Origin of the sequence: Sphingomonas sp. CARO-RG-8B-R24-01, assembly GCF_022662295.1 — a bacterium.
Taxonomy (GTDB): Bacteria; Pseudomonadota; Alphaproteobacteria; order Sphingomonadales; family Sphingomonadaceae; genus Sphingomonas.
The window spans coordinates 1-57,671 of the sequence record NZ_JAKNQI010000005.1 but is presented as its reverse complement, the minus strand read 5'-3'; the positions used below and the strand labels follow the sequence as shown (position 1 = coordinate 57,671).

Sequence of the window (57,671 nt, the reverse complement as noted above, 5' to 3'; positions counted from 1 at the left end):
GGATGAGCAAGCGGGGTACGCTGTATCTGACCTCGCCCGCCGACAATGCGATTACGCGGCTGGTCGGCGACCGGGTCGAACCGGTATTGAACGACTCTCGCCTGCGCTGGCCAGACACGTTCTCCGAAGGTCCCGACGGGCGACTCTATGTCACGGCAAGCCACATCCAGGACACCAACTGGTTCAATCCAGCCGCTTCACCATCGATTCGCACTGAGCTGTTTGTATTTTCCCCAAAAACCGATTGATCCGCCACGTTCGGTTGGAACAAGCGGGGAAAACCGACCGGGGTTTTCCAAAGTTTTCGCGGAAACGGGCGATTTTTGGCGTCACGGCTACGGCTAGGTCGTCGAAGATACGCGATTTTGACAACGCTATCTTGTGGTGTTTTGGTCGGCACATCTGTGGGCCGACCGGCATCCCCTTGAAGAACAACGCTTGTCTTCGGGGCGAGAGTTGACCATCGTCACCAAGCGAGAACTCCCGGCTGCACATCGGCCTGCTTGTTCTGCCTGTATGCCTGTGCGGACGCGTTAACCCTTCGCACATAACAACATGGCAGCAGTCCTTGTGGTGGTCGTATGGAGAGCGAGGTGGTCGGCAAGGTTATCCGCATACTGACCACATTGCTGGCCATTCCGCTATCCATCGGCACGGCGCAGGCGATCGTCCCGCTGCTCGGAACCGCCTGCGTCGCTTATGCGACGTCCGCCGCGATCCCGACCGACCGGCAGGTGACGGATCTTCCCTTTTCCTGCAGCCGAGCACCACGCCCCCGGAATATTCGCTGGACATGGCTTCGCATCGCGCCCGAGCAATTGCGCAGCCTTCCGCGTGGCTGGCGTCTGCAGGTGGACCAGACACGCTTCGACCGGGTCATGTTGATTACGGTCACACAGGATGGGACCGTTCGCCACACGACCCGAAGCTGGTCCGATCTGGCAGATATCGGCACCCCCGGCGGCGTCCTGACGTTCCCCATCGCCGATGCGGGAACGTCCATCCGCGGGATGTACCTTGGGTTCGACAAGGTCGACGACCTTTCGCTGGTTCGCTCGATCACGGGCATGACCAGTATGGAAGCGGCCCGTACACGCGACCGTTGGCTGATCCTTATGGGCCTCTTTTCAGGTACTTTGCTGTCGGCTTTCGCGTATAACGTCATGATCGACCGCGGTCGGCGGTTTCCGTTCCAGCGGTGGTATCTCGCATGGATCACGATCGCGCTGGTTTACGGTCTGGCGTGGTCGAACGTCGGCGGCGTTCTTTTCCCCGGCCTGGTCGGCCCGCTGGTCGTGTGCATCGACTATATCCTCGTCGGCGCGCTCGTCGCGGCGGGCGGCATGTTCTTCCTGTCGCTCGTCGAGGATCGGCTGCTGCCACGCTGGCTTCAACTCGCCGGACGCTGCCTTGCATGGACCGGGTTGGTCGTCGGTCTGCTCGGCGCGACCAAGGATCTATTGTTCCCTGCCATTTTGATGGACCGCCTGCTCAACTTCGCCGTGATGGCGAGCGCGATCATGGCGTTCATGGGCATCGCCTATGCGATCCGGCGCGGCAGCCGCGTGGTGTGGTTCTACGTCATTGGCTGGGGGCCGGTGATCGCGATCTTCGCGTTGCGGGTCTTACGAAACCTCGGCCTGTTCCCCCAGGGCGATGCGCTCGACATTGCGATGTTCGCCGCGTTGGCGTTCGAAGCGATCATCCTGTCGCTGGCAACATCCGACAGGTTCCGCGCGCTGTGCAACGAACTCGAACTCGCCCGTCAAAGCCGGGAATGGGGCCTGATCGAAGCGGAAAAGATGCGCAGTGCCGCACTGACTGATCCGTTGACGGGGCTCGGCAACCGAGCCGCCTTCCAGAACACGCTGCAGGGCTTCGTTGCGAGCGGGCGCGACACGCCCTTCACGCTGTTCCTGATCGACATTGATCATCTGAAGGACGTCAACGACCGGCTGGGCCATGCGGCAGGCGATGCGATGTTGTGCCACATCGCCACCCGGCTGGCCGCCGTCGCTGCCAAGGGGGGTGCGATCGCGGTGCGGCTCGGCGGCGACGAATTCGCGATCGTTGCGGCGGAGGGTGAAGACCAGAGTACCCGGATCGAAGGCGAACTGATGCTGATCCAGGGGGCGATGTGGCGTCACGGCGAGGAACGCCGCGCGCTGTCGCTCAGTATCGGATCGGCGCGCTGCCCTCGGGACGGCCGCGAGCCCGATTTGCTGTACCGCAACGCCGATCTGGCGCTTTACCAGGCCAAGCGGCTCGGACGCAGTCTGCATCACCGGTACGACGCGATGCTGCGGACGTTGCTCGAAGTCAGTACGACCTTCGCCAGCGATGCCGAAGTGGCCATGCAGCGGCAGGAGTTTCTGCTGTATCTCCAACCGATCATCGACCTGCGGGATGATAGCGTGATCGGCTATGAAGGCCTCCTGCGCTGGCAGCATCCCAAGCACGGCCTTTTGATCCCGAGCCAGTTCGCCGATATCCTGGTCGAGGAACGGATCGGCCCGCGGGTACAGGACCATGTGCTCGACATCGCGCTGCGGCTGCTGCGCGACCATGGCGCGGACATCCGGCGTCTCAGCGTCAATTTCACCTCCGCGCAGCTATCGGGCCCGGTCGCAGCGAAGCGTGTGCTCGCCCGGATGGCCCATTTCGGCGTGTCGCCGAATGCGCTGTGCATCGAAGTCACCGAGGGTGTCATGCTGGGCCGGGCCGCGGACGGCGTTGTCGGGACCTTACATGCGCTGCACGACGCGGGGGTGCGCATCGCGCTCGACGATTTCGGTACGGGCTATGCCTCGCTCAGCCATCTTCGGCAGGTGCCGGTCGATACGATCAAGATCGATCGGTCGTTTATCGCGGCGCTCGAACGCGCATCGGACAGCGCCGAGGAAATTGTGCGCGCGATCATTGGGCTGGCGCATGGCCTGGGCAAGGACGTCGTCGCCGAGGGGGTCGAGAACGAGGCACAGATGAATATCCTGCTCGAACTGGGATGCCGTTTTGTTCAGGGCTATCGCTTCGGCCGCCCCAACCCGTGGCGCGGCGCGTCGCCCGAGCCGATTGCGATGTCGGCGACCGGCGCTTGAGGGGGACAGACCATCGACCCGATGATCGGGCGGCAAATTGCCACGGTCTTCCCCAATCCCCTGCAAGCCGCTGCTAGCGAAGTTACCGCCTGGCCAGCACATTGTGCTCCATCGAAGCGTCGCCGAGTCCGTGACGCTCCTATCCGCGGTGTTGCGGGATCTTGGTTCCCAGCAGCACGAGGCGCTGGCCGGTAATGCCAAACCAGTGCGGCGTCCCGGCAGCGATCAGGAACACGTCGCCGGGTCGCAACGCTCGCGTTGTGCCGCCGACGATCCGGCCGCCTTCGATCAGGGTTGGATTCGTCGTGGCGGCATCGGTCATCGTCCCACCGGAGACCAGCGTACCACTCCCGGCCAGGACGACCACATATTCGGCCTGATCGGGATGTACCGCGGGCTTGCCGGGCTTGAGCCAATATTCGATGGCGGCATCGGCATTGCCTGCGCGAACGATCGGCTGATAGGCAAAGGTCTGCCCCGGTTTCAAAGCCAGGCGCATCTGCTCGATCTGCGCCGTGATCTCCTCCGCCGGGACATAGGCGGCTGGCGCGGTCGCTCCACGGGCTTGCGCCAACAAGGGAGCGGGCGCCGGTCCCGCCAGCGCGATCAGGCCGATCGCCGTGAAGGCAAGGGGAACACGCGAGATGATGGTGCTGATGGCCTTGCTCCCCGCTGGGGCGACATCCTGCCCCGTTGCGACAATGGTATCTACCGTAATGTACAGGGTCGCAAGCATGGAGGCTATCGGCCGGCTTGCCGGGTGGCACGTTCCCCTTGCCTCCGTTGCAGTGCAGCCCGCTGGAATTGCCGTTTGGCGCCAAGGGTGGCAGGACGCTGTCCATCCCGCGGGATCGCACGCCCTCCGGCGGGACGCGCGAGGCGGACCGGTGGCATCACGGAGCTAGACATGCGCAAAACCTTGGTCATCCTCGCCCTATCCCTCGCGTCTTCCGCCAGCGCCCGGTCGAGCGATGCCGTGATCACCCTGCGCAACGACGCCGGCATGGTCGTTCGGCTGATTCCGTTCGGTGCGACGGTGACGCAGATCGAGGTGCCCGACCGGAACGGCCAGCGCGCGAACATCCTGCTGGGTTTTGCTACGCCCGCCGAATTCCACGCCAAGAACGGGAAGGTGTCCTTCGGCGCGACGATCGGCCGCTATGCCGGACGGATCGGCGGCGCGCGCTTCGAGATCGACGGCAAGCCGGTGATGCTCGCGGCGGACGACGGACCCAACGCGCTTCACGGTGGTGGCACGGCCAAGTTCGACACACGGCAATGGACGGTGCGCGCCCGCAGCACGCGCGCGGTGACCTTTACGCTGGACAGTCCCGACGGGTTTCAGGGATTTCCTGGGCGATTACAGATCGCCGTCACCTATCGGCTGATCGCGGGCAATGCGCTGCGGATCGATTACACAGCACGGACCTCGAAGCCCACCGCGCTGAACCTCACCAACCACGCCTATTTCAACCTTGCCGGAGAGGGCAACGGGTCGATCCGCGCGCAGCGGTTGCAGGTCAACGCGACGCGCTATGTGGCGACCGACGGCGGCGGTATCCCGACCGGCGCGTTCCCTTCCGTCGTCGGAACCGCGCTCGATTTGCGAACGCCGCACGCGCTTGGTCCCGGCATCGACAGCCGGATGCCGCCGATGGGCGAGCATGGCTACAACCACGCCTGGCTGTTCGACAAACCGCTCGGCGCGCTGGCACCGGTAGCGCGGCTTGACGACCCTGCCTCCGGGCGAACGCTGACGATCGAGACGACCGAGCCGTCGATCACGGTCTATTCGGGTGGCTATATTGACGGCCAGGACAAGGGACCGAGCGGTCGCGTGATGCACGCGTTCGACGGGGTCGCGCTTGAGACGGAGCACCTGTCGGACAGCCCGAACCACCCGGACTTCCCGAGCACGCTACTGCGGCCCGGTCAGGTCTTCCGCTCGACCACGATCTGGCGGTTCGGCACCCGTCCGCGGTAGCACAGCGCGCCGCTGGTCCTGAGCAGTCAACCGCGCTTTTTCGCCAGCATGACCGGTTGGCCGGTGTAGGTCACCTCGGCATCGTACGCGCCGTCGCGGGCAGGCTGGCCCGCGACGATCCATTGCACGCGCAGCTTGCGCGTTGCGGGCATCCCGTTCCAGCCACCGCCCACCCGCTTGCCGAAGCGGACCGTCCCCGTCCGATCGTCATAGGCGATCGGAATGCGGGAATAGGCGCCGGACTTGTACGCGGTGGACCGGCCGTCATCCTCGTACAGCGAGAAGCTGCCGTCCGCGCCTGGGTAGACGAGAATCGTCAGCGGCGCATCCCGATGCTCGTCGACATATTGCGTGACCGGCCCCGTCGGCACGATCGCACCGGCGCGGACGAACAGCGGCAGCCGCTCGAACGGCGCATCGACCGTGACGCGCGCGCCGCCTTGATAGGCGCGGCCGGTGTCAAAATCGTACCAGCGCGTTCCGGCGGGGAAATAGACCGACCGCGTGCGCGCCTGGTACGCGGTGACCGGCGCGACCAGGAACGCATCGCCAAAGAGATATTCGTCGTCGATCCGGCGCACCTCGCGGTCACCTGCGAACCCCGCGGCGAGCGCGCGCATGATGCTGCCGTCCTTCATATAGGTGTCGGCACCGACCGTGTAGATATAGGGCATCAGGCGATAGCGCAGCGCATCGTACCGGAGCATCGACGCGCGCATCGGTGAGCCTTCGGGGCTGATCTCGTAGATTTCGCGATACGGATATTCGCCGTGGCTGCGGAACAGCGGGCTGAACGCGCCGAACTGGAACCAGCGGAGGTTGAGCTCGCGCCATTCGTCCAGATTGGCTGCGGTCGGCGTCTTGCTGGAGAAACGATCCTCGAGCGCGAAGCCGCCGATGTCGTGCGTCCAGTTGGGGATACCCGACATCGAGGCGTTGACGCCCGCCGAGATCTGCGCGCGCAGATCGTACCAGCGGCTCGCCACGTCGCCCGACCAGATCGCAGCACCATAACGCTGCAATCCGGCGAACCCCGAGCGGGTGAGCAGGAACGGACGCACGTCCGGTTTGTACGCGGTCCAGCCATCGAAGAAGGCGCGCGCGTTCATCAGCGGATAGCTGTTGAAATATTGCGCCGCGGGTCCGGCCGCGGTCGGCCCCATCGCGTCGATCCGCTCAGGGATCGAGGTGTTTGAATGCATGTCTGGCTCGGACGCATCCGCCCACCACGCATCGACGCCGATACTGGCGAGCCGGCCCTCGATCTGCTTCCAGAAGATCTTGCGCCCTGCGGCGGCATAGGGATCGTAGATCGTGCTCTTGAAGCCCGGGCCGACCCAGTCCTTGTTTCCCTGCCGCAGATTGCCCTGATACACCACGCCCGCCGCCGCGAGTTCCTTGTAGGTGTCCGTGGTCGGGTAGAATTTCGGCCAGACCGAGATCATGAAATTGGCGTGATCGGCGTGGACGTCGGCGAGCATCTTCGCCGGATCGGGAAAGCGCGTGGCGTCGAAGCGATGGCTGCCCCAGTCGGGATCCTGCCAATAACGCCAGTCGAGCACGATATTGTCGAGCGGGATCTTCATCTTGCGATAGCGCGCAACGACGCCGGTCAGCGCGTCCGCTGTCTCGTAGCGCTGGCGCGACTGCCAGAAGCCGTATGCCCATTTAGGCATCATCTCGGCCTTGCCGGTAATCTGGCGATAGCCCGCGATCGCGCCGTCGATGCTGCCGCCGGGGATGAACCAATAGTCCTTCGCTTGCCCGACATCGCTGGTGAACCACAGCGAATGGCGATCGGCCTCGGGGAGCGGATCGCTGTGGAAGAAGGCCATGTACCCGGCGTTCGGCTCCCACTCGATGCGGATCGCGACCGCCTTGCCCGCCGTCATCGGTAGGTCGACGTTCGCGTACCAGGGGTTCCAGTTCTGGCGCCAGCGATCGAGCACGAGCTTCCCGTCGGCATAGACCTTGTAATAGCTCGAGCCATAAAGACGGAACTTGTGCGTGCCGGTCACGGTCGGGTGCACGTCGCCGCTCCACACCACGGTCTGCTTCTGCACCGCATTGCCCGCGGTGTTCTGGCCGCCGGTCGCCGCGACGGTGCGCGCCTTGGCAGCTTCGGGCCAGGCCTTCTGGTCCTTGATGTACTGATAGTTGATCGTGGCTTCCTGCCGCGTCACCGCGGGCTTGCCATCGAGGAAATACGCCGCGCGCCAGCCGGGCTTGCCCCCGCTGCTGACCTTCATCCCCGCGCCGACGAAGGCATAGGGCTCGGGGTTGCCGAAGCGCGTGATCGCATTGTTGTCCCACAACAGGCCGTAGCCGCGCGTCGACACGACGAAGGGCACGCCGATATCCATGTTGTGCTGCGCGAGATCGATGTCCTCGCCGTTGTAATCCATCTGCGTGTTCTGGTGCTGGCCGAGGCCATAGAGCGCCTCGTCGGTGCCGCGATTGAACTGCTGCGAGACCGAGACGAACGGCTTGCCGTCCGCCTCGGTCGCGGCGAAGCGGACGGGACCGGACTCTTCGAGCAACGGCTTGCCGGTGGGGTCGAGGAAACGCACCTGCCCGGTCGCGAGCGCGACTTCCGCGGTCGCCCTTGCGGTGGTGATGCGCACCTGCCCTGCGGTTTCGGTCACTTTGAACGCGCCCGCCACGGGTGGCTGCGCGACCATCAGGCTCGGCGCGCGGGAAGCCGTTCCGCCGCCCTTCGGCGTCGTTACGACATGGATGATCCCGTCGCCGTGGACGGTGAGTTCGACGCTCTGGCCGGGGCCGGTGGCGGGGGTGACCTTGACGCCGTCAGCGGTGCGCTCGAACCGCTGCGCATGGGCCGCCACCGAGGTCAGCGCGCTGCCGAACAGCAGCGCCGTGATCAGAGGTTTCATCGTCATTCTCCCGGATGGCGTATGGGGTGAAAGATCATCGCGCCGCCACGGGGTCACCGTAGAATATGCCCCGTCCATCGGTGCCGAGGTAGACGCGACCCGCGCGGCGGGGATCGCCCGAGACGACGCGGTAGCGACCGCCCCAGCGATGCGCGTCGTCGTCGATCCGCGACCAGATCTTGCCCGCATCGACCGAGCGCCACACGCCGCGGATGCCCTCCAGCGTCCCGACTGCGAACAGCGCGCCCTTGCCGAGCCCGAAAAGCTCGACGTGCAGCGCGCCGCTCGCTGGCACAAGTGTCACGCCGCCGTTGGTGCTGAGAAACAACCGTTCGCCCGCCTGCAGCCACAATGTGCCAGCGCGGTCGGGGGCAGCGAGCAGTGCGCTTTGCGCCTCGCGGCCCCGGCGACCGGCGGGTGTCAGGTCGGCTGGCAGGCCATGCCCCGCAACGGGTGCGAAACTCGCCGCCGCATCTTGCGAGACGAGGAGCCGTCCGCGATCGGCATCGACGGCGTAGAACAGGCGCGGATCGCGCTTGTCGGCAACGGCGCGGGTCTTTCCGGGCAGGCCGCGCACCGGCGACCAGCTCCGCCCGCGATCGCGCGAGACTTGCGGGACCGGGGTCGTGACCACCATCGTCGTGCCGTCCGCCGACACGGCGATCGGCCAGTCGCCGTTCAGATCCGCACGCGCTGGCGGATCGCCCATCGGCGGCAGCTTGAGCATCGTCCAGGTCCGACCGCCATCCTCGGACCGCCCGATCGAGGCTTCGCGTGGGCGATCAAGGTACAAACTGCCGGTGCGGACGATCACGTTCGGCGCGAGGCCCGCGTAGTCGATCGCATTGGTGTTCGACATGTACGGGTTGACGAAGGTCGGCTGCGGCGACCGGTCGAGATCGTCGTGGACGAAGCCCGCAAGATCGCCGAACCCGGAGATCAGGGGCGCACCGCCGGTCGGCGAGACGAGCGTGATGATCGCGGTCTGTTCGATGCCTTTGGTCCAGGGAGTCCAATCGACCGCAGCACCATCGATCGACTTGGTCGCGTAGACCGTGGCACCGGTCGTGTAGGCGACATGCCCCGGATCGAACGGATCGATCGCGAGGCCGGAAATCCAGTGCCCGAAATCGGCACCCTTGCCCTCGTGCAACAGGAACGGCGTCTGCGCCACGTCGCGTCGGCTCCGCGTGCCGACATCGCTCCAGTCGGCGCCGTCGTTGCGGGTGAGCCAGAGCGAATCGCCGTGGCGGTAGCGATCGACCGTGCTGACCGCGACCGTGCCGGGACGCATCGGCGAGACCGCGACCCCGAGGAACGCGCCCTCCGCGCCGGTGTCACGCCACGCTGCGGGGGTTACGTCGCGTCCGCGCCCGTCGGGCTGGTAGCGCCACACCGCCCCCGTCGCGATCCCGCTCGGGCCGAGCCCGCTCGCGTAACCGACCCACAGCACGCCGCGGGAGTCGACGACGCCCTTGGTGGCCACCAGCGCAGGCCCGGTCGCCGCGACCCAGGAAGCGCCGCCGTCGTCCGAACGATAGAGGTGCGTATCGCCCGGATCGGCGACCCCGGCCCAGATCCGCTGCGACGCGTGTCCCATGCCCCCGCTCGTCGGGTCGATCGCGACGAAGGCAACGCCGCCATGCGTCTGGCGTGGCGCTGGCCGTCCCAGCCCCGTGACCGGGAACGCCGTGACCTTGGCCCAGGTCGCACCCGCATCGTCGCTGCGCCACAAGCCGTCGTGGCGCGAGCCGAAGAACAGGCGGCGCGTGTCATTGGGATCGACCGCGAGCCGCTCGCCGAGGCCGCGGCCATCCTCGTTGCCACCCATCGCGAACGGCACCGGCGTGACGCGCCACGTCCGCCCTCGATCCGCCGAGCGCAGGATCGCGGCAGGCTGACCGGCGTTCATCCCCGCCGCCATGTACACGACGTCCGGGTTGCGCGGGTCGGGGGCGATGCTTTCGATCCCCATGAAGCTCGGCGTCGCATTGCCGTCCTGCAGCGGCAGCCAGCGCTGAGCCGCTGCGTCCCAGCGATACGCCCCGCCCATGTCGGTGCGCAGATAGGCCAGACCCCGTTCGGCCGGGCTGAAGACGATATTGGGGGCATAGCCACCCGCACCGACCGTCACGTTGGTCCAGCGATACGGCACGCGCGCGGCCGTCCGCGCCGCACCCGGGATCGGCAGCGACAGGGCGACCGCCGCGGCGATCGTGGTCCATGCCGCCACCGATCGGGTCATGCGCGCAACAGGCTCACGCTGCCGCCCGCGTACCGAAGCGCCGCGTTTGCGCGAACGTGACGAGGTCACGGTTCGACGGCAGATTGGCGATCGCATAGTCCGCCTGTCGCCGCACTTCCGCGAACGCGCGCCGCGCATCCTCGTGATAGCGCAGCGCGCCTGCCTTCGCACTCAGGTCGGTCTTCCAGCCCATGCCATACAGGACGTACTGCCAGCTCGCCTCGGTAAAGATGTCGATCTGCCCGTCGATGTCGAGCTCGTTGGGGGGCCGGAAGCGCCAGCGGTCGAGCATTTCGAGCAGGCTGTCGGGCACCGACGCATCGGCGACATTGTCGCGCCAGAAGGCGGTGTCGGTCCGTTCCGAGATGCAATAATGCAGCTTGATGAAGTCGAGCGCGCGTTCGTAGCGGCGCAGCAGGTTCGTGTTGAACTGGCGCGCCGACGTCTCATAGTCGCCACCCCAGGGGAACAGGTTGGCGATCATCCCCGCGGACACTTCGGCGAACGCGATGCCGGTCGCCTCGAGCGGTTCGAAGAACCCGCTCGACAACCCGACCGCGACGCAGTTCTTGACCCAGTTGGTCTCGCGATAGCCCGCCTCGAACTTGAAGTGGCGGACATCGGCATCCGCCCCGGCGGCGCCGAGATACCCGCGCAACACGCGCTCGGCGGCCTCGTCGTCGCTATGGTCGGACGAATAGACGTGCCCGATGCCGCGCCGGCGATCGAGCCCGATGTCCCAGATCCAGCCCGAGTCCTGCGCGGTCGAAATCGTGTAGGACGCGATCGGCGCGTCGGGCCGTGCGTAAGGCAGTTGCGCGGCGATCGCGCGATTGCAGAACAGCACGTCGCGGCATGACTTGAACGGCACGCCCATCGCCTTGCCGATCAGCTCGGCGCGAAAGCCGGTGCAGTCCACGTACAGATCCGCATCGAGCACCCCATTCTGCTCGGTACGCACCCCGGCAATCGCGCCGTCCGCGGCGAGCAGCACTTCCTTTACCGTATCGGTGAGGTGCCGGACGCCGTTCTTCACCGCCTGTTCGCGCAACAGTCCGGCAAGCGCGATCGCATCGAAATGGAAGGCGTAGTTTAGCGGTCCGACATAATCCGGGTTGGTCGGCAATTTGGGCGCGCGTTGCCGGTCGGCAGCCTTCTTCTGCGGGTTGGAGACCTCGTCCCAATTCTCCGGGCCGCCATGCCCCAGCAGCCAATAGGGCAGCAGGTCGAGCCCGTCGCTTGCGTCCGCGACCTGGAACGGGTGCGAGTAATGATCGGTCGCCCCCTGCCCTGGCGCATGGCGCCAGTGGACGAACTTGGCGCCCTGCTTGAAGGTCGCGCCGCACCGCCGGACGAGCTCCGCCTCGTCGATGCCGATCGTCTCCAGCGTGCGCCGGATCGTCGGGAACGTCCCCTCGCCGACGCCGAGGACGCCGATATCGCGGGACTCGACGAGCGTGATGGCGACGCCGCCGGGAAGATCCGCGCCGAGCCGCTTGGCGAGATACCCCGCAGTCAGCCACCCGGCGGTCCCACCGCCCACGATCAGCACGCGCTTGCCCATTCCGTCCCTCCGCTCGCTCGCCCGCCGCCATCACCTCGGCGGCGGGCGCATCATCGTCAGAAGGCCAGGTTGATGCCAGTACTGATCCGGCGATCGGCCTGGAACCAGCTCCGGCCCACCAGCTTGCCGTTCGGATACCCGCCCATCAGCGTGCGCTGCGTGGACGCGGTCAGGTTCGTTCCCTGTATCCCGAACGACAGGTTTTGGGTCACTTTGAAGCGAACGCCAGCGTCGATCGACCCGTAATTGCCGCCATAGATCGGCAGCGCGATCTGCGTGGAAGGGTCGGTTCCGCCGTCCTGGTTGGTGACCACGTTCGGCGCGCTGTAATAGGTGTAGGGCGAATTGGTGCCGTTGCTGTTGGTCGACAGCAGATATTGCGAGCGCCACGAATAGGCGACGCGCAATGACACCGGGTTCCGCTCATAGAGCAACGTCGCGTTGAAGTTGTGCTTCGACAAGCCAACCAGCGGCGCGTCGTTTTTGATCGTCCCGGTAATGTCGCGATACAGATCGCCGGGATTGCTGCTCTTGATGAAAGTGTAATTGCCCTCGAACCCGAACCCGGCGAGCGCGCCCGGCAGCATGTCGAGGAAGAAGCGGCCGCCGACCTCGACGCCCTTGACGGTCGCCGCCTTGGTCGAGTTGCTGTAATCGGTGGCGGAGGCGGTAACGCTTTCGGTCGACCCATCGGTGAACACCACGTTCACCTGCCGGTTGGTCAGCGAGAAGATCGGCAGGTTGGTCAGCCGCTTGTAGAACGGCGCGATGTGGAACGACGTGCCCTTGCGCCCGTAATATTCGAACGACAGATCGACGTTGTTCGAGAGCGTCGGCTTGAGCAACGGATTGCCCGTGTCCGCGGTGAAGTTGTTGAAGTTACCGATCGCCCCCGTCGGGGCATTCGGATCGCTGATCGTGTTGACACCGACCGAACCCGAAGCGCGCAGCGCGCTGAAGGTCGGGAGATCCATCGTGATGTTGTAGCCTCCGCGGATCTTGATCCGATCGGTGAGGGCGTATTCGAGGTTGACCGACGGCAGGACGCGGGTGAAGTCGGCCTTGCCGCCGCGCGGGACATAGGTGTTGGCCAGAATCTGCTGGACACCGTTGCGGATGAAGGCCGTGCCACCGTTCTGCTGAACGAAACCGCTGCCCTCATTCTGGATGTGCACGACGCGCACGCCGACGTTCCCCGAAATGCCCGGCGCGTTGCCCTGAGGCCCGAAGCGGACCAGGGCATAGCCCGCGATGTTCTCGGTGCGGTTCGTGGTCAGGTCGCCCGGCAGCACGAAGCCCGGGGCGCGAATCCCAGAAAGACCGCCATAGCCGGTCGCCGGCAACGGCCCCGACGCGGAACAGTCATTGTACGTAGCGGAGCCTGGAGCACCGCAGAAGCCAGAGGGCGGCGACTGCACCAACCCGGTACGGTTGACGTTGAAGCGCGACGCCAGGTTCTCCGACGCGAACATCAGGTTGCCCGGCAGCGTCGCGGCGCCCCGGAAGAAGTCCTTGAACGCGTGCGTCGCGACGTCGCCCGCTGCCGCATTGGCGTAGGTCAGCTGCGGATCGCCGTTCCAGCCGCGGCCGAGCGCGGTCCAGTTGTAGCCGTTCGCGAGATCGCGCTCGGTCCGCTTGGCATAGCGGCCGCCGACCTTGATCGACCGGAAGAAGCTGTCCTCGAACTTATATTCCGCATCGAGCTGCCCGGCATCGAGCCGGCCGGTGTTGTTCTCGTTGTGCGGCATCGAGGCCGACCAGAAGTAATTCGCCGGATTGGCGAACGATGCCTGCGTCCCCGGGCTGACGCTGATCTGCGGCAGGTCCCCGCGCAGGTCGATGCCATAGCTCTGCCCGAAACCAAGATCGCGGAAGATATCGATGCGATCATAGACCTGATGCGAATCGACGCGCTGCAGCGAGCCCTTGACCGACAGATGGCTGTCGGCGGGCGCCCAGGCGAACGACAGCGAGTAATCGCGCGTCACGGTATTGCTCTGGACGAAGCCCTTGTTACCGCTGCTGGTGATCGCCTGGCCGGTCGGCAGGAAGGTCTTCGGATCACGATTGTAGAGTGCGTTCGTGCTCGTCAGCAACCCGTTGCTGTCGAACGTGCTGCTCGCCGGATCGACCGCGAGCGTCTGCGAATCGAGCTGCGTACCGTAGTCGCTCGACTGGCTCTTGTAGCGCGACTGGAAGAAGCTGCCGGTGAAGATCAGCGATTCGGCCGGCTGCCACTGCGCGGCGCCGTAGATGCCGTAGCGCTTGTACTGGAACGCCTCGTCGCCATAGGCGAAGCCGCTCGGGACATATTTGTTGGTGCCATCGCTGAGCGCGGTCTTGAAGTACGGGCTGGTGCGGATGAACTGCGACAGCGAGCTGAACTGGCTGAACGCAATGTCGCCGAGCAGGCCGATCCGGCCGATCGGCGTCTCGAACGAATCGGTGACGAGCACCGAGCCGGAGGGATCGGCCTTGTTCGCCATGTCGCCGACCGCCAGTTCGCCGGTTCCCGCGACATGAAACTTGCCGTTGAAATCGAACGGCATCTTGGTCCGCAAATCGATCTGGCCGCCGGTGCCGCCCTCGATCAGATCCGCGGTGGAGGCCTTGTAGACATCGACCGCCGACATCAGCTCGGGGGTCACATCGCTCCACAGGATCGCGCGGCCATTGTTCGCGCTGAAGATCTCGCGGCCGTTGAGGCGCGACGCCACGCCGGTCAGACCGCGCACCTGCACGCCCGAACCCTGGACCGAATAGTGATCGGGATCGCCGAGTGCGGCGAAACGGACGATCGACACGCCCGACACACGCTGCAGCACCTCGGTAATCGAATTGTCGGGCAGCTTGCCCGCATCGTCGGCGACGACGGAATCGACGATCGTTTCGCTGCGGCGCTTGCGCTCGTCGGCGGCCTGGAGTGCGGCGCGGCGGCCCGTGACGACGATATCGCTACCCGCCTCGGCGGCAACCGGCGCGTTGGTTTCCTGCGCGGGCGCTGCGGCCTGGGCAGTGTCCGGCGCAATTGCCTGCGTTTCCGCTTGTGCCCACGCGCTCCCACTGGCGCTGGCGGCCAGCAAAGCGGCTACCGACACGCTCGCCCGCATGGCGCGACTGCCACGCTGATGCCGAACGAAATTGAACGTCAATTCCTTCATATACCCTCCCCTTGTGCAGCGCGCCCCAGGGCACCGCACTTCCGCCAACGCACCTTATCACGGCACTGATGTCGATTTTTGTTAGCGGTAGCATGTTCAAATTACAACTGTGCTTTTACTGGTGCGCCATCGCACGTTCGCGCGGTACAGTCGGGCAGATTACGGTACCGCATTGCGCGTTCTGCGGTGGAGGGCGTACGCGGGACGTGACGCGCCAAGCGTCGCCGCTCGGATCCGTTGAACCGAAAGCCGGATGCAGGGCGTAACGAGATCCGGGCAAGCCGACGCTTCACGGTTCGCCGTACGGTCCCGGCTCGGCGCCGGACCAAGAATAGGAGGCACCTCGATTGCCACCGGAGCCCGAATGCCGCATCGCCGCCCCGGCGCCACGGGCTTGAACCCGATCTGCATCACGCTGGTTTCGAACGGTCCCAGGCTCTGGGCGGTCCGGGTCAGGGCACCGGATCGATAAACTTTCGCAACGCCTCGGCCGCCTTGTCGCGCACCGCCTGCCACTTCGTGGCCGGAAGGCGGTGATCGAATTCGATCACGCGCGCCGTCGCGGGCCTTATCCCTTTCAGCCAGTTGTCCGCGTTCTTGACGCCATCGACCAGTGCCGTGGCCGGCAGCCCCAGATGCTCGCGCCAAAGTCGAATGCGATAGGCCTGCGCCAGGCTGTTGACAGCCCCACGGCCGGCCGTGGTGCCGAACATGAACGCGTCGACTTCGCTATCATGCTGATATCCGCGCCGGTTGCAATTGGCAGAGCCGATGATCGCCAGTTCATCGTCGATGACCCATGTCTTGGCATGAACGTAACAATGCGGTCCGAACGTCGGCACGGTTTGACTCCGCGATAGCTGGAAGACCCGGAGCTTGGCGGCATCGGCTTGCGACAAGCCCCGCAACGCCCTTTCCATGAAGTCACGCCGATATTCAGTCATGAAGGTCGGCTCTGTGATGGCGTTACCGGGGATCAGGATGGTGACGTGCGCAATCTGGGGGAGGACGCGATTGATGGTATCGGCGACGTCCAGGTCGATGAGATACTGGTCCTCGATATAGAGGAAGCGCTGGGCGTTCCGGATTCCGGCCAGAACGAGTTTCTGGATGTCCCGCTCTTTCAGGACGGGGGGTGCACCGGGAAACGACCTGACCGGATTGAAGGTGCGTCCGATCATGACCGAGGTCACGCCGCCGAACGGTGCGTCCTTGTCGGCAACGGCCGGCGGCGTCGGGATCGGTGCCGGCAGCCGTTCCCCTACCCCCCGCAACGGCCCCTTGGCCCCGGCGTCCAGCTTGGCTCCGTCCGGATGATGACGCCACCGCATGATGAAGGTCTGCAACAGGTCCCAGGCTGCCGGCCCGACGATCCGGCAATGCACGTCATGCTGCGGATCCCCGGTCGATGGCGAGACCGGCTCCAGCCTGTTCCGGTTGATGTCCAGACCGCCACAATATGCGAGCAGCGTCTCGCCCCGCTTGATGACCAACACCTTCTGGTGATGCGCGCCGGTCAACGCGACGGGATCGCGTGCTGCGATCGCAGCCAGGACGGCCGCCGCCGCACCGTCGACCCCGCCCGTAACCATTTCCTTGACGAGGTCGATTTCGGACATCGGATGATTGTTGGCCGTCAGATCGTCCCGAATGGCGGCGCCATTGGGCAGCGTATTGACGAACCGAACCGTCAGAAAGTTCGCGCCCGGTGGCTTGGCCCAGAGGATCACTCGGATCTGGACGTTCCGCGCGGACGCCGCGCTGAGGAGTGCGCGCACCGTGGTCGCAGCATCCCCGGGGATCATGTTGAAATCGTCGCTGATGTCCCAGCCGAGCAGGTAGATGTAGTCGCCGTCGCCCTGCGCCAGCCGGATGTCCGACACCATTTCCTCGAACGTCTCGCGCCCGTCGATGAGGGTGCGTACGGCATTCCCGTCCCGCAAGGCGACGCCGGAAGAAGCGGCCGCCGCCAGCAAGGGACCCCAGCGGGACGGGGTCAGGGCGGACGGCGCGATCTGCCCCTTCGGTTTCGTGGCGGCATGGACGTCGAGCGCTGCCCACGTGTGCGGACCAACGACGCCGTCCCATTCGGCTGGCTGGAACGGAAAGGCGAATTTCTGAAACGAGACGACCGCCGCACGCGTGCGCGGTCCGAAGATCGCATCGACGCGAAGCGGGCAGTTATCGAGCCCACTGCCAGCATCCCGCATGAGCCGGGCATCGACCCGGTTGAGCTTGCTCTGACACTCGCCGACACTTTCGCCCTGCGATCCCAGGCGGATCATGGGGTGGCCGCTTGCAGCGAGGCTTTCGCGCGCACCGAATGCGTCGGCGCCGGCGGTCAGGACGGTGTTCATGGCACGGCTCCCGTCTATTTCACGCCAGCGAGATCTTTGAAGGCCGCATGTCGCGAGGCGAGCAAGCGGCGCTGGCGGAGCAATTCGTCCTGCTCGGCGACGCTCTCCACCGCCGCAATGTCGCGAACCTGCTGGTGCGCGAACGCGCGTGCGCCGCGAGTCAGTTGTCGCGCTACCCGGGCCACGCGCTCCGGCAACTGGCCACGGATCAGCCGCAGGAAATGCTCGGGGTTCAGGGTCACCAGCGCGCTGCCGCCTTGCCCCGGCCCCAGAAACTTACGCTCGAAGATCGCGAGGTAGCGCGCGGGATCCGCGCGGACACGGTCGAGTACGGACTGATAGCCGGGTCCCAGCGCACTCGCCGTGAAATTGCCGCTGACGATCACATCGACGCACTGTTCGGGGGTAAGCGTTTCGAGAGACGACATCACAGGCTCCTCACGAAGGTGTTTCCGGTGGTCGGAGTGGCAGGCGGGGTCGGACCGGACTCAACCGGCTCGAGCGCCGTCCGAACCCGCTTCACCCAGTTGATGACGTTGTCGCGGCGGGGATCGAGGTTCGGGTCGACGGTGTGCCGCACGGGGATCCGGCGGTAGATGCGCGGATCGGGCACGGTGATCCCGCGCCGGCGCGCGATCGACTGCGGTGGAAAGGTGTTGAAGGCAAAGAACGCATCGTCGACGGTGTCGTCAAAGCGGTTGAAGATGCAGTGATGGAATTCGTGCGCAAGCGTGTCGTTCTTCTCGGCGACCAGCGGGTTCACGAAGATGAAGAAGCGCTCGCCGATCGGCACGGGCGTACCGGTCCCGAACTCCGCATAACCATTTGCGCCATTGTCGGAGACGACAAAGATCGCCGTCAGCGTGGAGTCGGGTGATCCGGGCAACAGATCGTCGAGCACGGCGCCCTCCGCGTCACGGGCGTTGGCATTCTGATCGTTCGTGAATAATCCGATATACTGCCCGTTGGCGTCCTGGGACCTTGCGGGCAGGTCCCTCACCTCGATCGCGCCCGGAAAGATCCGGAGGCCGACCTGCGCCCATCGTTCGTTCGCAAGTTGAAAGAAGCGCGCGATCTTGCCGCTCGAGACGTGGGGCACCGGAAAGGCAATGCCAAACAGCCGACTGCGATAGACGACCACGCGCACGTCGAGGCGCAACCGTGCCTCCGGCGATCGCTCGAACACCGGGATCGTCACCGAGATCGGCAGGAACGGAATATTCCGGGCGTAGGTTGCCAGGACCGAACTATCGAGATCAGCCTTGCGCAGGCGGTGGTTGGACTGCCCCCGGAACCTGATGCCCGCCGCGGCGCCGCTCGCGAACCCGCTATGCGTCTTCTGGTTGGCGTCCGTTTCATCCGCGACGAGCATCACCGCCTTCGATACGAACAGCTTCGAACCAGGCGATGTTTCCGCCAACTCCAGGTCCTGCGAGGCGGGAGCGTCGAAATCGCTGCCTGCAGCGTCGACGGTCTTCCACTGGACGATGACGGTCGGGCCAGCCGCCTGCGGATCGCGCACGCGGATGTAGAAACGCCGTGAATCGAGGCCGATGAAATTGTCCGTTTCGGCTTCGCCGTTGAGGATGTCGCCGGATGGATCGTAGGCCTTATTCCACAAACCGAGCATGACGGCGGTCGCAACCGGCGCGCCCGCCCCCGGCGCGTGGCTGTCGGTGGGATCCAGCACGATCTCGATCGTGGCGCTCTGGGGAACGATCGGTGTGACCGCCCCCCCGCCCGGCCGCGACAGTTCATCGAGCTTGGCCCAGGTGTGGGCGCCGATCACACCGTCCCATTCGCCGGGCTGGAACGGAAAGACCTGTTTTTGAAACGATACCGTGGCCGCCCGCGTGCGCGGCCCGAACAGCCCGTCCACCGTCAGCGGGCACCGGTCGAGGCCTGGCCCGGCTTGCCGCAACGTGTCGTGAATGGCGTTGAGTTTCGTCTGCGCCTCGATCACCGAGGGGCCGCTGGATCCAGTCCGCAGCACGGGGCGCGCATCGGCCTCCATCAGCTCGATGGCTTCGAAGGTTTCTCTGCCCGGCGGGCCTGCGGTTGCAGCACCGGGTACGGGCCGAACGATCACGATGTCCTGCAGCAACAACCCATCGGGTCCCGCGATGCGCCGCGCGAAGGGGGACGTGGTGCCATCCGGGTCGAGCAGCTGAACATACTGACCGGGCCATGGCCCCTCGGTGACGAGGCCGGCCTCGGAACATTCCTTCTGGCTGAACAGCCGCGCCCCCCCGACCAGCACCGGCTGCTGCCCTGATCCATCGGTGATCACATCCCCGCGGTCGACCGGCAGGAGCGGCCGTCGACCACACCATCCGACGACCTGCACACCCTTGTCCGCGGGATCGAGCGCGCGGCCGATCAGCACGTCGCCGCCGGTCAGGCCCGGGAGAGACGGGGGGCGACGGTCGATCTGTTCCATGGTCGATGTCCTCATGTCCGGGTTGGAGAGGAGCCGTGTCGCGCGCGGAGGTACGGTCGGCTCGGCAAGGGTTCGTGCGGCAACGACGGCCTGCTCGATCGCGAGCATCCCGTAACCACCGCGCGGATCGCGCACGTCGGCGTGATCGAGGGTGGCGAACAACGTCCGCCGGATGGCTGCAATAGGCTGTCGACCCGCCGCCTGGAGCATGAGCGCAAGGGCACCCGCGACATGGGGCGACGCCATGGAGGTGCCGCTCATGCAAATATACCTTGGCCTTGTGTCGCGGCCGTCGAACGACCGGCAGGAAAGCACCTTCACGCCCGGGGCTGTCAGCAGCGGTTTTGCGCGTCCGTCGCGCGTCGGGCCGACACTGGAAAACGGACCGATCGAGAAGCTGCCGCCGTGCGCATCGTGCGCGCCGACCGCGATGGTCCGCAGCGCGTTGCAGATGCTGCCCGTGGTGCCGCTGGGGGTGGCCGCATCCTCGCGGAACCGGACCTGGCAGGATGGACAGCCCGCGTCCCGCTCGATCCAGCTGTGCCAGCGCCCATCGACGACATCGACCCCCGTCAGGGTGATGCGCCACTCGCCGAGCGGTGCCCTGTCCTTGAGCACAAGGTTGATGAGATGATCGCCATTGTTGGGATCGAACGCGCGATGATACAGCACCCCCGCCTCGGTCCCGTCGGCCAATCGGATCGGCGCATGGTGCCCGCGGCTGCACGCGGCCACGGCACCGGCCGGCCCTTCGACCGTCGCGTGAAACTCGTCCGATCCGGGATACCAGGTCTCGATCACCACGTCAGTCGCGCTGCGCCGTTCGACCCTGAACGGCAGCATGTCCTGCTCGGTCTCGTGCAGCCGCCCGGCCATGTGGCAGCGGCTCGAGAAATAGTTGCCAGTGCTCTGCGCGATGGCAGTACCGGGGCGATGCGTCAGCACCCAGTCGATCGCCTGTTGCAGCAGCAGCGAGTCGTCATGCGGCCCGGCCTGCCGCCCGACGCTCGTGTTGATGGCAAGCGGCAGATCGCCGGCCTGCTTGACCGCGAAGTCCAGCGCTTCCAGCAATTCGACGGAGTTCCCGAGATCTTGCTCGCCGGCCCCGAGATGGCAAAAGACGATCTCCGCCTCCGGGGCAACGCCTGCCGGACCGCCGCCCCGGCCATTGCCCGCAGCGATACCGAGCACGTGCGTCCCGTGCTGCGGCTGGGGAGCGAAGGCATAGCCCAGCGCGCCGAACGGATCGCCGCGATGCAAGGCCCGATCGATGGCGGCGCGATCATAAATCGTACCATAACCATAAGGATTGGCACCGCCGCCGACAGGTCCCCGCTGGTCCCAGATCGCGCGGATGCGGGTCGTGCCGTCGGCGTTTCGGAAGTCCGGATGGGTGAAGTCACACCCCCAGTCGAGTACCGCCAGCACGACGTTCTTGCCCGTCTCGACCAATCCGTCTGGCCGGCGAATGTCACTGGCAAGGACCTCGGACACTTCTTCATCGACGATTTCGTCGAGCTCGGCGGCGTACACGCGCGGGGCCTTCATGCTCGCGACCGCTGGGTCAGCCCGGATATGGGCGAGCTGCGCGCGCCGGGCGCGGATCGTGCAAATTTCGCCGAAGCGCGCCACGATCCGCATCCCCGTTGGCGGAAAGGCGCCGGACTTGAGCCGAACGACGACCGCGACGTCGTCATTCGGCCCACCTTCGCCGATCAGTTCCTGGAGAGCAGGGTCCATCGGCGAAACATCCCGTCACTTGGTCGGGGTTTTGGTAACCTGCAGGGACGCCTGCAGTGTTGCCACGGCCTTGGTCAGGCCATCGATGTCCGTCCGTAACGTTCCCAGCAGCATCAAGGCGTCCTGCGCGGACTGGTTGGCGGCGTTGGCCACCTTCAGCGCGGACGAAGCGTCCTGACGCGCGTCCTCGATATGCGCATCCTGCTCGCCCTCGGCGATCAGCCATCCGACATTTTTGTCGGAGACGGTCGCCGTACCCTCGACGCCTGGCGCGACGCTTGCGTTGTCTTCCGCCCGGTCCAGCATGGTCTTGGCGGTCACGATGCCGACGAACGGTTCCGGCATCAGCGCCGCAACGATCGCCGCCCGCCCGCGATCGTCACTGTCGATATGGTCGTACCGCTCCGCAAGCGCGTAACCGACCGCGAAATTCATGAGATTCATGGCTCGTCTCCAACCGCATGGCGCATCACTTGCGACCCATCGCAAGGATCAGCAGCGGCATCATCATGTCGTTGGAGGACTGGGCGGTGCCCCCCGCCGGTTGCGGACCGAAACTGCCGCTCAGGAGCAGCATCGGCAGGAGCGTGCTGAAATTGTCGCCGCTATCGACCATGACCTTCTCCCCGTTCATCAGAACGGTCTTGGGTGCGCTGATCACCGGTGTCAGCATCACAGCCATCTTCATGTTTTCGATCGACTGGCGCAGGCCATCGGTGACCTGCTTGCGCTCTTCGATCTCCTTCTTGACAGTATGTTCGAGCCGGTTGTGGGCCGCGCCCAGACTCTTGAGCCCGCTTTCGAGGGATGCGATGCCCTTGGTGTTCACCGCGATGCGCGCATCCAGGCGGTTGGCGGTCGCCGTCAATTCCGCCTTGGTGGCATAACCGTTCGCGACCGACTTGGCGACGGCATTGCCGAACTTCGGCCGTTGCAACGGCTGGTTCCGCTTCGGGCTCCACTCGGCGGATTCGAGGTTCTCGCCGAACATTTCGTTCCATTCGGTGGACTCCAGGGATTCTCCGAAGCTTTCCAGCGTCTCAAACGCAGTTTCGTTAAACATTGACGGCTCCTTTCACGTTCTAGGCCCTGTTGAATGCTCGGCTATGGGCGTCGATTGCCGCGACGGACCGAGCAGCCGTGCGCGAATCTCCTGATCCGGCCGGATCATGCCGATATGGCCGCGTCCCCGGCAGCTCGGGCATTCGCCGTCTTCGCCCCAGCACAAGCCGCACGCGCCGAGCGCCGCCGCGAGATCGGCCAATCTGAGTTTGGCGGCGCGATACGACGCGAGGATGCGAGCAGCATTCGCGCGCGTCGCGGCGAGTTGCTCCTCGGTTCGCGCGAGGCGCACGGCAAGGGCATCGGTCGTGTCGCGATCCAGCGTATCCACGGCATTCGACACGGCCGCCGTGCGCGCCTGCATCATCTGGACGAGCATCGCCATTTGCGGGTTCGACTGGCCAAGCTGATCCATCATCTGCGCCAGCATGGCGGGAGAAGTGTCGGCGCCGGACAATCCGAAGGGCTCAGGCATAGGATTGCTCCCTGCCCCAATCCTCGACCCATTCGTTGCCCGGCCATTCCGGCCAGCTCTCGGCACCGTCCGCGAATTGGAAGACCTCGCTCGCGCTCGGCTTGGCGCTTGGCGCCAAACCGGGCCAGTCGGGCTGGCTGACGGTGACCGTGGTGGATTGCGCTGGCGGACGCGAAGACGCCCAGATCGATGGTGTAAGGGCCAGCAGCGTCAGGAGGGCGTCGGTGCGCCCCTCGCTGCTCTCGGGATTGATACCGATCGATTCCCCGGCGGCCAGGACGAATTCCGGCGTTGCCTCGGCATTTTCCGCAACTTCGGCAGCTTCGCTCGCGGCCCGTCCCGCAAGGCTGCTGAGCGCCGACAAGAGCGTATGGACCGGCACCTGCTGGCCACCGATCTGCAAATCGCGCTTGCCGTACCCGCGCATGGATGCGGACAGAAGGCCGTTGAGCATTTCAGGTCGAGACAGGACGCCCATCAGCGTTCCCACGCTCCCCCCGCCCGCTCCTCCCGGTCCACCGGCTCCGCCGCCGGCTTTGCCGAAGATGGAATTCACGAGACCAGCCGCACCGGGCATCATGCCGGCCCCGCCCGTCGCGATCGACCCGAGCCCCCCGCCCCGAAGCCCAGATGCCAGACTGCCGACCTGATGCATGACCCCGCCCACCGCACGCAGCGTCGGGTCGTTCGACTGTTGCATGATCCCGCTCGCGCCGCCGGTGACCGCACCGGCCAGCGCACCCCATGGACCAAAGGCCATGCCGCTGGAGGCACCCTGCAATATGTTCGGGGCGGCGCGGGCCAGCACGGGTGCGGCCTGCTGGGCGAACTGCCCGACCGATTGCCCGGCGCTCTTGAAAGCCTTTCCGACGTCGTCGAAAAACCCTTCGACGGCTTCCGGTGTCATGCCGGGACCGTAAACGGCCTCTACGATCCCGGTCAGTTCACCGTAGCTGGCTTCGACATACTCCGGGGCAAGACTGGCCCGGAGGCGCGGAAAGGTGGCAACTTCAGGCGACATTCGGTCAACCCTTTCTATCAGAGAGATTCATGCGTCGGCGCAGCGTCTGGAAAAGGAGCTCAGGCAGGTCGTCGAGCGAATTGAAGGCTCCGATCCGCGTCCCGTCGATCTCAGATAGGTGGCCCCGCAACGTCGAGCAGCCCTGGAGGGTGCCGTCGGCCCAAACCCTGACGATGAGGCTGACGGTGTTCTGCTCAAACTGCGGTGACTGATCTGGATCGTCATCGGACACGTCCATCGCGCCAATTCCGCCCGGCCCATTCCGAGTCGACCTCTTGTTATCCGAGCGCGGTCACCGCGGCGTCACGACCGGATCACGCCACCGTCACCGCAGCGGTCGACGCCATGAAAGCGCGATGGGACCGCTTTGTCAGAACCGATATCGTCGAAGCATGGACGATGCGTCATCGCCGCCTGCGCACGACGACGGGTGTTGCATGACGGTGGCAAAGCGCTGCGAAGGACTAGCTTGCAGGGCAAAGGGGAGACTAGCGATCGGCTTTAACGGGCAAGCGGAGCGGTCGCCTTGGGGCCGCCCAGATCGCTACCGGGTGCGGCGACGGCGCCCTGGGCCGCGACGCGAGGAAGACCGGCGGCTACAGAAGATCGAGCGCGTGATCGAACGAGGCTAGGGCGGAGATAATGCCGGCCCGGCTTTCCAGCAGGGCCGATTTCAGGGGGCTCGCCGCGGTCACGGCTGGCGGTGGGTGCAAGATGTCCCAACGGGCTCCCCTCCCCGCAATCTCTTGCGCCAGGGCCACGGTCGACGCCATCGGCGATACGCCCAATTCATCGGCGAGCACCTGCACGCAATGCCGATACTGTCTGAGGGCAAGGCCGCGGTTCCCGGTCCGTGCATAGGCCATCATCAGCAACCGCTGCGCACTCTCGCGGAGCGGTTCGAGCGCGCATGCAAGGTGCGCGGGATGGATGGCATCCTGCCATCGCTCGCGTTCACCCAGCAACGTCGCCAGCTGGACCAGCGCGTCGATGTGCAGGCAACGCAGGCGTTCGCGCTCGAGCAGCACCCATTCGGCGAACTGACCGTCGAGAAAGGCGCCCCGGCAGTAGCGGATGGCGGCAGCGAGATTGTGCAGATCCACGTTCCCGGATGCCCGGACCTTGCGGAGTCGCGTCTCAAACGCGAGCGTGTCGACCCAGGTCTGGGCATCGAGATACAGCGCGTCGCCATCTGCCAGGATCGGTTGAGATCGCGTACCGACCTGCCCCTTCAACCGCCACAGCATCGTCGCAAGGCAGTGTCGCGCCTTTGCCTCTTCCCGATCGGGCCAAAGCGCCGCGATGATCGACGTGCGACAGGCGCGACCGTCCCTAGCGGTAGCCAGATAGGCGATGAGCGTCAAAAGCGATGGCGATGTGCTGACCGGGTTGCCGTGTGCAGCACTGAGTACAGGCGGTCCAAATAATCGAGCAGCCCAGCGACCCATATCAGACCCTCTCCAATCCTTGACGCCGCAACTCGGATCATACCCCCGCCGCGCCATATCTACTGGGATTTTTTAGGTACTTATGCGTGCTATTTCGTATATTCGCAGTGACTTAGGCCGCGATCCCCAATCGTTGCCGATCGCCGGAATCAACGTCCGACGGCCCGTTCAAATTTACGGTCGACTCAGAATTCGATACATAAATTACCATGTTCGTCGCATTCTTACGACGACAGGGACCGGATTTGAGCCAGTCGGGTTCATTTCCAAGACGAAACTATTTCGGAATTCGCAAAAGGTTCCAGCCACGCGAAAGGACGAGCAGCCGCCTAGCCACAACGTCGACCGCATCCCCTCCGGACCTTCCTTCTGCCTCTTCGATGACCACGAAGAAGGCGGGAGCGTCCAGCGTCGACATGCTCCCCGTGTGGGGCCGCCGGATGCGGCGTTCGAGCAACCGTGGACATACGACGTAGCGCCCTGCGTGGCGCTTGCGGCGCCACGACCGATATGGCTCCGCCGGGAGTGTTCGGGCGCAAGATAGATTACCCGATCGGCAGCCCGAACATCAATTGGCGCACGAAGCGCACCGGTGGCGCGCCGTGCGCCAGCACTGCATCATTATACCGGCGCAACGTGTAGCCGCTGCCCCAGCGTTTCTTCGCTTCCTCGCGTAATGCCTGATGCTCCGCATAGCCGCTGAAATAGCTCAGAAGTTGCACGGCACTCAGTTGCGCGCGGGTCCACTTGCCGGCCGCCTCGCGCTCCTGCTGGAAGGCACCCTGCATCATCAGCGTCATGGCCTGTTCGCGTGTCATTCCTTCGGTCTGGATACCGATGTCGAGCAACGTGTTGGCGATGGAGCGCAGCCGCATCTTCAGCACCGTCAGCTTGAACAGCACGTTCCCGTCGACAAAGCCCTCGTCGGCCATCATGCCTTCGGCATACACCGCCCAGCCTTCGACGAATGGGCCCGAGCTCAACACCGCTCGCAGCACGTTCTTGCTCTGGTTCTGGTGGAAAAGCTGCAGATAATGCCCCGGCATCGCTTCGTGCACGACGAGGTCGTGGACCATGAAATCATTGTATTCGGACAGGAACGAGGTGGCCTGCGCATCAGTCCAGTCGTCGGGGATCGGCGAGATCGCGAAGAAGTTCGCGCCGCTGGTCTCCAGCGCACCGGGAGGATCGTCATAGGCGACGGCAGTGCCCTGCTGGAACTTGGGCATGGTGATGATCCGCACCGGCGCATCGGGCATGCCAACCAGATCGTGCGCACGGACGAACGCGGTCGCGCGATCAAGGTCAGCCTTGGCGGTGGCCATCAGCGCGTCGCGCGCAGGGCGTTGCGCATAGCTTAGCGCCAAGGCCGCGGTGATGGCGTGCTGCTGCTGGTCGGCGCTGGGGTCGGCCGGCAACGGTGGGGCGTCCGCACGGCCCGACAATGCGGTCCGTGACAGCGCATACATTTGCGCCCGCGTGTCGGCCATCGCGGCGTGGGCGCGCGCCTCCAGATCGGCACGCGACAAGGTGCTCATCAACGCGAAGCGCATCGCCTGGTCATACCGTGCCGCGCCCAGCCGGAAATCGCCTTTCGCTCCCGGCACCAGTACCGTGTCGAGCCAGTGCTGATGGTCGGCACTGGCCTGCTTCAGCCCGGCAAGCGCAGCGTCGAAGCGTGCGCGATCCGTCGGGGCCAGCTCGCTGGCATGCGGGGCCAGCATCCCCTGGGCAATGTCCACGAGCCCAGCATTCCGCTTGGCGACACTTTGCGCCATCACCAGCGGAACCCGTGCGACGTCGAGCTGGGTGCGGGCCGCAGCGAGATACGCCGGCAATTTCTCCATCCGGAGCGTCGCCGCCTTCAATCGCACCGGCCAGGGTGCGAAATCGCGCGCCGCGAGGCCATAGAGCGCGGCCCCGGCAGCGTCGTTGTAGAGCTGCGGGTCCCACGCCCAACGCTGCAGCGTCTCGATCGTCCAAATGTCCTGGCGGATCTGATTGTCGAGCAGCGCAGCATCCACCTGCGCGTCACGGCTCAGTTTGGCGCAATCGATCTTGGCCAGTTCAGCGAGCAGGCCACGCTCTACCGCCAGCTGGCGGGCTCTCCCCGCCGCCGACGGATCGCTGAGGTCGCCGTCGAAGCGATGGTCGCCGAGCGTCGTGCCATATTCGGGCGCCAGGCGCGGCAAGGCATCGAGATAGCGCCGGCCGATCTCTTCGAAGCGAGCGGAGGGGCCTGCCGCATCCGATGCTGGCGCAGGCGTCGCCGCCGGTGGTCGCGCCAGTGCGGACCCGCAGAGCAACGCCACCAAAACACACCCGATCGCCGTTGTCCGCCGCACCATAGATCTCCCCAATCTCAAGCGGATGAACCTATGGCGAACGTGACGCGGACGCCAGCGCCGCGTGCATGGCGTTGCAGTCCTCCAACGGCACGCAACCATGGTCGTCGCGATGCGCGGCGGCCGATCATGCGCCAGCGCCTGGACCGCGAATCATTCGCCGTCCTGGCGATGTTTCGAACACACTGCGCGGCCGGCTTCGACCGATCGGAGGTCTGCACCCGGTCGCGATGTCCTAGATTGAACGGCGTTACCCGGCCGCTAGCGCGGAAGCGATCTCTGCCGCCTTGGCCTGGCGCAGCACGCCGCAATCCCGGATGCTTTCCAGCGTGCGCTGATAGTCCAACAGGCCGACATTGGCCTTGCGGATCGAGGCGCCCACCTTGGCATCGATCCGCTCCGCCCGGTCTGCCCCGCATTGCGACCCCAGCGCGGCGGGCAGCCGGCTGGTGAGGAAGATGCCGTTGCCGCTCGCGAGCAGCGTATCGTAATTGGCGAGGATCCAGTCGGCCCCGAGATCGCGCGTTTCCGCGTTGCGGGCGATGTCGAAGATCAGACCGATCCGATCGTAGCTGCGCAGCCTTTTGTCATCGAGCGCGAGGAGATAGGTTGCAGCGTCGGCGCGCCCGCTTTCCGCGGCGGCACCGAGCGCATTCTGGCGGAAGGTCGGATCCTCGCTCGACAGCGCCTTTTCGACGAGCAGCTTCACCGCGGGAACGCCGCCCTCCTGTGCGATCACGGTCAGGGCCGCACCGACGAACGCGGGATCGAGCGCTTTCGTATCGCCCGCGAGATACCGGTCGCCGGCGGCCTTGAGCTTGCTTCGAACCACGGGATCGCGCGCATCGTCGGCAACCAGGCCGACAATTCTGTGCCGCAGGTTCTGGCGGCCAGGATCTTCCTGCGCGTACGCGCCGGCGGCCGGATCGAACCCGAGCGCGGTCAGGTGGGGCGTGTAGATCGACGCCATCAGCGCGCGATAGGCCGGCAGCGACGCGGGGGTGATCAGCCCGCGTGCGCGCCAGCCGGCGATCCTGCCGCCGCCATCGAGGCTGGCAGTCGCATCGGGGTTGGCCGCGACCGTGCGCGCTTCCGCGATCAGCCAGGCGGCAGGCGCCTTGCCGGCACGGAACGCTGCCCACAGGCTGTCGGTGGTGGCGAGCGCCTCGCCCGGCGCGAGCGTTCCGGCGGCGGCAATCAGCGCCTGCCAGTCGGTGGCCGCGAGGTCGAAACGATAATATCCCGCGCCGCCGACATTGGGCATGATCAGACCCGATGCCGGCGCGGCAAGCCTTGTGGAGGATTGGTCGAGCAACGCGCACTGCTTCGCCGTGCCGACCCGAACACAGAACGGAATCGTCCATTTCAGCGGCGGCGGCGTCGACCCGAGAAAGGCATAGCGCGACTGGGTGGCGACGATCGCACTGCCCTGTCGCCGCACGTCGACGACGGGCACGCCCTGCTGATCGACGAACGACTTGAGGGCGGCAAGCACCCGCGGGTCCTGCGCCGCATCGGCGATCGACTGGAAGAACTGCTCGGACGTCGCATTGCGGTACGCATGGCGCTGGAGGTGAAGGCGGACGCCCGCCTTGAACTTCTCGTCGCCGAGATAGGCGGCAATCATCGCCACCACCTGCCCGCCCTTGCCATAGGTGATGCCGTCGAATGCGGAATCGATCTGGCCGTTCTCGGTGATCGGCTGGTGGATCGGGCGGCCGACCTCCAGCGCGTCGGTGTTCATCGTCCCGAAACCCTCGTTGAGAGCCCCGACGCCGATGTTCAGCTCGGGTCGCCAAAGGTTGCCGATGCGATAGCCCATCCAGTTGGCAAAGCTCTCGTTCAGCCAGATGTCGTCCCACAAGGCAGGGGTGACGAGATCGCCGAACCACTGGTGCGACAGCTCGTGGGCGACGACCATACCGAAGGTCTGCTTGTCGCCGGTGGTCGCGCCGGGCGCGAGATAGATAATCCCGTCTCCATAGGTGTCGGCGCCCGCATTCTCCATCGCGCCGGGCATGATCGGCGAGCCGATCTGGTCGAGCTTCGGGAAGGGAAAGGGTTTGCCAAAATAGTCCTCGAGCAAGGACACGATCCGCGGCGTCTCGGCCATGACATAGGCCATCTTGTCCTTCTGCGGCACGGTCGCGACGGCACCATAGGCCATCGGTACGGGGCGTTCGGGCGTCGGCGCGATCATGCCGGTCTGATGGACGAACGGCCCCGTGTCGAACGCAACGAGATAGGTCGGCAGCGGCTTCGTGACGGCGAACTGGTGCTTCTCCATCCCGCCCGCGACGCTGGTGACGGACACCTGCGGTGCGTTGCCAACCACGACCAGACCCGGATGCGTCGTCACGGAAACGGTGAACGGCGTCTTGAAGCCAGGCTCGTCGAAACCGGGATAGGCTGAGCGGGCGTCGATGCTCTCGAACTGGGTCCAGCTGTACCATGCGTCGCCGACCTTGACGTGGAACAGGCCGGAGGCGCTGTCACCGAAAGTGCCGGTATAGTCGAACTTCAGGGTTGCCGCGCCGGCCGGGAGCGCGCTCGCGAAATCGAGCCGGGCCGTGCCGCTCCGGTCCACCTGAGTGAAGGTCGCCGGCGTCGCCTTGCCGCCAACCATCGCCACCGCGCTGGTCATCTTGAGGTCGCGGCCGTGAAGATAAAGCGACTTGGTCGCGGCCTTTATCGTGACGTCGATCTCGTCATGGCCCTTGAAACCCTCTGCCTCGGGCAGGATCGTGAAGTCGAGGCGGTAGGCCGTCGGCACGGCCGCATCGGAAAGCCGCCCCTTGGGCGCGTTCGCATCGGGAACGATCGTCGCTTTGGCGGGGACCGCGGCCACGGGCCGTGCGCCCGCTTGTGCTGTGGTTGCGAGCAGGAAGGCCGTGAATCCGATCGAGCATGAGGCGCGCATGAGGATTTCCCAAGAAGAGGTGCCCCAGGGGTGTATGTTAGCGTCCTCGCCCCGACAAGCCTTGTCAGGGACTGCAGGAAGGGGCGCCAATCAATGGCAAACGCACTGTAGTTTTGTAAGAAACCGCGTATAAGTATCTGCGTATTCTGCAACAACGGAGTGCCTTCGGGCTCCGTTCCGCCAGCCGGCAACTGCCGGCCGTCTGTACGCAACTGTGCGGGTCGGGCCAACACCGGCGCACTTCGACCTCAACGCCCGGTCGGGCGGTGCAACTCCTGAACGGACACGAAATGGCGTGGAGCGTTCAGGAGGTGCCGCGCTGTCTGGTCGTCAGGACCAGTGCCGCCGGTCGGGGACAATCATCGGCGGTCACCTCCCGGCTTGCGGAAGGCAAAGGCGAACTGGCTGGTCCGCCCGCGGACGCTTGGGTCGAACACCTTTCCCGTCAGCGGATCGGACGTGTTGTCCAGAACGGTGCTCGCGCCGGCAAACACGAACCCCGCCGCCTCGACCTGACGCCGGACGATCACTGGGTCGATGCGATGAAGCGTATCGGTATCCGCCATCCCACGACCCGGGGCGCTGCGATGGTCGATGACGATGAAATACCCGCCTGGCCGCAACAGGCGGAAGGCATCGCGCGCGAGCGCATCCGGACCCGGCTTGCCCAGAAAGGGATCGGCATAGTCGTGGTAGTTCTGCGACGTCCAGATCACATCGAGCGGCACGGGCGCGGTCGGGAGCGCCTGCGGTTGCACGGCGACGGTAACGTTGCGATAAGCCGGCGCTGTCGCGACCTGCCGCAACGCCGCCACGTCGCGCGCCGCCAGCCTGGCATAGGCCGCCGGCCAAACCGCATAGACATGGCCCCCCTGCCCCACGATGTGGCTGAAGATCCGGGTCCAGTAACCGCCACCGGGAATAAGGTCGAGCACCCGCTGCCCGCGCGCAAGATGCGACAGGGCGATGAGGTCGGCCGGATGGCGCCTGGCATCCTGCTGGCTATCCTTCGCCCGGGCCGGGTCGCGTAGGGCCTGATCGATGATGGAGGGGTCGGCGGCGTTGGCCGTTGCTGGGAATGCCGCCAGCGTGAGCAGGGCGGCAAGGACGTTCGGAAGGCGGTGAAACGACATGGGTGCTCCTGTGAAAGCGCATCGATGCAGCGGTTCGGGTAAGTTTAGGCCATCAAGAAGGTGTAAAGAAGACAGGACCGCGGCGTACGCGCCGCCACGCCGGTCTCGGCCGTGCCTGTTCCGGTTTGCGGCAGGCAGGTGCTAGAGGGTCCGCATGACGGTACGAACGCAATGGCAGATCGGAGCGTGGACGTTCGATGCGGACAGCGCGCGGCTGATCGACGGGGAAAAGCAAGTCCCGCTCGAGCACCGTGCAGCCCGCACGCTCGAGCTGCTGTGTCGCGATCGCGGTCGACCGGTGTCGCGGGAGGCGATCCTGCGGCAGGTCTGGTCGGGCCGATCGGTCAGTGCCAACAGCGTCGCCGTGGTGATCGCAGACCTGCGTCGCGCACTCGGCGACGATGCCGCTGCGCCGCGCTTCATCGCGACCATTCCAAAGCGCGGCTACCGGCTCGGCGAGGAAGCAGAAGCGGCAGACGCGTTACCGCAGCGCGCGCCGGCCCAGCCGCGCGCCCGCTGGCGCCTGGCGACGGCGTGCGGGATCGCGCTCCTCGCCGCGACTGTCTTCATTGCGGGTAACCTGGGCGCGCATCACACGACCGTCGTCGTGACCCGCACCGCCAACGACACCGGGCAGGCGGGATATCAGCCGCTCGCGACCGCGCTGCACGCGCTGATTACGGACAGGCTCGCCGAACGGGGCATGGATGTGGTGCCGACGGACCGCGGATCGGCGCCCGTCCGGCGCCAGCGCATGCTGTGGCTCCGGTCCCGGCTGATCTTGTGGAACGGTATCTCGACGCTATCGCTGGAATCGATCGATGCGTCCGGGCACGTGACCTGGTCAGCGATGGCCGTCGCACCGCCGAATGGGCTGGCATCGGAGACGATCGTCCAGTTGAAGCGGTTCGACGCCAAGGTGCGCGGTACCGACCAGTGGCCCTGGCGGTGACGGCTTCGTCCGGGCACCGATCAATTGCGAAGGCTTGCCGGTCCGACTAGGTTCGGTCCCGTCGGTCCGGCTTCATAGACCGTGCGCAGCGCCATCATGCGCGCGATGACGATCGCGCCCGACCTAGCCGCCGCGGCCCGGAAAGCGGGACTTGCGGTTGCGCCGCGCTTCCGGAATGATCCCGCCAGCGGCACGTCGCCGCGAGGGACAGGTACATGGTTCGATTCATCGTGGCGGTGCTGGCCCTGATCACGTCGCTGGCGACGCCCGCATTCGCCGCCGACGGCGACCGCCGTGCCTTCGTCATCAAGCAGTTCAAGCTCGAGAACGGAACCGTCCTGCCAGAGGCCAGGGTGATGTACGCCACCTATGGCACGCTCAACGCCGCACGCGACAATGCGGTGTTGCTGCCGTCGCACTATATGGCGGATTCGCACGGCTACGAATGGCTGATCGGGCCGGACAAGGCGCTGGATCCCCGAAAATACTTCCTCGTGGCGACCGAACTGTTCGGCAACGGCAAGTCGTCCTCCCCCAGCAATACGCCCGCGCCGTTCGACGGCCCGCGCTTCCCGGTCACCAGCATTCGCGATAACGTCGAGGCGGTGCATCGGCTGCTCGGCGGGGCGCTCGGCGTCCACCATCTGCGGGCAATCGTCGGCTTTTCGATGGGCGGGGAACAGGCGTTTCAATGGGCCGTGAGCCACCCCGGTTTCGCCGACCGGATCGTCGTCACCTCGGCGACCGCGAAAGCCTGGCCGCACGGCATCATACGGCTCGACAGTCAGATCATGGCAATCCAGAATGATCCCGCTTTTGCCGGCGGCGACTACAAGACGCCGCCCAAGGCCGGGCTGCAGACCTTCGGGGCGATCTGGGCCGGCTGGCTCTTCTCACAAGGCTGGTGGCGCGAGGAACTGTGGCGCGCCGGGGCCGCCCCCGGCACCACCTACCGCAGCGTGTTCGAGGGCCTGTACAAGGACTTCGTACCCGGCGGCGATGCCAACGACCTGATCCTGCAGATGCGGACGTGGCAGGGACACGATATCGGCGCGACACCGGGAATGGGCGGCGACATCAAGCGCGCGCTGAGGTCGATTGCGGTGCCCGTCCTCTACATGCCCTGCGCGACGGACCTGTACTTTCCCGTCGACGATGCGCGCTACGAAGCGGGGTTCATGCCCCATGTCACGCTGTTACCGATCCCCTCGCTCTGGGGCCATACCGCGGGCGCGGCCAGCAACCCGGCCGATGCCAAGTTCCTTAACGATCACATCGGCGCCTTCCTCCGCGCGGGTGAGCGACCCGGTTGACGGCAGCGCCCTGCGTCCAGCCCCGCCCCGGCCGACCGCTGACGTTCAGAAATCGGGATCGAAGTTGAAATAGAGCGGGTTTGAAAGCGCGATCATCTTGCCGCTCAGTACGGTCGATACCGGCACTTGCGGATACGGGGTTTGCGGGCCTTCGACCTCGACCCGGTAATAGCTGCGACCTTTGGCGGAAGGTGTATCGATGAAGCTGACGGCATTGCCGACGGGATCGGTGTCATAGGCGCCGAACGGGTCGCCGTTCTTGATCACGCGGACGTGATACACCGCGCCGGCCACGCCGCCACCGACGAGCCGCACCTGAAACGTGACCGGCTTCCCGGTCGGGCGCGCATCGTCACCCATCATCATGTCCATTCGCCCATCGCTGTCGAGATCGGCGCGCAGCTCGACGCGCGGGTCGTACGGATTCGCGCTGATCGACACGCGGCCGTTGGTCAGCGCGTCGACCACACCCTTGGCGTCGTGCGTTTTCGCGAACACCCAGGTGGTCGGCGTGCCGACGTAATTGGCGTTGCGTTCGGCCGTGTGCGACGTCTTCTGCTCCGGCGTATCGGGCGTGCCGTGATGCGAATCGCTACCGCCGCGCCCGGTCAGCTTGCGGCCCGATTTGAGCATGTCGTCCCAGATCATGATCGCCGCGGCATTGTTCGGCCAGATTGCCGAATTCCACACCTCGAGCGAATCGAGCATGTCGAAACTGAAGCCGAAGTGATCCTTGCCGGCGGGGTGGTTACCCGAGAGGTGAATACCCAGCGACCGCTTGACCGCCAGGATCTTCGCGTCGCGCGCATCGCGCACGTCGAACAGGCGCTGATGGTCATACGGCTTGGCCGAGAAGACGTTGCCATGGCCCCGCTCGGTCGTCCATTCGGCGCCGTAAAGCAGGATCACCGATTTGGACCTGAACTCGGGGTCGCTCCACGTGTTGTGCGCGACGTCGCCCGCCACGTGATTGTCGTGATCGGTGATGCCGAGATAGTCGAAGCCGGTATCCTCGGCGAACTTGATAATCTTCGCCTCGGGATTGTTGGTCGAATCCTTGCTGTGACGCGAGTGCAGATGCAGGTCGCCCTTGAGCCATTGTCCGTCGCTGAGGCTGGCGACCGGCGGAATGCGTGGACTGTCGCCAGGCGCGGCAAGCAGGGGCGTCTGCGCTGCAACCAGCGCGAAAATTGCGAGACGAAGGCGCACGGCAAGGTCCTTTCGATCGGGGAAGACGGGGCGCGGCGCCCATGCGCCGCGCCCCTTCAAAGGGTCAGAAGCGGTAGGTCAGCGATCCACGATAGTTGCGCTGATAGAGCGAGCTGCCGATGTAGACAGGCTGCCCGGCCTGGCTGTTGTCGATCGTGCCGGCGCGCGGGTTGCCGTTGACCAGCCCGAAGGCGTTGGTGACGTTGGCGACGATCAGCCCGAATTGCAGCTTGGGCGTGATCTGGAATTGCGCATCGAAATCGACCGACCAATAGGCCGGCAGCCGAATCTGATTGGCGACGTCGGTATAGAGCGCGCCGACATAGTTGACGTCCGACTGCAACCGCACCTTGCGGTCGAAGAAGGTGAAGCCCGGGGTGATGCGGATGGTATTGTCGGGAACGCCGTTGACCTTGTGGTTCGAATAGTCGGTCAGCACACCGGCGCTGTTGGTGTAGACGAACTTGCTGAACCGATTGTCCTGCCAGGTCCAGGAAGCGTGGAGATCGAACCAGTTGGTCGGCCGCCAGGTCCCCTCGATTTCCGCACCGGTGGTCTTGGTGTCGCCATACACCGTGACCGGTGACAGCAGGCCGCTCGCAAGCTTCTGGTAATCGCTAATCGCATAGCTGTTGTAGATCGTTCGGAAACCGGTGGCGTAGAGATCGACCTTGCCGCGCGAATATTTCACCCCGCCCTCGAGCATGTTGAGCGTCTGCACGACGGGGGCCGCATTGGCGTTAGTGATGAAGCTCGACACCGCCGGGAGACGGAACGTGTCGGTATAACGCGCGAACACGCCGAAGAACGGACGAACCTGATAATTGGCGGCAGCGGTCCAGCCGACGTGATCGTATTTGCGCGAGAACGGCGTGAACACGCCGGTGCCGACGCAGACCGAGTCATCGGCGCTGGTCGGGCTCTGGCCGAGATTGACCTTCTTGGTCCCTTCCACCTGCCCGCGCGTCTTGATCTGCTCGTAGCGCACGCCGCCCTCAAGCCGGAACTTGGGAGTCAGCTGCCACTCGTCGCTGGCATAAGCGGCGATATTGTCCGAGCTGCCGCTCGCATTGGCATATTCGGCGCCATATTGGATGACGCCATTGTCGCTGATCTTGTAGAGCTTGTTGCCCTTCGCATCGACGAGATAGGCGTCGAGCACTTCGGCATGCGCCTTGACGTCGGTCAGCACGGCGGCGCTCAGCGCGTTATAATCCTCCTGCTCGCGCGCGTAATAGACGCCGAACGCAAGATTGTGCGTGCCAAGCAAATCGACCTTACCGACCAGCCGCGTATCGGTGATGAACTCGTCGAGCGGCACAGTGTGCGTCCGCGCGAGGTCGATCAGCGCCAGACCATTGCCGTTCTGGTTGGCGAGGTCGAACGCCGCGCCACTGTCGCGATAGGCCAAGGCATAACTGGTCCCCGCCTTGGGTTTGCCGAAGGTGCTCGTCAGCAGTGCGGTGGCGGATGCGGCGACCGTGTACGGCGTGATGCTGTTACGCTGCGTCCAGCTCGTGCGATAGCGGACATTTTCCTCGACCTTGAACGTGTCGGTAAGGTCGTAATGCGCCTGGAAGCTGAGCTGGGTCAGCTTGACGCTGCTGCCGACGCCATCGTCGAACTTGACCGTGCCGTTCGGCGTCAGGAAGTTGAAGTAGCGCGCATCGGGGCCAACGACGTTGTCGACCTTGTTGTCCAGACCGACGACGTTGCTGGGCGTGCCGTCGACATTGGCCTGGTAGATGCCGCCGCCCCAATAGCCGACCCGCTCGTCGATCCGCTTGACGCCCAGCGTGATCCCGCCGCGCTCGAACTCCTTGGACAGGTTGAGGCGGATCTGGCCTCCGCGATCCTGCGGGAAGCCCGAATTGTGCGGGCCGTCCGACACGCGGTAATAGCCGCCGGTGAAGAAATGCCACCCCGTCGCGCCGATCGGCCCACCGAGCCAGCCGTCCACGCGGTGCGAATTGTAGCTTGCCGCTTCGTAGCGCACCAGACCCTCGAGCGTGTCGCCGCCCTTGCGCGTGATGAAGTTGATCGCCGCGCCCGGCGCGTTCGAATAGAAGATCGCCGACGGGCCACCGCGCACCACTTCGATCCGCTCGACGCTCTGGTCGACCCGCAGCGACTGGTCACCGTTGAGCCAGCCGAGCCCGGGATCGCCCTGGATCGGGATCCCGTCCTCGAGCAGCGCGACGGTCTGATAGCCGTCGCTCGGGATGCCGCGCACGCGCACGCCGCCCGAAACTTCGCCCGAAGTCGGTGCGCTGTAGAAGCCGGGTACCTGCTTAAGCGCCTCGGCGACGCCGATCGGTGCGCGGATGCGCAGGTCCTGGTCGGAGATCGTCGAGATCGAGTAGCTCGTCTCGACCTTGCGCTGGCGTGACGTGCCCGCGCGCCCGGTCACGACGATGTCGTCGCCATCGGCGATCTCGGTCTTGTCGGGCTCGGCCGCCGTGGTCGCAGCCGGACCGGCAGCAGCATTTTGCTGTGCGAAAACCGGCCCGGCGAACGCCGTGCCGGCCAGCAGGGTGGCGACGAGCGCCGATCGATGAACGAAGGAATGGATCATGGTGCGCCCCGATAGATTCGTGTCGACGGCGCATATGATAGTAGTTGATATCGTTTTTATGACAGGTCGGAAAATGTCGGTCAGGCATCGATCCGTGCAGCACTATCCGGCGTCACAGCGACGGCCGGTGCTGGCGGCGACCGCGCCAGATCGGGGTGATAATAGAGCGCGCGAAAAATAAAGGTCAGATCTTCAAAGACCTCGTCGCGCACGTCAGTATCTTCCTTGAGCATCTCATCGACCGAATAGGCGATCTCTACCGCGAGTCGTGTCCGGCGGCGGACCAGGTCGCGCGAGACGCCGGGCAGATAGGGCATGTACACGTCCGTCATCAGATCGGTGACGAAGCGATGCGACGCGAGGCGGATGTGGGCAAGGCTCGGCACCGCGCGCAATGCCCGCATGATCCAGATCGCCCCTGGCTGCTGCCGTGTGATCGCGTCCATTTCGCGGACCAGATCCTCGATATGATCGACCAGCACGTCGTATCCCGCATCGCGATAGCGATCGACCCACCGGGTGAGCGCTTCGTTCTGGCGCTGCATCAACCGTTCCGCCAGCGCTTCGATCACGGCGTATTTATCGTCGAAATAGCGGTAGAAGGCGGGGGACGTGAGCTTCGCGCGCTGGACGATCAGGTTGCTGGAAATCCGTTCGACGCCAACTTCTTCGAGCAGCGTTTCCGCGGCGGCAAGCAACAGTTCGTACGTCTTGCGCGACCGCTCTTGCATCGGCTTGCGATGGTTGCTCAACACACCTCTCCTGCCGCCTCTCGCGACCCCCGGCTTTCTCATGATCGGAACGTCGCGGCAACGCGATATTGATCGCTATCGTTTCGGCAACCAGGACCGCATCGCGCTACCGTTGGGTCAGGGAGCGGCCGGCAACAGCGGCCGACGTCCTGCTCGACAGCGTTCCAGTTCGACGCGAAGCACGTCGACCAACTGGGCGGCGGGCATTTCGCGCGCGAGCGGCGCACCCTGCCCGGCCCATTGCGCCGCGAACCCATGCTCGCCCCGCGCCCTGGCCGCCGCGTGCAGCGCCTTGCCGGCATCGTAAGCGATCGGATAATCGGGCGGCAGGCGTCCGTCGAGCTGACCGGCGAGCGCCGTGAAGCGGTTGGCAAGCGCCCGCGCTGGACGACCCGAGATCAAGGAGGTCATGACCGTATGATATCCACCCGTCCCCTTGAGGGCGGTACGGTAGGCCTCGTCCGCCGCGGACTCCGGACAGGCGACAAACGCCGTGCCCAATTGTGCCGCGCTGGCACCGAGATCGAGCACGGCAGCAATGCCCGCGCCATCCATGATCCCGCCAGCCGAAATGATCGGTAAGCCGGCATGCCGGACCAGCAACCGCGTCAGCACCGCCATGGGCAGCGCATCGTCGGTGGCGGCGGGATCGAACATCCCGCGATGCCCGCCAGCTTCGATACCTTGGGCCACGACCGCATCGAGTCCCGCCGCTTCGATCGCCTTGGCTTCTTCCACGCTCGTCGCGGTGGCCATCAGGAAAATATCGCGCGCGCGCAGCGCCGCGATGATGTCGGCGGAGGGGAGCCCGAAGTGGAAGCTGATCACGGGGGGCGCCGTTTCGAGAAGCATCGCCAGCATGTCTGGATCGTCGTCGAAACTCTGGTAAATCGTCTGCAACTTTGCTGGCAGAACCGCATCGAACGAAGAGAAAAGCGGTGCCAGGCCTTCCAGCCAAGCCGCCTCGCGGACCGGATCCGCCTTGGCATTACCATGAACGAACAGATTGACGTTGAAGGCGCGATCCGTGCGGCCGCGTAGCTCCACGATCATTTCATGCGCACCGACCGCATCGGTCGCGCCGACGCCGATCGAGCCGATGCCGCCTGCATTCGACACGGCGGCCGCCAGCGCCGGAGTGGCGACGCCGGCCATTGGCGCCTGTATCAAGGGCACCGCCAGCTTGAGATGCTTTGTCAGATCCATGGCATACAGTCCGCTCGACGGTTCACGTGGCCGCTATCCGATATCGGACCCAGCGTCGCAACCGGAACGCACTCCCATAGCAGATGCAGACCGATCGCGTATCGCTGAGCGCGATCGGACGACGTCCAGCGTCGTCAGAAACTTCCCGTTCGAACCGCGCGTGATCCAGGACCGCAGGAACGGTCAGCGTCGGACGACTGAAACGGAGAACTTCGGAATGAGCGCGCAATCGCTGGGTGCCGTCCCATAGGCGGCATGATCGATGCAGTTTGCCGCAGACGCGAAATTCGTCGCGATGGCGGCGCGAACGATGCCATTGTCGCGCATCGATGCGTCAACCCCGCCCCCCGCCACGGACGTGGTGATGCTGCGATCGAACAGGACCCGTGCAGTGTCGATCCGGACCAGCCGATACCGAAGCGTCGCCGTGGCCCGATTATGCGCTCCGATGTGAAATGGGGTCGTGCTGCCTTCCCAGGATACGAGCAGCCGCACATGCGCGGTACCCCGCGCAGGGGACAGGAAGTTCATGCGGTCGAACGTCTCCCGCAAGGCCGCGTTGACGCTCGATCGCTTCGCCGCGCGAATGAAATTCAGGCTGGAACTGCCCACGGTTGTGGGAAGCCCCTCGATGTCACCGACCTCGACATGGTGGTAGAGGACGTGGTTCCGATCGACGGGCGTCGGGGACTCTGGCTCGAAGGGCAGACCGATGGCGACCATCGGTATATTGTTGGTCGCGGCATCGACCGGTGTGGCGGTGAGGACGCAGGCAAGGATGAGTAGATACCGCATGACCGATCGATAATGCGAACCCGTTCGTGGCCAGTTAACGCGAACGGCCTGTTCGTCTTGTCGTGCGTTGGGGCGCCTTGCGGCATTGAGACGGTCGACCTCCCGACACAGACCGCTAGAGGTGGGGTATCGCCGTTGTGAGGTTCCGATGCCCGATCGCCTTAAGATATTGTTCCAGCACGTGCTGCCCAAGCAGCAGTTGACGGAAGTCGCTGGCCGGATCGCCGCCATGGAGGGAGGTTTGCTGACGACCCGGCTCATCCGCTGGTTCGTTCGGCGATATGCCGTCGACATGCAGGAAGCCGCGAACCCGGACGTGGGCAGCTACAAGACCTTCAACGCTTTCTTCACGCGACCGCTCAAATCCGGCGCGCGGCCGATCGCGGTCGCGGATTTCGTTTCTCCGGTCGATGGCGCGATCAGCCAGTTGGGCACCATCGACGACGATCAGATCCTGCAAGCGAAGGGGCATCGCTTCAGCACGACGGATCTGGTCGGGGGTGACGCCGCGTTGGCCGCACAGTTCCGTCATGGCAGTTTCGCCAACCTGTATCTTTCTCCCAAGGACTATCACCGTCTGCACATGCCATGCGACGGCACGCTCGCGCGAATGATCTACGTGCCGGGAACGCTGTTTTCGGTAAACCCGACCACCGCCCGCGGCGTCCCCAACCTGTTTGCCCGCAACGAACGCGTTGTCTGCGTCTTTGAATCGCCGGATCATGGTCCGTTCGTCATGGTCCTGGTCGGCGCAACGATCGTCGGCAGCATGGCAACCGTCTGGCATGGCGTGGTCAATCAGCGGCGCAATGGCGCGGTGTCCGAATGGACTTACGGCGACCGGGAGATCGTCCTCCGGCAGGGCGAGGAAATGGGCCGTTTTTTGCTCGGATCGACGGTCGTGATGCTGTTCAGGCAAGGTACGATGACGTTCAACCAAGCCTGGAAGCCCGAAGAGACCGTTCGCCTGGGCGAACGGATGGGCGATCGCCCCAACCGGGACGCACCCCCCAGCTGATGCTCAGCGCCAGGCGTATTGAGGGAATGCCTCCGTCTACAACCCGTGCTGGTCGCGCCGCACGGCTTGCTCGAAGCGGTTGATGATCCTTCCGCGCTTCCCGCCCGGGCGCGCAGCGATGGGGGCCCACCTGCCGCTTGACGTTGGAATATTGGTCCAGCGCGAAGAATTTTGCCGCGTTTCCATAGGGGCGCCCCGGCGGCGCGCGATCTGCGGATCGGGCAGCCGAGTGTGTCACAGCGGATCGCGGCGCTCGAGGATCGCTTGCAGATACGCCTGCTCGTCCGTCGACCCGCCAGCTGCATCCGTTCGAAGCGGGACAGGCGTATTAGGAGCGGGCGCAGGGCTAGAGGGGCGCTTGGGGCTATGGTCATCGCTAACCCTCGCGCGGTTGCCCGTCGTTCCAAGGATCGGCCCGTTCCTGGCCGCGCACCCCAAGCTGTGCCCCGATCCCGTCATGGCCGGGAACGTCCAGCGCCCGATCGGACCGTATTCCGTTCCCCCGCGACTCGCCACCCGTCAGAACCCCAGGTCGCTCAGCCCCGGATGATCGTCCGGCCGACGGCCCTGCGGCCAGCGATACCGGCGCTCGGCTTCGGTGATCGGCGCGTCGTTGATGCTGGCGATCCTGCGCTGCATCAGGCCATGCGCGTCGAACTCCCACAGCTCGTTGCCATAGGAGCGGAGCCAGTCGCCTCCGTCATCATGCCATTCATAGGCGAAGCGGACGGCGATCCTGTTGTCGCGGAAATCCCACAGTTCCTTGATCAGCCGGTATTCGTGCTCGCGCGCCCATTTACGGGTCAGGAAGGCGACGATCGCGTCGCGCCCCTGGAGGAAGTCGGCGCGGTTCCGCCACTGGCTGTCGGGCGTATAGGCGAGCGCGACCCGCGCCGGGTCGCGGCCGTTCCAGCCATCCTCGGCGAGACGGACTTTCTCCGTTGCGCTGTCCAGCGTGAAGGGTGGCAGCGGCGGGCGTTCGGCGTCCATCATTCATCTCCTCGTGCGGCGAGTTTCGCTCGCAGGGTTGCGTTCTCGGCTTCGAGCGTGGCGATACGGTCGCGCAGCGGAGTCACCGCTAGCGCAATCTCGGCTTCGGTGAAGCGCGGCGTGATGTGCTGAGGGCAATTCCAGTCGAACGTTTCCAGACGGAGCTTGAACAGGCGTTCGGGGACCGCCCGGTAGCCCGGGATCGCCAATTGCGCCGCTAGCGCCGGATCGGCGTCGACTGCGATGACCGCGATATGCGCATAGATCTTGAGTCGTTGGCGTCCGGCATAATCCATCAGGATCAACGCGACACGATCGTCCGCGGTGACGTTGCCGAGACTGATGTACTGTCGGTTGCCGCGATAGTCCGGGAAAGCCAGCGTCTCGGCATCGAGCATCTTGAGGAAACCCGTGGGGCCGCCGCGATGCTGGACATAGGGCCAGCCCGTTTCCGAAACGCTCGCCAGATAGAAGCTGTCGCGCGCGGCGATGAACGCGGCTTCGCTCTCCGTGAACCGGTCGAAGTCGCGGTGGCCCGTGAAGTCGCTCCAGATCCGGTCGCTGCCCATCGCCGCCTGCGCCGCCTTGACGCTCGGCGTGGCCGCGATGTCTAGGAACCAGTATGCCATGTCCGATCCTTTCCTGGGAAGACGAGCCGAAGCGGAACTGCCCCGGCCCGGCGGGCGTCAGGCGGCTTCCGCGCTGTGTATTACCGGGAAGTCGATCTCGGTCTTCGCGACCTCGTTGAGGAGGTTCGTGAAGACGTTGTCGGCAACGAGCGCGACGATCTCGACAATCTGCGCCTCGGTGAAACCGGCCAGCTTGACCGCGGAGACGTCCGCATCGCTCACATGCCCCCGCTCCTGCGCAACTTTCGCGGCGAACGCGACCGCTGCGTCAGCCTTCGGGTCACCCGAATGCCCGCTGCGGTTGAGCGCGATCTCTTCAGGGCTGATTTTCGCAAGGTTGAGGCCGAGATAGGTGTGCGCGGACAGGCAATAGTCACACCCGTTGACCTGCGCGACCGCGATCGCGATCCGCTCGCGCGTCCTGACGTCGAGCGCCTTGGCCAACCCGCCGTTGAAGCCGAGATAGGCGGTCAGCGCGGCGGGGCTCTTCGCGATCAGGCGGAACAGGTTGGGCACGACGCCGAGCTGCGCATGGACTGCATCGAGCAGCGGCTTGGATGCTTCTGGTGCTTCGTCACGGGTGGGAATGGTAATGCGGGTCATGGTTCGTCTCCTGTCGGCTCGAACCGAAAGCGGCTCGGTGACGGGAAGATGGCCTTTCATAATCGTCAGCATAATTTGGCAAGCACGAGAAGCATCCTTCCATTAAATGGAATAGTCGGTAGGAAACGGCGTGCGGACGAACGGGAGGTTCGATGGATCGGCTCGAGGCAATGTCCATGCTGGTGCTAACGGTCGATCGGGGCAGCCTGTCGGCCGCGGGGCGCGCGCTGCGCGTGCCGCTCCCGACGCTCAGTCGCAAGATATCGGAGCTCGAGGCCGCACTGGGCACACGCCTCCTGATCCGCACGACGCGCAAGCTCAGTCTTACCGAAGCGGGCATCGCTTATGTCGCCGCCGCACGGCGCATCCTTGAACAGGTCGAGGAAGCCGAGCGGATCGCCGCCGGCGAGTTCACCACCCCGAAGGGCGAGCTCGTCCTGACCGCGCCGATCCTGTTCGGACGGTTGCATGTCCTTCCCGTCGTCACCGAATTCCTCGCGACCTTTCCGGAGATCACGATCCGCCTGATGCTCTCCGACCGCAACGCACATCTGGTCGACGACCATGTCGACATGGCGGTGCGGATCGGAACCCTGCCCGACAGTTCGCTGGTCGCGACGCGGGTCGGGACGATGCGCACGGTGATCTGCGCAAGTCCGACTTTGCTTGCCGACCACGGCACGCCCGATTCACCCGCGCAACTGTCGCAGATTCCCTGCGTCAGTTTCGAGCTAGTCACACCGACGCCCCACTGGCGCTTCCCAACGCTGCGACCCGCAGGCACCCGCGACGTGCCCGTCACCGTGCGGCTGTCGGTCACCACCGCCGAAGCCGCGGTCGACGCCGCGATCGCCGGGATCGGTGCCACGCGGGTCCTTCACTATCAGGCGGCCGAAGCGATCGGCCGCGGTGATCTTCGGCTCATTCTGGAGGATTTTGAGCCCGAACCGCTCCCGATCTCCCTGATCCATGTGAGCCATGGCCGGATGCCGCTCAAGATGCGCAGTTTCCTGGATTTCGCGGCGACGCGGCTGCGGTCCAGGATCTAGCGGGTTCGCGCTCCAGCGAGACTGCACCGATCAGCGCCGCGAGTGGCTGCTGGACTGGATCGTGTGGCGCCCGGGGTTCAGCGACCGTGCGGGTCTTCAATGATCGCCCAGCCAATCGGCCCTGATCTCGCCGTTGTGGCCCTCCGGCGCCAGCACGGCGCGCAAGGCTTCCAGCAGCGGCGGCAGAGCCTGCGTGAAGGCATAGGGCGGGTTGACGATGTAAAGGCCTGCGCCATTGTAGATACCGGCCTGATCGCTATCGTACAACCAGTGCTCAACGCGCAGCACCTTCGGGATGCCGAGCTTGCGTACCTGCTCGTTCCACCGTGAATGCGTGGCGCGATCTTTCAGCGGATACCAGATCACCGTCACGCCATGCGCCCATTTGCGGTGAGCGGCCGCAAGGGTGGCCGTGATCCGGTCACGTTCATCCGTCTGCTCGAACGGCGGGTCGACCACCACCACGCCGCGCGCGGTTCGGGGCGGCAACATGGCTAGCCAAAGCTCGTAGGCGTCGCGCTCGTGCACGGCCGCGGGTGTGCCGCGCATCACGCCGCGCAAGGTATAGGCGTCCTCCGGATGCTTTTCGTTCAGGACCAGGAAGTCCTGCGGGCGGAGAAGCTGCGCCAGGACCCGCGGCGAGCCCGGATAGACGTGCGGCTCGGGTCCGACGTTCACCGCCTGCACGGCGGCGCGGTAGTCGTTCAGCAAGGGGTTCGGGTCGGCAAAGACCCGCGACACGCCCTGCGCGGACTCGCCGGTGCGTTGGGCCTCCGCGCCGTCGAGGTCATACAGCCCGCAGCCGGCATGGGTATCGATCAGGGTCAGCGCGCCCGGTTTCTGCTGCAAGGACCGCACGAGGGCGATCAGCAGGCTGTGCTTCACGACGTCGGCGCTATTGCCGGCATGGAAAGAATGGCGATAATTCATTGCACCTCGATATCCCAACGATTGACCTTGATACGGGCAGCAAGCCGCGTTTGCCGAGCGCACGGCGATTGAGGGACCCGATGCGGGTGCTAGTATAAAGGCGGGCTGAAACCTTCAACGCCCTTCCGCGCGAAGCCTCGACCTTGCCTTGGCGATCGCCTCCCGAAGCGGAGACGCGACGCTGCGGGTGCATCGGACCGTACGATGAAAGAGTTGCCGGACGCGACTGGCGTTAACCCGAAGGGCGCTATCGTGATCGCGTGTCATGCCATGCCGACTTCAGCGACCATCTCGTTGAGGTCGGCGACAGCCTTGATGACGAAGACCTGGGAAACGGAAATTGCGGCGTCGGCCTCGTCAAACGCGCCAACCGATGCCTTAATGCTCGAGCGCGGTGGCGCTGGCACTGTCCGCATCCTCGACTGCATCGCATTGCCCGCCGCGCCCGAGCTCGCGCCTCAATCGTGCCACCTCCCGTTCCAGACGTTCGATGCGCTCGAGGGTGTAGCCGAAGCTGGTGTAATCCAGCGAGGTCAGGAAGGCGCCGACCGCTGTGAAGGCGCGGCGGACTTTCCCCTGCCCTGGGGCGGAATGGCTGGCCGTATCCATCGTCAAAAGCTCCTCATTACCGATGCCGATATCGGCACAGGCGTCGCGGCGGCGGCAGCGCGGCCAACGATGGATCGCGCGACGGCATCGTGCCGGGCGATCGAGAGCATCCGGTCGATATAGTGCGCATTACAGTATCGGCGGTGAAGATACTATAGCGATGAGTACAAAATCATTGACCAAGCAAACGAAGGTTCTATAGCGAACGATATAGAAGGCCTTGCGGCAATCGTGCGCGAGGCCGGTGTTCCGCGCAACGTTGGGTATCGAGCCCACCGCCGTCACGCGCATGGCCAAATCATTTGTCAAAGGAGACAACGAGATGAAGATGCGCAGGATCGTAAGCGCCGAGGGCAAGACGGGCGTCGTCATGCAAGTCGACGAGATGCTCGATACCGAAACAGCCGATCGGGTGACGAACATCTGGGGGTTCGATACAATCCCCCACCTGCCCCTGACACCGGAGCACGTGCTCGGCGCGTACGAGCGGATGGGGATCTTCGGGCCGAAAGACTCGGTCCGCGTCGATCTCCAGGTCGCCCCCCCCGAGAAGGCCGGCGCGACGGATCTCGACAGCCTGATGTCGAAGATCGACTTCGGCACCGGCGGGGGCATGACCCAAAGCGCGCATGGTGGTGCGATGCACCGGACCGACACCATCGATCTCGCGGTCGTGCTCAAGGGCGAAGTGGAGATCGCCTACCCGGGCGAAGACGGCCAAGTCCACACGACCACAGCCAAAGAAGGCGACTTCTTCGTGCAGAATGGCGCCTTTCACGAATTCCACAACCGCTCGGACGACCCTTGCGTGATCCTCATGGTCGTCTTCGGCGCCGAGAGAATGGCTGCCTAGGCGACCGGGACACTCAGACCGGGAACGCGGAACCACCATGGAACAGATCGAAACGAGGACATCGCAATGACCTTTCCGACACGCTATGCGGCGGCAGTGGCAGTGCCGCTGCCGGACGACGACGTCATCAGGCCGGTTATCGAGGCGTATTACAGCAGCGCCTATCAGCCCGACACGACGCTCAACGTCGTCAAGATGTTCGCCGGAACGGGCGCGCACTTCGCGGGCGTGATCGATACGGTCAACGCGATCTTCGGTCCCGAAGGCATCGACCCGAAGCACCGGCAGGCGTGCATGATGCGCGTCGCCAAGGATTGCGACGCCCCCTATGAGTGGCAGATCCACGCGTCGATCGGCCGTAACGTAGGGCTCAGCGAAGACGAGATCGCCGCCTTCGCCTCGGATGGGCCAGTCGCCGGCGTCGGGCAGGATTATATTCTGCTGTGCCGCGCGTGCGACGAGTTGACCGGCGCCAAGACGCTCACCGACGACACGCTGAGCGAACTGCTGGCTACATTTGGTGAGGTTTCGACCCGCAAATATATCCTGTCGATCTCGGTCTTCGTTTTGATGGCGCTGTGTCTCAACGGCAATCGTGTCCCGCTGGAAAGCAGCGACAAGGTCAGCACGGTGACAACGAGCAATCCTGCCGGGTTGGCGGTGAGGCAAAGCGACCCACGCCAAGGGTAATCCTGGAAAAACGGCGTCCAGAGCCAGCGCTTTGGTCGGCGCGACACTGGGCGTCGCGTCCAACGAATAGGAAAACGACATGTCGCTATTGAACACCAAGATCGCCGTCGTGACCGGCGGCAGCAGCGGCATCGGCCTCGCGACCGCCAAGCGGTTCGTCGAAGAGGGCGCGCATGTCTTCATCGTGGGTCGCCGCCAGGCCGAGCTCGACCAAGCCGTGGTTGACATCGGCAGGAACGTCACTGCCGTTCAAGCCGACATCTCGAAGCTCGAGGACCTCGATCATCTCTATGAGATCGTTGCAAGAAAGGGCAAGATCGACGTGATCTTCGCGGCTGCGGCCTTTGTCGAAAAGGTCCTGACCGTCGCCGTCACGCCCGAGCATTTCGACGCGACGTTCAACGCCAACGCGCGCGGGACGTATTTCACGGTGCAAAAGGCTCTGCCTTACTTGAACGACGGGGCGTCGATCATCCTCGTGGCATCCGCGGGCAAGACCATGGGCTTGCCCGGCCGCAGCACCTACAGCGCCAGCAAGGCGGCGCTGCGGTCGTTGGCCCGGACCTGGACCAGCGAATTCAAGGATCGGAAGATCAGGACCAACGTGCTGAGCCCCGGTCCGGTCGAGACGCCGATGTTCGAAGGCCAGTTCCCGTCCAAGGAAGGCGCTGCCGAAGCCAGGAAGCAGATGACCGCGACGATTCCGCTGGGCCGCCCGGGACGCCCGGAAGAGGTCGCGTCGGCGGCGCTGTTCCTCGCCTCGGACCTGAGCAGCTACGTTACCGGCATCGACCTTCCGGTCGACGGCGGCCTGACGGCGGTCTAGGCCAGGCAGGCGCTCGCGGTTCCGCGCCAGACAGGAGAGCATCCGGGAATGATGATCAAGGTTCTATGGGCCGCCGCAGCGGCGACGCTATCGGCAGCCCCGCTCGTGGCGGCATCCTACCGTACGCCCGTGCCGACCACCTTCGAGAGCCGCGGCGCCGATCGGCGAGCGATCGAGGCGGTGCTCGAGACCTATACCAAGGCGGTATCGACGAAGAACCAAGCGCTGTTTGAGACGCTGCTTCTCAACAAGGCGGTCCCCTTCTCCGGCATCCCGGTTGCTCAACACGCCGGGAGCACGCTTGTGGATACGGCCCGATACGAAGACTTCCGCAAAGGCGTGTTCGACGGGGAGCCCTTCATCCAGCGATTCCAGGATGTTCACATCGCGCAGGATGGCGAGCTCGCCCAGGTTTCACTCGTCTTCGTGAACAGCACGGCGAAAGAGCAAATCTGGGGCTGGAAGACAATGCAGCTGGTCAAGGTCGGCGGCCAATGGAAGATCGCGGCGGAGTTCTTTACGGGCCACGAGTGACGGGTGATGGGCGAGCAGCGCGTTGAACGCGAACGTTCGACCCGCCGCTCAGCGCCCGGTGACCTCCCGTGAGGCGTCAGAAGGGTCGGCATCAGGCCAAACCGGCAACGCTAGCCCGATCGCCCGTCGCAAGTCCGTCCGCGTTGCCCCGGACTGGGCTTCGACCGCCATCCCCCAAGCGAAAATCAGCGTGAGGCGCGATAGCGCGTCGGCGTCCATTCCCGGGGGAAACCGCTCGACTTCGTGCGCTTCGGCGAAGCGATCCCGGAGCCGCTTCCGCATCTGCTCGCGAAATCCCGCCAGCCATTCCCGCAGGGGCGCGCCGGCCGCAGAGGGAAGCGAGCTATTCATAGCGAGGCAGCCCGGCGCATGTCGTGAGTCGGTAAGCACATCGGCGTACCCGTAAAGAAAGTGCGTCGCGACGGCACGCGCCGTCGGCTCCCGCAAAGCCGCCTCAGCGATCTTATTCTGTTCGACGAAGTATCGCTCGATGACCGTCTTGAACAATGCTTCCTTGCTGCCAAAAGCGAAGTAGAAACTTGGCGGAGAGATCCCGATCGTTTTCGTCAAGTCGCTCAGCGAAGTCCCCTCGTAGCCGTTGCGCCAGAAGAGGGATGTTGCCTTGTCGATCGCGTCGTCAATTTCAAATTCGCGTGGGCGGCCCATTAATTCAGTCCAAGGTTCTATACCATTCGCTATATATGACGGAATGGGGTCGGGCACAATTCTCCGATGCCGGTCGCCAGAGAATGGCGCCGCGAACACCCCGCCCCTTCCCCGCCCCGGCGCTCGATCCGGCCGTGCCGATCTGCCAGGCTGCTGGAGTGACTGCCGAACCAAAGCAACGAGTCTGCCAGGCTTCGCTTCACCGCATAACCCTTCAACGCTTGTAACCTAACGCCCACCCAGTCCGAATGATCGACAGGGTGCGGACCGTCCGTGTTGCCGAGCGTCACGAACAGGAAAATTGATGCAAGAGCTTCTTTCGAACGACGACGGCACCGGCCGCACGCCCGCGCCCTTGCGCAGAACGCTGTTACTGGCGGCGGCAGGCCTTGGTGCGCTTGGCGTTGCGTCGGCCAGGGCAACCGCGAATGGGTCGATCTCGCCTTCGATCGGGGTCGACCTGCCGCCCGCTACGGAGGGGGTGAGTCCTTTCCGTGTCGCCATCGCGCCCGCCGCGATAGCGGATCTCAGGCGACGCCTTGCGATGACCCGCTGGCCCGAGCAGGAGACCGTGACCGACGGTTCGCAAGGCGTCCAATTGCAGCGGGCGCGGATCCTCGTCGACTATTGGCGTGATACGTATGACATGGGCCGGCTCGAACGCAGGCTCAACGCGTTTCCGCAATTCCGGACGGCGATCGACGGCCTGGGGATCCATTTGCTCCATGTCCGCTCAAAGCACGCGAACGCCCTGCCGATCATCCTCACGCATGGATGGCCGGGCTCGGTCGTCGAGTTTCTCGACGTGATCGGTCCGCTGACCGATCCGGAGGCGCATGGCGGACGCGCCGAGGATGCCTTTCACGTCGTGATCCCGTCGTTGCCGGGCTACGGCTTTTCGGACAAGCCGCGCCAGACAGGATGGGACGTACCGCGGATCGCCACCGCCTGGAGCACGCTGATGAAGCGGCTCGGCTATGGGCGCTGGGTCGCGCAGGGCGGCGACTGGGGCGCGCATGTCACCACGTGGCTTGGCGTGCAGAAGGCCGAGGGGCTGGCGGCGATCCACCTCAACCTGCCGACCCTCTCGCCGCCACCGCTCGACGGCGCGCCCAACGCCGAGGAGAAGGCGGCGATCGCCGAACTCAAGACGTTTTTCGCCACGATGACGGGGTATGGAAGCATCCAGGAAACACGTCCGCAGACACTTGGCTACGGCCTCGTTGATTCTCCGGTCGGGCAAGCGATGTGGATCTACGAGAAGTTCACCGACTGGAGCGACAGCAACCGGAACCCGGAAACGGAAATTGCGCGCGACGCGATGCTCGACGACATCATGCTGTACTGGATCACGGGGACCGGCGCCTCATCGGCAAGGCTCTACGCGGAAGACGCGGGGGAGCAGACGGCGCGGCAGGTGGTCGATATCCCTGTCGGGGTCAGCATCTTTCCGGCAGAGATCTACCGGCCGCCACGCATCTGGGGGGAACGGACCTATCCCAAGCTCTTCTACTGGAACCGCGTAGCGAAGGGCGGCCATTTCGCCGCGTTCGAGCAGCCGGCGCTGTTTACCGCGGAACTGCGGGCGTGCTTTGCCAGGATCCGGACTTAGCAAACGGGATTGCGCATCGCGATGAGATGAAACGGGCCGACTGCGCGCGGAAAGGCGACCTGTAACCGGAGACACGCGCCGAGCGGATTAGCGTAGGGCGCCCCACGGTGCGCGCTTACGCGAAGAGGAACGACCTTATGTCACCCCGCCTTCTGACGACCCTGATTGTCCCGCTTGCGCTGGCCTCGTGCGGCCAGGCGGATAGCGCCCCCGCCGCCCCGACCCGCGCGGCGCAACCGATCGCGGGCGCATCCGCCGCGCATCCGGTGGTGCTCGAACTGTTCCAGAGCCAGGGATGCTCGTCGTGCCCGCCCGCCAACGCCAACGTCAACGCCCTTGCCGACCGACCTGACGTCCTCGCCCTGTCGTTCGCCGTCACCTATTGGGACCAGCTCGGCTGGAAGGACACGTTCGGTTCTCCGCGCTGGACCGCCCGCCAGTGGGACTACGCCCGCGCCGCCGGACGCGGGCAGGTCGCCACGCCGCAAGTGATCGTCAATGGCGGGCCGACTATCGTCGGCAGCAATCGCGCACAGCTCGACGCGCTTCTCGCCAGCGCGGGACCGGCGAAGGGCGGGCCGGAGATCAGCGAGGCCGACGGTCGCGTCCACCTTGCCGCAGCGGCCGCGCCGTCGGCCCCGGTGACCGTGTGGTTGGTCCGCTACGACCCGCGATCGCGCGAGGTCCCGATCAGCGCAGGCGAGAATGGCGGGCGTACGCTGCCGCACCGCGACATCGTGCGCGAGCTGGTGCGGCTTGGCGACTGGCGCGGGCCGGCAGCCGACTTTCGTTTGCCCGCCGCAACCGAGCGCGGCTTGAGCAGTGCGGTGCTGATGCAGCAGGGACAGGGTGGCGCAATCGTCGCGGCGCGCAAGCTCGCGGCCTAGCATGCCCCGTCAGATCTGATCCTGATCGTTTGGATACCGGTCGGAGGTTTGTCGTCAGCTGGTCGGCTACACCGTCAGGCTTGTCTCGACCACCCTCGCAAGATCGGCGCGGCTCGCGCCTGATCCCGCCTGGACCGCCATTCCCTGGAGGATCGCATAGAGATACTGGGTCAGCCCCTCGGGATCGATCTGCTCGGGCAGGTCACCGTCGCGCTGGGCCTGGCGAAAGCGCTCGACCAAGGCGGCTTGAGACGACTTGCGGCGCTGGATGACGTCGGCCTTGATCGAGTCGGCTTCCGGGCCACAGGTAATGGCACTCATGACGCCCAGGCACCCCGTGGGACCCTGGCTGCTCGTTTGCGCGTCGAGCGCGCCGCGAAGAATATGGTCGGCAACGCCGCGCGCGGTCGGTGCGGCGAGCGCCTCGCGGGTACCCGGCGTGTATCCGGCAGGCAGCGCGATGCGCAGCCGCGGGGCGAGCGCCTTCTCGTCCGCCGAGAACTTCGCGGCCATCCGCTGGCACAGCTCGCCGTGGTGCTCGAGGATCGCCAGCTCTCGGGGCAGGTAGGCGATCCTGTTGCCGCTATCGACGTAGAGTCGGGCGTTGTGGCTGTCGAACACCGAGATCTGGCGGAGCTGCGATGGAGCCGGTGTCGCGGGATCCCACTCGATCTCCGTCACCGCGTCGTCTCCGACCTGGTAGCGCACCTGCACCCGCATCGGCCCGCCGCCCGCGTCGAAAACATTCCCCCGCAGCTGGTCCGAGGTAAGGCTCCGGCACAGCCGCTTGGCGATGCGGGTGTATCCGCTCTTTCCGCTCCCGTTTTCCCCGTACACCAAGGTGATGCCCAGGCCCGCCATGCGCAGCTTCTGGCCACCCGCGAGGCGGTCGATGTTTTGCACGGGACCAAGTTGCGCCAGCACCGTGCGCCGCGCCTCGCCCGAGCCGCCTCCGAGATGGGAGGCGTCGATGGCACTCATGGGGTGGAACGTCGAGCCTGCTCCTGCCACGGCGCGCACATTGTCGAGGATACAGTCGGCATCCGCCTGCTCGACGGAGTGATCCGCGGCAACGGCGATCCGCCGCAGGCTGTCCTTTACCCAGTTGGGCTGCTCTGCAGCCCAACCCATTAGATCCTTAGCCATATCCCCCCCAGTCGGCCAGAATGATTGAATCCGGTGGCCGAAGCACGTGGGGTTTCAAACAAATCGACCCGAAGTACCAGTGGAACGAGCAACGGAGTTTGAACGAACGCCCAATGTGCCGTTTCGTGCTAAAAGCAGGCGTACCTCAATCAACCCCTACCGCTCGGAAATGCCCTCGGCACCGCCGTCGGAACAGATGTCCGCTTAGCGCGATCGCCGCCCAAAAGCGGACGAGCAGCTTTCCACCCTCACAGACCTTCCGGTTGTCCGCATAGGTCTGGTCGTAACAGTATGGCTTGTCAGTATCGTCAGGCGCCAATCGGACGTATCAGCTACTTCAAAAATAGAGGCTCGACACGAAAGCGTCGGCGGGTTATTTCTTCCTCGCTTCGTTTTGGGATGCGCGGACGAGGTATCAGGTCAACAGCCGCCACCTGGAACGGCTGCATGCAGGTCGCCCCGGGGCGCGCTATCAACCCCGCCTTTCCGTTTCCCGCCGCTGCGAGTGCGGGTCAGCAAACGCCCTTCGGGGTCGATTGGTACGGTTCCAGGGATCGTATGCGCTGACCTGAGTATCTCCCGATGGAAACCTACTTGAACACAGTGCCGTTCGTCGGTCGTCATCGGTCCGCGAGCCTTGCAACCCATGCCGTCTTCGCCAACGGCACCCCAATGAGCCGTATCGAGGATATGGCGGTTGCCTATATCTCCTCAGTTCTCAACGACGAACGACAAGAAGCGGCGGCACCTCCCGCCCTTCGCGCCGACCTCGTCTGGAGGAAACACACGCTGAAGGTGGCCATCGAGGGACGGCAGCGAGACCTTCGCCAGCTTCCCGGCGAGCTGCTCCTTAAACCGCTAATGTTTCCCCGCAACTATCGCCTGTCCGACAGCATAGGTGCATGGGTAACCCGCCTGCTGACAGGCGGAACGACGATCGCCGACGTCGATCAGTTGCAGAAGGATCTCGGGTTCGACATCGCGGGGCACACAAGAAATCTGCAGGCCCTTCGCACCTCGTCTGCCAACAGCTGGCGGCTGCTCCTTCGGGGCGACCTCGTTGGCCTCTACCTGCAGGCGCCCGACGCGCCCGACCAGCGAACGCTTCTCCGCGCAGTCGTCAGAGACCACGCGCTGCTCCTCGGCGTCGTCCGCGCCAGACTGCTCGCCGAGTATCTCCGACGCCTCGCGACCGAGCCGATGGGTCCGCGCTTCGTCGATGACGATCCAGTCTGGGCGAGGCAAGGCACCCTCCTCGTCGATCGGCTCGTCAAACCGGCCAGGAGTCTGGAGCAGCTGCTCGGCATGGCAGGGGGTAGCTCGGGCAGGAAGGCGCTGGACCGCGCGGTCGCCAGTGGTCGGCTGGCCTACGATCACCGACTCCTGCCGATGGCGCGGCGCGTCTATCAGCGCATCGGTCCCGCCGCATTCGACGCCACGGCAGACCAGCGCATCACTGCAAACATCCGAACCACCATTGCGCCGCTGACCGCCATTACCGCTACAATGCTGCGCGACGATGGGATGGGCAAGGAAGGCTTCGCCCACGCCCAGCTCGGACTCTCGGTCCCCGAGGCTGTTACCGTTCTGGCCCTGAACCTTATCGCCCTACCCGGCCGACTGGATGCGGCACTCCGTGCCATCGACGAAGGACAGCAGGTGTCGGTGGCGGCACCGACGCCGGCCGCCTTGCTCGGCACCGCTAACCGCGTGCGCCGGATTGCCACCGCGCTGAAAGCGATCAGCCGCTGCGACCGGCATATTGGCGATACGAGCACAGGCTCTGACAACAAGGCGGGGCGAAAGCTGCTGCGGCGAGTCCATAAGCTCTTGGACGACCCGAAGCAGCCGCACGGTATGGTCCTGCTCCAGATCTCGCCCGCGGAATGGCTGCGACGATGATCTCCACAGCAGTTTTAGGTACCCTGTCGGTTAGTCGTCCAAGTCGTCATTCCATCATGGATGAAACCCGCTGCCACTCCTGTTCGCGTCGACCCGCCGGGCGCTATCGATCCGGCCTTCGCCACCGGCATAACGAAGCTCGTCGAACTGATGGCGAGGCAGGCGGCAGCCGACCATCACGCGCGCTGCGCGTCCGCCCCGCGGGCGACCGATGATTTAAGCACGCCCGCGGCTTGATATACTCCTGACAGAAGCTGGTCCTCTGCTATGCTTATGCACCCCGCCCCCCGCATCGTCCTCTACGGGCGCCACTCGACCGCAATGCAGACGGCCACTTCGAGTAGCGATCAGACCGAATCGTGCATGAAGCTGGTCGCCTATGTTGGCGGCACGGTGATGGCGACCTATCATGACCCCGAGCATTCCGGCTATCGTCGCGATCGGCCGGGACTTAGAAACCTGCTGAGGGACATCGAGGCGGGAACGGTTGACATGATCGTCTGCGAGGCGCTCGACAGACTTGCGCGCGATGCCGAGGATGTGGCCTGGCTCGGCAAGAAGCTTGCTTACCACCGAGTGCAGTTACACACGGTGAGCGAGGGGCATGTCGACGAGATCAAGTTCGCCGTCGCCGGGCTTTTGGGGGCGATCTTCCTTAAGCACCTGATCGACAAGACGCTGCGTGGCATGGAGGCGGCAGTGCTTGCCGGGCGGTGCGCCGGTGGTCGCTCCTTTGGATACAAGCGGGTCATCCGCCTCGATGACCGCGGCGAGCGCATTCGCGGCTTGCTTGAGATTGACGAGGCACAGGCGGCTATCGTCGAGCGCATCTTCACCGAGTTCGCGGCCGGCGCCTCGTCCATCCAGATCGCGACCAGGTTGAATGCCGACGGCGTGCCGGGTCCGCGCGGCGGGCAGTGGAATGCCTCGACGGTTCGCGGCGATCCTAAAAAGACGACCGGCATTCTCAACAACCCGCTCTATGTCGGCCGGCTAGTATGGGGACGTCGGCAGTGGCGTCGCAACCCCGATAGCGAGAAGCGCGAGCGACGTTATCGCCTACGTGCGCATGCCGAATGGATCGAGGTCGCCGTGCCGGATCTGCGCATTGTCGACGACGCGCAATGGAGCGCCGTTCAGGCACAGATCAAGCAGCGGAAGCGTCCGAGCATCGGCGTTCCGGTCGCTCGCCAGAACCGTAAGAAGCATCTTCTGTCGGGCCTCATCCGCTGCAGTTGCTGCGGGTCAGGCTACACCATCTCAGGAAAGGATTATTATCGTTGCGCTGGCCAGAAGGAGCGCGGCACTTGCTCGAACACAGTATCTGTCCGGAAGGGGGCACTCGAGAAGGCGACCCTCTCGATCCTTCAGCACCACTTGCTGACAGAGGATCTTGCCCAGCTGTTCGCCGACGAGTTCAAGCGCGAGATGGTGAGGCTGACGAGCATGTCAGTGCGACAGGACCAATCGGTCATCGAGCGCCTGGCCGTCGTAACCCGCGAGATCGACACGCTCGCCGCCAACATGCTGGTAGCCTTGGCCAGCCCTGCCCTGCTGAAACTCCTTGCGAACCGCGAGTCCGAGAAAGCGCGCTTGGAAGGACAGTTGGGCACACCGACGACGGTCGCACCCTCGGCCATGATCCTGCCGCATCCAGAGCTTCTGCAACTGTTCAACGAGAAGGTCGGCCGCTTGCGCGAAATGCTCGACGCTGAGACGGTCCGGGGCGAAGCCGCAGAGATTCTGTCGACGCTCATCGAGAGCGTGACGATCTATCCCGAAGGCCCTCATGGCCCTGAGGCGGAAGTGGTCGCCCAAGTGTCAGATCTGATGGCATTTGCCACAAACGACAACGCCGCCCCGAAGGGCGGCGTGTCGAGTTCTATGGCGGTGGTTGCGGGGACAGGATTTGAACCTGTGACCTTCAGGTTATGAGCCTGACGAGCTACCGGGCTGCTCCACCCCGCGACGGTTCCGCGGGAGCGGAACGAAAGGGTAGATGACATGTGAATGGGTTCTTGGAGATACGAAACGAACG

The 57,671-nt window shown here is 65.0% G+C and carries 45 protein-coding genes and 1 tRNA gene (1 of these 46 running past the window's edge); 14 read left to right on the top strand and 32 right to left on the bottom strand.

Translation table 11 applies throughout. The features are described 5' to 3' along the window. Both L8G49_RS11450 and L8G49_RS11445 read left to right on the top strand, forming a co-directional pair. Nucleotides 1-248 carry the final stretch of an L-dopachrome tautomerase-related protein gene (locus tag L8G49_RS11450; RefSeq protein WP_242185801.1) on the top strand. It extends 1,783 nt beyond the left edge of the window, so only the last 248 of its 2,031 coding nucleotides appear in the window; its start codon lies off the left edge, out of view; the stop codon is at nt 246-248. A gap of 345 nt (nt 249-593) precedes the next feature. Next, nucleotides 594-3,098, top strand: a complete 2,505-nt coding sequence (locus tag L8G49_RS11445; protein WP_242185800.1) for an EAL domain-containing protein — start codon at nt 594-596, stop codon at nt 3,096-3,098. Between the two features lie 139 nt (nt 3,099-3,237). Here L8G49_RS11445 and L8G49_RS11440 read toward each other — a convergent pair whose 3' ends face one another. Then, complete coding sequence (locus L8G49_RS11440) at nt 3,238-3,834, bottom strand: cupin domain-containing protein (protein ID WP_242185799.1); 597 nt, start codon at nt 3,832-3,834, stop codon at nt 3,238-3,240. Nucleotides 3,835-4,005: 171 nt separating this feature from the next. On the opposite strand from L8G49_RS11440, the gene L8G49_RS11435 reads away from it, so the two are divergent. Then, on the top strand, nt 4,006-5,082 hold the full coding sequence (locus L8G49_RS11435) for an aldose epimerase family protein (protein ID WP_242185798.1): 1,077 nt from the start codon (nt 4,006-4,008) through the stop codon (nt 5,080-5,082). A gap of 26 nt (nt 5,083-5,108) precedes the next feature. On the opposite strand, the gene L8G49_RS11430 is transcribed toward L8G49_RS11435, so the two are convergent. From L8G49_RS11430 to L8G49_RS11355, 16 genes are all read right to left on the bottom strand, one after another. Further along, nucleotides 5,109-7,976, bottom strand: coding sequence for a TIM-barrel domain-containing protein (locus L8G49_RS11430; protein ID WP_242185797.1), 2,868 nt, complete (start codon nt 7,974-7,976; stop codon nt 5,109-5,111). A gap of 34 nt (nt 7,977-8,010) precedes the next feature. Continuing rightward, nucleotides 8,011-10,221, bottom strand: coding sequence for a hypothetical protein (locus L8G49_RS11425; protein WP_242185795.1), 2,211 nt, complete (start codon nt 10,219-10,221; stop codon nt 8,011-8,013). A gap of 13 nt (nt 10,222-10,234) precedes the next feature. Further along, the gene (locus L8G49_RS11420; RefSeq protein WP_242185794.1) at nt 10,235-11,785 is read right to left on the bottom strand and encodes a tryptophan halogenase family protein; all 1,551 of its coding nucleotides are present in this window, start codon (nt 11,783-11,785) and stop codon (nt 10,235-10,237) included. Between the two features lie 56 nt (nt 11,786-11,841). Then, the gene (locus L8G49_RS11415) at nt 11,842-14,946 is read right to left on the bottom strand and encodes a TonB-dependent receptor (protein ID WP_242185793.1); all 3,105 of its coding nucleotides are present in this window, start codon (nt 14,944-14,946) and stop codon (nt 11,842-11,844) included. 452 nt (nt 14,947-15,398) lie between these two features. Continuing rightward, nucleotides 15,399-17,303 (bottom strand): phospholipase D-like domain-containing protein, encoded by a 1,905-nt coding sequence (locus L8G49_RS11410; RefSeq protein WP_242185792.1) that lies wholly within the window; start codon nt 17,301-17,303, stop codon nt 15,399-15,401. Between the two features lie 14 nt (nt 17,304-17,317). Further along, nucleotides 17,318-17,731 (bottom strand): hypothetical protein, encoded by a 414-nt coding sequence (locus tag L8G49_RS11405; RefSeq protein ID WP_242185791.1) that lies wholly within the window; start codon nt 17,729-17,731, stop codon nt 17,318-17,320. After that, the gene (locus tag L8G49_RS11400; RefSeq protein ID WP_242185790.1) at nt 17,731-21,483 is read right to left on the bottom strand and encodes a S8 family serine peptidase; all 3,753 of its coding nucleotides are present in this window, start codon (nt 21,481-21,483) and stop codon (nt 17,731-17,733) included. The genes L8G49_RS11405 and L8G49_RS11400 overlap by 1 nt, the downstream gene beginning before the upstream one ends. Nucleotides 21,484-21,498: 15 nt before the next feature. Continuing rightward, complete coding sequence (locus tag L8G49_RS11395) at nt 21,499-21,927, bottom strand: hypothetical protein (protein ID WP_242185789.1); 429 nt, start codon at nt 21,925-21,927, stop codon at nt 21,499-21,501. Nucleotides 21,928-21,952: 25 nt separating this feature from the next. Further along, on the bottom strand, nt 21,953-22,546 hold the full coding sequence (locus L8G49_RS11390) for a hypothetical protein (RefSeq protein ID WP_242138814.1): 594 nt from the start codon (nt 22,544-22,546) through the stop codon (nt 21,953-21,955). Between the two features lie 12 nt (nt 22,547-22,558). Beyond that, a complete protein-coding gene (locus tag L8G49_RS11385) occupies nt 22,559-23,020 on the bottom strand; it encodes an XPC-binding domain-containing protein (RefSeq protein ID WP_242185788.1) in 462 nt (153 codons plus the stop codon). Continuing rightward, a complete protein-coding gene (locus tag L8G49_RS11380) occupies nt 23,013-24,041 on the bottom strand; it encodes a hypothetical protein (RefSeq protein ID WP_242185787.1) in 1,029 nt (342 codons plus the stop codon). The genes L8G49_RS11385 and L8G49_RS11380 overlap by 8 nt, the downstream gene beginning before the upstream one ends. Before the next feature lie 4 nt (nt 24,042-24,045). After that, nucleotides 24,046-24,279: a hypothetical protein gene (locus tag L8G49_RS11375; protein WP_242185786.1), complete on the bottom strand. Its 234-nt coding sequence runs from the start codon at nt 24,277-24,279 to the stop codon at nt 24,046-24,048. 358 nt (nt 24,280-24,637) lie between these two features. Then, on the bottom strand, nt 24,638-25,276 hold the full coding sequence (locus tag L8G49_RS11370; RefSeq protein WP_242185785.1) for a bacterial transcriptional activator domain-containing protein: 639 nt from the start codon (nt 25,274-25,276) through the stop codon (nt 24,638-24,640). A 758-nt stretch (nt 25,277-26,034) separates the two neighbouring features. Continuing rightward, a complete protein-coding gene (locus L8G49_RS11365; RefSeq protein ID WP_242185784.1) occupies nt 26,035-27,837 on the bottom strand; it encodes a DUF885 domain-containing protein in 1,803 nt (600 codons plus the stop codon). Between the two features lie 247 nt (nt 27,838-28,084). Continuing rightward, the gene (locus L8G49_RS11360; RefSeq protein WP_242185783.1) at nt 28,085-30,754 is read right to left on the bottom strand and encodes a M1 family metallopeptidase; all 2,670 of its coding nucleotides are present in this window, start codon (nt 30,752-30,754) and stop codon (nt 28,085-28,087) included. Nucleotides 30,755-31,113: 359 nt separating this feature from the next. Further along, the gene (locus L8G49_RS11355; RefSeq protein WP_242185782.1) at nt 31,114-31,887 is read right to left on the bottom strand and encodes a methyltransferase; all 774 of its coding nucleotides are present in this window, start codon (nt 31,885-31,887) and stop codon (nt 31,114-31,116) included. Between the two features lie 154 nt (nt 31,888-32,041). Between L8G49_RS11355 and L8G49_RS11350 the strand changes: the two genes are divergently transcribed. Further along, entirely contained in the window at nt 32,042-32,839 is a 798-nt protein-coding gene (locus L8G49_RS11350; protein WP_242185781.1) for a winged helix-turn-helix domain-containing protein, read from the top strand. A gap of 215 nt (nt 32,840-33,054) precedes the next feature. Further along, a complete protein-coding gene (locus tag L8G49_RS11345) occupies nt 33,055-34,152 on the top strand; it encodes an alpha/beta fold hydrolase (protein WP_242185780.1) in 1,098 nt (365 codons plus the stop codon). Nucleotides 34,153-34,197: 45 nt separating this feature from the next. On the opposite strand, the gene L8G49_RS11340 is transcribed toward L8G49_RS11345, so the two are convergent. The 5 genes from L8G49_RS11340 to L8G49_RS11320 form a co-directional block, all read right to left on the bottom strand. Then, a complete protein-coding gene (locus L8G49_RS11340) occupies nt 34,198-35,361 on the bottom strand; it encodes a CehA/McbA family metallohydrolase (protein WP_242185779.1) in 1,164 nt (387 codons plus the stop codon). Between the two features lie 64 nt (nt 35,362-35,425). Then, entirely contained in the window at nt 35,426-37,936 is a 2,511-nt protein-coding gene (locus tag L8G49_RS11335) for a TonB-dependent receptor (RefSeq protein ID WP_242185777.1), read from the bottom strand. An 80-nt stretch (nt 37,937-38,016) separates the two neighbouring features. Next, nucleotides 38,017-38,688 carry a TetR/AcrR family transcriptional regulator gene (locus L8G49_RS11330; RefSeq protein WP_242185776.1) on the bottom strand — a complete coding sequence of 224 codons (672 nt, stop codon included), beginning with the start codon at nt 38,686-38,688 and terminating at the stop codon, nt 38,017-38,019. A 117-nt stretch (nt 38,689-38,805) separates the two neighbouring features. Then, nucleotides 38,806-39,894, bottom strand: a complete 1,089-nt coding sequence (locus L8G49_RS11325) for a nitronate monooxygenase (protein WP_242185775.1) — start codon at nt 39,892-39,894, stop codon at nt 38,806-38,808. 183 nt (nt 39,895-40,077) lie between these two features. Then, complete coding sequence (locus tag L8G49_RS11320; protein ID WP_242185774.1) at nt 40,078-40,689, bottom strand: hypothetical protein; 612 nt, start codon at nt 40,687-40,689, stop codon at nt 40,078-40,080. A 148-nt stretch (nt 40,690-40,837) separates the two neighbouring features. Between L8G49_RS11320 and asd the strand changes: the two genes are divergently transcribed. Further along, nucleotides 40,838-41,707: an archaetidylserine decarboxylase gene (gene asd, locus L8G49_RS11315; RefSeq protein ID WP_242185773.1), complete on the top strand. Its 870-nt coding sequence runs from the start codon at nt 40,838-40,840 to the stop codon at nt 41,705-41,707. A 519-nt stretch (nt 41,708-42,226) separates the two neighbouring features. Here asd and L8G49_RS11305 read toward each other — a convergent pair. From L8G49_RS11305 to L8G49_RS11295, 3 genes are read right to left on the bottom strand one after another with little or no spacing between them, the layout of a single operon-like run. Then, nucleotides 42,227-42,697 (bottom strand): nuclear transport factor 2 family protein, encoded by a 471-nt coding sequence (locus L8G49_RS11305; RefSeq protein WP_242186095.1) that lies wholly within the window; start codon nt 42,695-42,697, stop codon nt 42,227-42,229. Beyond that, the gene (locus L8G49_RS11300) at nt 42,697-43,326 is read right to left on the bottom strand and encodes a pyridoxamine 5'-phosphate oxidase family protein (RefSeq protein ID WP_242185772.1); all 630 of its coding nucleotides are present in this window, start codon (nt 43,324-43,326) and stop codon (nt 42,697-42,699) included. The genes L8G49_RS11305 and L8G49_RS11300 overlap by 1 nt, the downstream gene beginning before the upstream one ends. Before the next feature lie 57 nt (nt 43,327-43,383). Then, entirely contained in the window at nt 43,384-43,929 is a 546-nt protein-coding gene (locus L8G49_RS11295) for a carboxymuconolactone decarboxylase family protein (RefSeq protein WP_242185771.1), read from the bottom strand. Nucleotides 43,930-44,081: 152 nt separating this feature from the next. Between L8G49_RS11295 and L8G49_RS11290 the strand changes: the two genes are divergently transcribed. Then, nucleotides 44,082-44,978, top strand: coding sequence for a LysR family transcriptional regulator (locus L8G49_RS11290; protein ID WP_242185770.1), 897 nt, complete (start codon nt 44,082-44,084; stop codon nt 44,976-44,978). Nucleotides 44,979-45,074: 96 nt separating this feature from the next. Here L8G49_RS11290 and rlmJ read toward each other — a convergent pair whose 3' ends face one another. Further along, on the bottom strand, nt 45,075-45,908 hold the full coding sequence (gene rlmJ, locus L8G49_RS11285) for a 23S rRNA (adenine(2030)-N(6))-methyltransferase RlmJ (RefSeq protein WP_242185769.1): 834 nt from the start codon (nt 45,906-45,908) through the stop codon (nt 45,075-45,077). A gap of 378 nt (nt 45,909-46,286) precedes the next feature. After that, on the bottom strand, nt 46,287-46,517 hold the full coding sequence (locus L8G49_RS11280) for a hypothetical protein (RefSeq protein ID WP_242185768.1): 231 nt from the start codon (nt 46,515-46,517) through the stop codon (nt 46,287-46,289). A 259-nt stretch (nt 46,518-46,776) separates the two neighbouring features. On the opposite strand from L8G49_RS11280, the gene L8G49_RS11275 reads away from it, so the two are divergent. The 4 genes from L8G49_RS11275 (at nt 46,777) to L8G49_RS11260 (ending at nt 49,420) form a co-directional block, all read left to right on the top strand. Then, the gene (locus L8G49_RS11275; RefSeq protein ID WP_242185766.1) at nt 46,777-47,370 is read left to right on the top strand and encodes a cupin domain-containing protein; all 594 of its coding nucleotides are present in this window, start codon (nt 46,777-46,779) and stop codon (nt 47,368-47,370) included. A 66-nt stretch (nt 47,371-47,436) separates the two neighbouring features. Further along, complete coding sequence (locus L8G49_RS11270) at nt 47,437-48,060, top strand: carboxymuconolactone decarboxylase family protein (RefSeq protein ID WP_242185765.1); 624 nt, start codon at nt 47,437-47,439, stop codon at nt 48,058-48,060. Nucleotides 48,061-48,139: 79 nt separating this feature from the next. Then, a complete protein-coding gene (locus L8G49_RS11265) occupies nt 48,140-48,886 on the top strand; it encodes an SDR family oxidoreductase (protein ID WP_242185764.1) in 747 nt (248 codons plus the stop codon). A 48-nt stretch (nt 48,887-48,934) separates the two neighbouring features. After that, nucleotides 48,935-49,420, top strand: coding sequence for a nuclear transport factor 2 family protein (locus L8G49_RS11260; protein ID WP_242185763.1), 486 nt, complete (start codon nt 48,935-48,937; stop codon nt 49,418-49,420). Nucleotides 49,421-49,468: 48 nt separating this feature from the next. Here the strand turns inward: L8G49_RS11260 and L8G49_RS11255 are convergent, their stop codons facing one another. Then, entirely contained in the window at nt 49,469-50,086 is a 618-nt protein-coding gene (locus L8G49_RS11255) for a TetR/AcrR family transcriptional regulator (protein WP_242185762.1), read from the bottom strand. Nucleotides 50,087-50,390: 304 nt separating this feature from the next. Between L8G49_RS11255 and L8G49_RS11250 the strand changes: the two genes are divergently transcribed. Together L8G49_RS11250 and L8G49_RS11245 are read left to right on the top strand one after the other, a co-directional pair. Then, nucleotides 50,391-51,698, top strand: coding sequence for an epoxide hydrolase family protein (locus L8G49_RS11250; RefSeq protein ID WP_242185761.1), 1,308 nt, complete (start codon nt 50,391-50,393; stop codon nt 51,696-51,698). A gap of 137 nt (nt 51,699-51,835) precedes the next feature. Further along, nucleotides 51,836-52,585, top strand: coding sequence for a DUF1223 domain-containing protein (locus L8G49_RS11245; protein ID WP_242185760.1), 750 nt, complete (start codon nt 51,836-51,838; stop codon nt 52,583-52,585). Between the two features lie 66 nt (nt 52,586-52,651). Here the strand turns inward: L8G49_RS11245 and L8G49_RS11240 are convergent, their stop codons facing one another. After that, nucleotides 52,652-53,716 (bottom strand): hypothetical protein, encoded by a 1,065-nt coding sequence (locus tag L8G49_RS11240; protein WP_242185759.1) that lies wholly within the window; start codon nt 53,714-53,716, stop codon nt 52,652-52,654. A gap of 687 nt (nt 53,717-54,403) precedes the next feature. Here L8G49_RS11240 and L8G49_RS11235 point away from each other — a divergent pair. Continuing rightward, on the top strand, nt 54,404-55,633 hold the full coding sequence (locus L8G49_RS11235; RefSeq protein ID WP_242185758.1) for a hypothetical protein: 1,230 nt from the start codon (nt 54,404-54,406) through the stop codon (nt 55,631-55,633). 1,059 nt (nt 55,634-56,692) lie between these two features. Here the strand turns inward: L8G49_RS11235 and L8G49_RS11230 are convergent. The 3 genes from L8G49_RS11230 to L8G49_RS11220 all read right to left on the bottom strand — a co-directional run bounded on the left by L8G49_RS11230 (nt 56,693) and on the right by L8G49_RS11220 (nt 57,601). After that, complete coding sequence (locus L8G49_RS11230; RefSeq protein WP_242185757.1) at nt 56,693-56,842, bottom strand: hypothetical protein; 150 nt, start codon at nt 56,840-56,842, stop codon at nt 56,693-56,695. A gap of 240 nt (nt 56,843-57,082) precedes the next feature. Beyond that, nucleotides 57,083-57,451: a hypothetical protein gene (locus L8G49_RS11225; protein ID WP_242185756.1), complete on the bottom strand. Its 369-nt coding sequence runs from the start codon at nt 57,449-57,451 to the stop codon at nt 57,083-57,085. 73 nt (nt 57,452-57,524) lie between these two features. Then, nucleotides 57,525-57,601: transfer RNA gene (locus L8G49_RS11220), tRNA-Met, on the bottom strand. Between the last annotated feature and the right edge of the window lie 70 nt (nt 57,602-57,671).

Coding starts and splice junctions, on each gene's coding strand:
- L8G49_RS11440 (WP_242185799.1), bottom strand. CDS start 3,834: ATGCTTGCGACCCTGTACATTACGGTAGATACCATTGTCGCAACGGGG.
- L8G49_RS11435 (WP_242185798.1), top strand. CDS start 4,006: ATGCGCAAAACCTTGGTCATCCTCGCCCTATCCCTCGCGTCTTCCGCC.
- L8G49_RS11430 (WP_242185797.1), bottom strand. CDS start 7,976: ATGAAACCTCTGATCACGGCGCTGCTGTTCGGCAGCGCGCTGACCTCG.
- L8G49_RS11425 (WP_242185795.1), bottom strand. CDS start 10,221: ATGACCCGATCGGTGGCGGCATGGACCACGATCGCCGCGGCGGTCGCC.
- L8G49_RS11420 (WP_242185794.1), bottom strand. CDS start 11,785: ATGGGCAAGCGCGTGCTGATCGTGGGCGGTGGGACCGCCGGGTGGCTG.
- L8G49_RS11415 (WP_242185793.1), bottom strand. CDS start 14,946: ATGAAGGAATTGACGTTCAATTTCGTTCGGCATCAGCGTGGCAGTCGC.
- L8G49_RS11410 (WP_242185792.1), bottom strand. CDS start 17,303: ATGAACACCGTCCTGACCGCCGGCGCCGACGCATTCGGTGCGCGCGAA.
- L8G49_RS11405 (WP_242185791.1), bottom strand. CDS start 17,731: ATGTCGTCTCTCGAAACGCTTACCCCCGAACAGTGCGTCGATGTGATC.
- L8G49_RS11400 (WP_242185790.1), bottom strand. CDS start 21,483: ATGGACCCTGCTCTCCAGGAACTGATCGGCGAAGGTGGGCCGAATGAC.
- L8G49_RS11395 (WP_242185789.1), bottom strand. CDS start 21,927: ATGAATCTCATGAATTTCGCGGTCGGTTACGCGCTTGCGGAGCGGTAC.
- L8G49_RS11390 (WP_242138814.1), bottom strand. CDS start 22,546: ATGTTTAACGAAACTGCGTTTGAGACGCTGGAAAGCTTCGGAGAATCC.
- L8G49_RS11385 (WP_242185788.1), bottom strand. CDS start 23,020: ATGCCTGAGCCCTTCGGATTGTCCGGCGCCGACACTTCTCCCGCCATG.
- L8G49_RS11380 (WP_242185787.1), bottom strand. CDS start 24,041: ATGTCGCCTGAAGTTGCCACCTTTCCGCGCCTCCGGGCCAGTCTTGCC.
- L8G49_RS11375 (WP_242185786.1), bottom strand. CDS start 24,279: ATGGACGTGTCCGATGACGATCCAGATCAGTCACCGCAGTTTGAGCAG.
- L8G49_RS11365 (WP_242185784.1), bottom strand. CDS start 27,837: ATGGTGCGGCGGACAACGGCGATCGGGTGTGTTTTGGTGGCGTTGCTC.
- L8G49_RS11360 (WP_242185783.1), bottom strand. CDS start 30,754: ATGCGCGCCTCATGCTCGATCGGATTCACGGCCTTCCTGCTCGCAACC.
- L8G49_RS11355 (WP_242185782.1), bottom strand. CDS start 31,887: ATGTCGTTTCACCGCCTTCCGAACGTCCTTGCCGCCCTGCTCACGCTG.
- L8G49_RS11350 (WP_242185781.1), top strand. CDS start 32,042: ATGACGGTACGAACGCAATGGCAGATCGGAGCGTGGACGTTCGATGCG.
- L8G49_RS11345 (WP_242185780.1), top strand. CDS start 33,055: ATGGTTCGATTCATCGTGGCGGTGCTGGCCCTGATCACGTCGCTGGCG.
- L8G49_RS11335 (WP_242185777.1), bottom strand. CDS start 37,936: ATGATCCATTCCTTCGTTCATCGATCGGCGCTCGTCGCCACCCTGCTG.
- L8G49_RS11325 (WP_242185775.1), bottom strand. CDS start 39,894: ATGGATCTGACAAAGCATCTCAAGCTGGCGGTGCCCTTGATACAGGCG.
- L8G49_RS11320 (WP_242185774.1), bottom strand. CDS start 40,689: ATGCGGTATCTACTCATCCTTGCCTGCGTCCTCACCGCCACACCGGTC.
- asd (WP_242185773.1), top strand. CDS start 40,838: ATGCCCGATCGCCTTAAGATATTGTTCCAGCACGTGCTGCCCAAGCAG.
- L8G49_RS11305 (WP_242186095.1), bottom strand. CDS start 42,697: ATGGACGCCGAACGCCCGCCGCTGCCACCCTTCACGCTGGACAGCGCA.
- L8G49_RS11300 (WP_242185772.1), bottom strand. CDS start 43,326: ATGGCATACTGGTTCCTAGACATCGCGGCCACGCCGAGCGTCAAGGCG.
- L8G49_RS11295 (WP_242185771.1), bottom strand. CDS start 43,929: ATGACCCGCATTACCATTCCCACCCGTGACGAAGCACCAGAAGCATCC.
- L8G49_RS11290 (WP_242185770.1), top strand. CDS start 44,082: ATGGATCGGCTCGAGGCAATGTCCATGCTGGTGCTAACGGTCGATCGG.
- rlmJ (WP_242185769.1), bottom strand. CDS start 45,908: ATGAATTATCGCCATTCTTTCCATGCCGGCAATAGCGCCGACGTCGTG.
- L8G49_RS11280 (WP_242185768.1), bottom strand. CDS start 46,517: ATGGATACGGCCAGCCATTCCGCCCCAGGGCAGGGGAAAGTCCGCCGC.
- L8G49_RS11270 (WP_242185765.1), top strand. CDS start 47,437: ATGACCTTTCCGACACGCTATGCGGCGGCAGTGGCAGTGCCGCTGCCG.
- L8G49_RS11265 (WP_242185764.1), top strand. CDS start 48,140: ATGTCGCTATTGAACACCAAGATCGCCGTCGTGACCGGCGGCAGCAGC.
- L8G49_RS11260 (WP_242185763.1), top strand. CDS start 48,935: ATGATGATCAAGGTTCTATGGGCCGCCGCAGCGGCGACGCTATCGGCA.
- L8G49_RS11255 (WP_242185762.1), bottom strand. CDS start 50,086: ATGGGCCGCCCACGCGAATTTGAAATTGACGACGCGATCGACAAGGCA.
- L8G49_RS11250 (WP_242185761.1), top strand. CDS start 50,391: ATGCAAGAGCTTCTTTCGAACGACGACGGCACCGGCCGCACGCCCGCG.
- L8G49_RS11245 (WP_242185760.1), top strand. CDS start 51,836: ATGTCACCCCGCCTTCTGACGACCCTGATTGTCCCGCTTGCGCTGGCC.
- L8G49_RS11240 (WP_242185759.1), bottom strand. CDS start 53,716: ATGGGTTGGGCTGCAGAGCAGCCCAACTGGGTAAAGGACAGCCTGCGG.
- L8G49_RS11235 (WP_242185758.1), top strand. CDS start 54,404: ATGAGCCGTATCGAGGATATGGCGGTTGCCTATATCTCCTCAGTTCTC.
- L8G49_RS11230 (WP_242185757.1), bottom strand. CDS start 56,842: ATGCTTCTTACGGTTCTGGCGAGCGACCGGAACGCCGATGCTCGGACG.